Raw genomic sequence first — 55490 nt, 5'->3', positions numbered from 1 at the left:
CGGGCCGTCCGGGTCATCCGCGCCGCCGGGATCCTCGCCGCCGGGATCCTCGCCTGGGTCCGGTAATCACGGCCGGCCCGCCGGGACGGCGTCCCGGCCCTCACGTGCCGGCCGCAATCTGCCGGCCGCCATCGGTGTCGGCATCCTTCTCGGTGCCGTCATCCTCGTTCCGCTGTTCACCCTGCGGGTGATCTTTGTCGGGGTGATCAGTGCCGCGATGGCCCTGGGCACCCACGAGGTGGTCCGCGCGATCCGACTGACGCAGGTACGGGTTCCCCTGCTTCCCCTGGTTGCCGGGGCGGCGGCCATGCCGGTCGTCGCGTACGCCGACGGGACCACCGGCCTGCTGCTGACTCTCGCCGGCACCATCGGCGTGGCGGCGCTGGTCCGTGCTTTCGGGCCGTCCACGGGTCTGCTCCGCGACGTCGCCGGCGCCGCGTTCGTGGCCGGCTACATCGGCTTTCCGGCCGGCTTCGCCGCGCTGCTCACCGAACCCTCCGATGGTCGCTGGCGAGTCGTCGCCTTTCTGGGAACGGTGGTGGCCAGCGACGTCGGTGGTTACACGGCCGGTGTCCTCTCCGGCGGTCGGCACAAGATGGCCCCCACCGTCTCCCCGGGGAAGTCGTGGGAGGGATTCGCCGGTTCGGCGGTGACCTGTGTGATCGTCGCCGGGATCGTGCTGGCCTGGCCGCTGGAGGCCGAGGCCTGGCAGGGCGTTCTGCTCGGGCTGGCGGTCGCGTGTACCGCGACGATCGGCGACCTGGGTGAGTCTCTGCTCAAGCGCGACATCGGCATCAAGGACATGAGCAGCCTGCTGCCCGGCCATGGTGGCCTGATGGACCGTCTGGACTCGTTGTTGTGCACCGCCCCGGTCGCCTGGCTTCTGATCACTTCCTTCCTGAACTGATCGAAACCGGGTCCAGTCGACCGGTCTCGCCTCTCGTAGGCCCCTTCGGACAGATCAGTGCATTCGTCTCGGTCGCGGTCACCTGGCAGACTGGATCCGCGATGACTGCCACGACCGCCGAATCCGGACGTCCGGACCAGCCCCCGACCGCCGAGGCGGGCCGGCCCGTGCGGCTGACACTCACCCGGCGAGCGGGCCGAGCGCCGCGTCACCTCGCCGACCTGACCCAGCAGGAACGGCGTGACGTCGCGGTGTCGCTGGGGCAGCCGGCCTTCCGCGCCGATCAGGTGGCCCGGCACTACTATGCGCGGTTGATCGCCGCCGATGAGCCCGAGGCGATGACCGACCTGCCGGAGCGGGACCGCCAGCCGCTCCTCGACGCCCTGCTGCCGAGGCTGCTCGTCCCGGTGCGGACGCTGAGCTGCGACGACGGTCTGACCCGCAAGACGGCATGGCGGACCGTGGACGGCGCTTCTCTCGAGTCTGTGATCATGAGATATCCGGATCGCGCGACGGTCTGTGTGTCGAGCCAGGCGGGCTGCGGCATGGGCTGCCCGTTCTGTGCCACCGGTCAGGGGGGGCTGACCCGCAACCTGTCGACCGCGGAGATCGTCGAACAGGTCGTGCACGCCGCCCGGGTTCTCCGGCGCCGTGAGCTCGCGGGCGGCGAGACCAGGTTGTCGAACGTGGTCTTCATGGGGATGGGCGAGCCGCTGGCGAACTATGCCGCGGTGATCGCCGCGCTACGCCGCCTCACCGCTCACCCCCCCGACGGCCTGGGCCTGTCGGCTCGCGGCCTGACGGTCAGCACCGTCGGCCTCGTTCCGGCGATTCGTCGTCTGGCCGGAGAGGGCCTGCCGGTGACTCTGGCGGTGTCCCTGCACGCCCCGGACGACGTTCTACGGAACGAACTCGTCCCCATCAACACCCGTTGGCCGGTGGTCGAGGTGCTCGCGGCCGCCTGGGAGTACGCCGAGATGACCGGCAGACGGGTAAGCGTCGAGTACGCGCTGATCGACGGGGTCAACGATGACGTGGGACGCGCCGACGCCCTCGCGGACCTGCTCGTCGGCCGGCTCGCGCATGTGAACCTCATTCCGTTGAATCCGACCGGTGGATCCTCGTGGCGCGCCAGCGCCCCGGCCGGCCAGCGCGCGTTCGTCCGCCGGCTCCGTGACCGCGGCATCGTGACGACGGTGCGCGACACCCGGGGCCGGGAGATCGCGGCAGCCTGCGGACAGCTCGCGGCCGAGCCGGCCGGGAAGCCGGAGCGGAGGGACCGGCCGGAGCAGGTCGGATCCGACCGTCTCGTCGAGTTCGGTGCCGTGGGGAGCACGACGCCTGACGGTGACCGTGTCCTTCGGTAGTCCGACGAGTCGACGCCGGGGGGCCTCCCGGCCGGGTATCCGGGCGACGAACACCGTATGGCTGCCGATCACGGCCGCCGCCGGAGTGTTGCTGCTGCTCCTGTGGTACGCGATGTCCCAGGAGCCGGGGCCGGCGAAGACCTCGGCGACCCAGGCCGCTCTCGGAGCATCCGGCGGTCGTGCCGCCGGTGCCGCCGTGGCGTCGGCCATACCGTTGCCCACGGTCCCACCACCCCCCGAGAGCGGCTGCGTCACCGGGAAGACCCTGCCGTCCGGGATCGGTACCCGCACGCTGCGGGTGGGAGGAACCGAGCGCGGCTACGTCCTCGCCGTACCGACCGCGGGTCCACGGGCCAGGCCACTACCACTGATCTTAAATTTCCATGATCTGAATCAGACGCCGGAAGATCTGGAAGCGTACACGCGGCTCGCCGATCAGGGGACGAAGGCGGGCTTCGTGGTCGCCGCCCCGATCGGGACGCAGATGCGGTGGAACTTCACCAGATCGAAGGCGGTGGGACCCGACGACGTACTCTTCGTCGGCGCGCTGCTCAACGACCTTGTCGGTCAGATGTGCCTGGACGCGGGACGCGTCTTCGCCGTGGGCTACGGTGACGGCGCGAACATGGTGCTCACGCTGGCCTGCGCGCTGCCGGGCCGTCTTGCGGCGGCGGTGACCGTCGGGTCGAGCGTGCTGCCCGGCTCCTGCGCCAAGCCCGCCACCAACGTCCTGGAGATCCATGGGACCTCGGACCAGATCGCACCGTATGCCGGCGGAGGTGCTCCGCGACCGGCCCCCTTCACCGGGGTCGTCGCGCAGCCCGTGGWAGACCGGCTCGCCCGGTACGCCTCCGCTCTGGGCTGCGGCGGAGCCCGCCAGACCTCCCGGGACACGGCCGCCTGGCAGCGCACCGTGTGGAGCGGCTGCCCAGCCGGCCACGATGTCGGACTGTTAGCCATGCAGGGCGCGGGGCACACCTGGCCGGGGGCGCAGGCACGCCCGGCGCTGGGTCCGACCTCCGTCAGCCTGAGTGCCACCATTGTGGCGTTGACCTATTTCGGTTACACGCCTACGCCCGCGACAAGTGGCCTGCCCGCTCCCGCCGTCTCCGCCGGTCCCGCCGGCCCGGGCGTCGCCACCAGTCCGACTCCCGCGGCACCGTCGGCTGAATCCTCCGGACCCGCCGCATCCTCCGGACCTGCCACCACGCCCGCGTCGCCCGCCGCCCCGGATGCCGCCCCCCGTGCCGAACCGTCCGGGCAGCCGGCAGCCGGCGCCACACCTTCTTCCTCACCCGGCCGGGGATGAGTAGACGTCGGAGCCGTCGTCGACGTGACCGACCGGGCCGACGTGCCACCCCGATCGGGGTGGCCGATCGGGGTGGGCGGCGACCGCAAAGTCCTGCCCACCAGACCTGACGAAACGTAGTTGTCACTGGACCCATTGCGCATCTTCGGGTGGCACCTGTCATGAACCGAACAGGGCGGCGTCGAGCGGTCGGTGGGCCTGAGAGAATAGGTGACGTGGTGGAGGCTTCGATCCTGCGTGAGGTTGTCCTGCTCGGGTCCACCGGTTCGATCGGAACCCAGGCAATAGATGTCGTACGCCGCAACCCGCAGCGGTTCCGGGTGGTGGCGTTGATGGGCGGCGGGTCCCGGGTGGACCTGCTCGCCGCTCAGGCACTGGACCTCGGCGTCCAGGCCGTGGGAGTGGCGGCGGCCTCGGCCGCTCAGGACCTCCAGCTGGCCTTCTTCGCCGAGGCGTCGCGGCGTGGCTACCGTCGGGGTGAGTTCCCCGTGCCAAAGATTCTCGCCGGTCCCGACGCCGCGAGCGAGATCGCGGCGTGGCCATGCGACATCGTCCTCAACGGCATCACCGGCTCGGTCGGGTTGGCCCCGACGCTCGCGGCGCTGGCCGCCGGCCGGACTGTGGCGTTGGCGAACAAGGAATCGTTGGTCGYCGGGGGGCCGTTGGTGCTCGACGCGCTCGGTGGCGACCCCGACCGCCTGGTGCCGGTGGATTCCGAGCACTCCGCACTGGCGCAGTGCCTGCGTGGCGGGCGGCGGGACGAGGTACGCAAACTGGTGTTGACCGCCAGCGGAGGTCCCTTCCGCGGGCGCCGCCGCGACGAGCTTGCCGCCGTTACCCCGGAGCAGGCGTTGGCCCATCCCACCTGGGACATGGGACCCCTGGTGACGATCAACTCGGCGACCCTGATGAACAAGGGGCTTGAGCTGATCGAGGCGCACCTGTTCTTCGGGGTTCCCTACGACGACATCGAGGTCGTCGTGCACCCCCAGTCGTTGGTGCACTCGATGGTCGAGTTCACCGACGGCTCGACGATCGCTCAGGTCTCCCCACCGGACATGCGACTGCCCATCGCGCTGGCGCTCGGCTGGCCGGACCGGGTGGCGCAGGCACAGCCGCCGATGGACTGGTCGCGGGCGCAGGCGCTTACCTTCGAACCGCTGGACGAGGTGGCGTTCCCGGCGGTGGAGCTCGCGCGCACAGCCGGGCGGCGCGGCGGCACCGCCCCCGCGGTCTTCAACGCCGCGAACGAGGAGGCGGTGGCGGCCTTCCTCGCCGGGCGGCTGCCCTTCATCCGTATCGTCGACCTGGTGGCCGAGGTCATCGCCGAGCACGAAGTGATCGATCATCCCACGGTGGAGGAGGTGTTCGCCACCGAACGAGCCGCGCGGGCGGCGGCCGGGCGGCTGATCCGGCGCGAGACCGAACGGGACACGGTATGAGCCGCCCCCCCGGCGCCGAGGGGGCGGTCTGATGGAGCTTCTCGGCATTGCGGCGTTCGCACTGGCCCTGCTGGTGTCGGTCGTCGCGCACGAGGCCGGGCATTTCGTGACGGCCCGGCACTACGGCATGAAGGCCTCCAAGTTCTTCGTCGGTTTCGGGCCGACCATCTGGTCCCGGCGGCGGGGGGAGACCGAGTACGGTGTCAAGGCCATTCCGGCCGGCGGTTTCGTCAAGATCGAGGGGATGACTCCGCTCGAGGAGATCGATCCGGCCGATGAACCCCGCGCCTTCCACAATGCGCGGGCGCGGGCCCGGCTCGTGGTCATGTCGGCCGGTTCCTTCGTGCATTTCGTCATCGCCATCGTGCTGGTCTACGGAGTGCTCGTTGTCCTGGGCACGACCACGATCAGCGAGTCGAGGGTCGGCGCGACGAGTTGCATCGCCACGACCGCGACTTGTTCCGGACCGGGGCCGGCCGCGGCGGCCGGTCTGCGGCCGGGTGACCGGATCGTCAGCTTCGGCGGAGTTCCGGTCACGACCTGGACGCAGTTCACCCGGCAGGTGCGTGCGCACGGAGCGGGGCCTGCGGTGATGGTCGTCGAACGGGACGGCCGCACCCTCACTCTCACGCCGAACCTGGTGGAGGTCCGGCGCGATCGGGAGACCGGGCAGGCGGGCGACGACCGGGTCGGCGCCTTGGGCGTCAAACCGGGAACCGAGACAGTGCACTACAACCCGATCGAAGCGGTGCCCCRCACCTTCGATGTCATCGGGTCCGGGTTCACCGGCATGTACGAAACGCTGACCCRCCGGATCGGTGATATCGGTAATATCTTCAGCGACAACCGCGACCCCCAGGGTTTCATCAGCGTGGTGGGAGCGGCGCGTATCGGCGGTGACGTGGTCTCGGCCGAGGGCAGTTCGGCCGTGGACCGGGTGCGGAACCTTCTCATTCTGGTCGCCGCGATCAATCTCGCGGTCGGAATTTTTAACCTGTTGCCCCTACTCCCGTTGGACGGCGGTCATATTGCCGTGCTGGGCTTCGAGCAGGCCCGGCACGGTCTACGCAGGCTCCGGGGTTATCGCGGTCCGGTGCAGAAGGTGGATTTCGCCAAACTGTTACCAGCCACGTACGCCACGGTCGTCGTATTGCTCGGGTTCAGTCTGCTTGTCCTGTCCGCCGACATCGTCAATCCCATTCGCCTGAATCAGTAATTTCGTATGAACATGCGCGACGGTGTRCCATTCTGCCCTRCCTCCTGCAGCCGACAGGCCGAGTCAGTCGCACGTCGATCTTCGTCTCCGATTCGCCAGTGAGGACAACGTGACCGTAACTCTGGGCATGCCAACCGCTCCGGCCCGTCCGCTCGGCACGCGGCGGCACAGCCGGCAGATCCACGTGGGCAACGTCCTGGTCGGGGGTGACGCTCCGGTCTCCGTTCAGTCGATGTGCACCACGTTGACGTCGGACGTCAACGCCACGCTGCAGCAGATCGCACAGCTGACAGCGTCGGGATGCCAGATCGTCCGGGTCGCGGTGCCAAGCCAGGACGACGCCGACGCCCTCGCCGCGATCGCCCGCAAGTCCCCGATCCCGGTGATTGCCGATATCCACTTCCAGCCCAAGTACGTCTTCGCCGCGATCGACGCGGGCTGCGCCGCGGTCCGGGTCAACCCCGGCAACATCAAGGCTTTTGACGACAAGGTCGGGGAGATTGCTCGCGCGGCGAAGGCCGCCGGCGTTCCGATCCGGATCGGGGTCAACGCGGGTTCACTCGACAAGCGGCTGTTGGCGAAGTACGGCAAGGCCACGCCGGAGGCGCTGACGGAGTCGGCCTTGTGGGAATGCTCGCTGTTCGAGGAGCACGACTTCCGTGACATCAAGATCTCGGTGAAGCACCACGACCCGGTCGTCATGATCCAGGCGTACCGGCTGCTCGCCCAGGCCTGCGACTACCCGCTGCACCTCGGTGTCACCGAGGCCGGACCGTCCTTCCAGGGCACGGTCAAGTCCGCGGTCGCCTTCGGGGCCCTRCTCGCCGAGGGAATCGGTGACACGATCAGGGTGTCGCTGTCGGCACCGCCGGTCGAGGAGGTGAAGGTCGGCACCGCGATCCTGGAGTCCCTGGGACTTCGKCAGCGTAAGCTCGAAATCGTATCCTGCCCTTCCTGCGGTCGGGCTCAGGTCGATGTCTACACCCTTGCCAATCAGGTCAGCGCCGGTCTCGAGGGCATGGAGGTCCCGTTGCGCGTCGCCGTCATGGGCTGCGTCGYGAACGGGCCGGGCGAGGCCAGGGAGGCCGATCTCGGCGTCGCATCCGGGAACGGCAAGGGTCAGATCTTCGTCCGAGGTGAGGTCGTGAAGACCGTTCCGGAGGCGCAGATCGTGGAAACCCTCATTGAGGAAGCCATGCGGCTGGCCGAGGAGATGGCGGCGGACGGCACCCCGTCCGGCGAACCCTCGGTTTCCGTGGGTTAACCGGTTCGACCGGATGGGCCTACCTCTGCGGTCCGCGCCGACCCGTCTGCTTGACGACAGGGATCTTCCGGCCGTCCGCGAGCTCTTGGCCCGCAACCCGGTCGCCGATGTGTTCGTCGCATCTCGGGTCGAGGCGGCGGGGCTCGACCCGTGGCGTCTCGGCGCCGAGATGTGGGGGCACACCGTGGACGGCCGCCTGGTCGCCCTGTGTTATTCCGGCGCCAACCTCTGGCCCGTGGCGGCGGGCCCCACCTCGGCGAGACTGTTCGCCGAGCGGGCCCGCCGGCAGGGACGGCGCTGCTCGTCCATCGTCGGCGTCTCCTCCTCGGTGACGGCGATGTGGAAGCATCTGGAGCCGACCTGGGGGCGGGCCCGAGAGGTACGGGCCGACCAGCCCCTGCTGGTGATCGACCGCCCGCCGCGGGTCGCCCCCGATCCGGCGGTGCGTCCGGTGCGCCCGGACGAGCTGGACGTCATCCTGCCGGCCTGCATCGCCATGTTTACCGAGGAGATCGGGGTGTCCCCGGTGCTCGCCGACGGCGGCGCCCTTTACCGCGCCCGCGTCGCCGAGTTTGTCGGTCAGCGGCGTTCCTTCGCCCACATCGCCGACGGCCGGGTGCTGTTCAAGGCCGAGATCGGCGCCGTCGCGGGCGACGTCTGCCAGATCCAGGGCGTCTGGGTCGACCCGGCGCTGCGTGGGCGCGGCCTCGGCGCCGCGGGAACCGCGAGCGTGGTCGCGCTGGCGCGGGCCGCCTTCGCCCCGCGGGTCAGCCTGTACGTCAACGACTTCAACCATGCCGCCCGCCGAGTCTACGACCGGGTGGGCTTTCAGCGGGTCGGGACCTTCGCGTCGATCCTGTTCTGAGGTCGATCCTGTTCTGAGGTCGATCCCGGTCTGAGGTCGATCCCGGTCTGAGAGCGTCCCGGACCCGCTCCTATGGTGTCCGGGGCCTCTGCGCTCCAGCGAAAAAAATGTCTGTTTTGTCGGATATGTGCTCCTGTCTGGTCAAAGATATTGCAGATCGATGTCATCGTGATGAAGCCACCTGGCCAGGATGGGCACCATCTGGCATGCTTACCATCCCGATGACTTCGATCGACTTGCATGGCGCGGGTGTCAGCCCGCGTGAGGGGGTATCTATGAGGCCGAGCAGACTGTGGCGTGCAGCGACGCCACTCATCGCCGCGGGGGCGCTTGTACTGGCGGTGGTGGGCTGCTCGAGTGACGACGGGGAYTCCCAGACGGTCGCCTCGAACGRCCAGATCACCGGCACCCTACGGCTCGGGTACTTCCCGAACCTCACCCACGCGCCAGCTCTCTACGGCGCCGAGAAGGGGATCTTCGCCAAGGACCTCGGCTCTGGAGTCACGCTCAAGACATCGACCTTCAACTCCGGCGTGCAGGAGGCGGAGGCGATTCTGTCCGGCGCCATCGATGCCGGTTATATCGGTCCCAACCCGGCGGTCAACAGCTTCATCAAGTCGCACGGGGAGGCGGTGCGGATCGTCTCCGGCGCTACCTCGGGTGGTGCGTCGCTGGTGGTCAAGCCTGAGATCACCTCCGTCGCGCAGCTCAAGGGCACCACGCTCGCCACCCCGAGCCTGGGCAACACCCAGGACGTGGCGCTGCGGYACTTCCTCAAGAAGAACGGGCTGAAGACCGACACCCAGGGTGGGGGTGATGTCTCCATCAAGCCCCAGGACAACACCGTGACGGTGGACGCCTTCGCCAACAGGGCCATCGACGGGGCCTGGGTGCCCGAGCCGACGGCCTCCCGGCTCGTCGCAGCGGGGGGCAAGGTGCTCGTCGACGAGGCCGACGAGTGGCCGGAGACCAAGGGCCAGTTCGTCACGACGGTGCTTCTGGTGAGCACGGACTATCTGAAGAAGAACCCGGAGATCGTCCGCCGRCTCATCACGGCGAATGTGGAATCGATCAACGCGCTCAACGCCGACCGTGACGCCGGCGCGAAGGTCACCAACACGGCGCTGGGCAAGCTGAGCGGCAAGCCGCTGTCCGACAAGATCCTCACCTTGGCCTGGAAGGGGCTGACCTTCACTCCGGACCCGATCGCGGCGTCCCTGTTCACCTCGGCAAAGCACCAGGAGGAGCTCGGCCTCATCAAGAACCCGAAGCTCGACGGTCTGTTCGATCTGACGGTCCTCAACGAGATCCTCGCCAAGCAGGGCAAACCGACGGTCGCCGACTCCTGACCCGCGGCACCCGGCGGTAGCCGGGCCGGCTGAACCTCGGTCCGAGACCACAGGGCGACGACCAGGCCGGGGTGTCGATCATCGATGCCCCGGCCTGGTCCGTCCGTCCATCCGTCCATGCACACCGGCCGCATACACCGCGACGGGGGAATGAACCATGACCGCTGTACTCGCCGACACCGCTGTACTCGCCGACACCGCTGTACCCGCCGACACCGCGCTGCGCATCCACCGCGTCAGTCGGGTCTTCGGATCCGGGCCCGCCAGCGTCAAGGCGCTCGACGACGTCTCCCTGGACGTCCGGGCGGGCGAGTTCGTCTGTCTCCTCGGCGCGTCCGGCTGTGGGAAATCGACCCTGCTCGGCTTGGTCGCCGGTCTCGACCAGYCGTCTGTGGGCGTCGTCKACACCACCGGCCGGCGGGTTGGGATGATGTTCCAGGACTCGGCGTTGCTGCCCTGGCTGACCGCGGGCGGCAACGTCGAGGTGCCGCTGCGGCTGCGGGGGATCGGCAAGGCCGAGCGGCGGGACCGGGTCGAGAGTCTGCTCGCGATGGTCCGGCTCGCCGGTATGTCCGCGAAGCGCCCCCATGAGCTGTCCGGCGGCATGCGCCAGCGGGTGAGCCTGGCCCGGGCCTTCGCGCAGGAGGCCGACATCCTGTGCATGGATGAGCCGTTCGGTGCGCTCGACGCGATGACCCGCGATCTGCYCCACGACGAACTTGAACGGATCTGGCGGGAGACGGGGGTCACCGTCATCTTCGTCACCCACGATGTGCGTGAGGCGGTCCGGCTCGGTGACCGCATCGTGCTGCTGTCCTCCCGGCCTGGCCGGGTCGCGGAGATCTTCGACGTCGACCTCGACCGCCCCCGCCGGATCGACTCCACCCACGTCTCGGAGCTCGCCACCAAGGTGACCGCGCGGCTACGCGAGGAGGTCGGCCGCCATGGCCACTGACGTCAGCGTCTCCAGCGATAAGAGTGTCCTGCTCGGCGAGGCGGGTAAGTCCTTCGACGTCGACACGGCCCTCGCCGGCCTCGACGCGCTGGACATCCCGACCGCGCAACGGCGGCCGTTCGCGGTCCGCGTCTGGGCGGCCAGCTGGCCGAAGCTCGGCGCTCTGCTCCTGTTCCTGCTGCTCTGGCAGATCGTCGTCTGGAGTGGCTGGAAGCCCAGCTATGTGTTGCCCGGCCCGGGCGAGGCACTGGGCGAGTTCGTCGACCAGCTGGGCAGCGGACACTTCTGGGACGCCCTCGCCCGCACCCTGGTCCGGGCCCTGGAGGGATACGCTCTCGCCGTGCTCATCGGCACCGTGGTCGGGATCGCGGTGTCCCGCTTCGGAGTCCTGCGTACCGCGGTGGGATCGTTCATCACCGCGGTGCAGACGATGCCCTCGATCGTCTGGTTCCCGCTCGCCGTCCTGCTGTTCAAGCTCAGCGAGTCCGCAATCATGTTCGTGGTGGTGCTCGGGGCGGCGCCCTCGGTGGYCAACGGCGTCATCTACGGCGTGGACTACGTGCCGCCTCTGCTGGTCCAGGTCGGCCGCAGCATGGGCGCGCGTAGCCTGTCCCTCTACCGGTACGTCGTGGTACCGGCGGCCCTGCCCTCGGTGCTCGCGGGCCTGAAGCAGGRCTGGGCGTTCGCTTGGCGCAGCCTGAWGGCCGGCGAATTGCTGGTCATCGTTCCGGGGCATCCGTCCGTCGGAGCTGACCTGCAGAATGCCCGCGAACTACTCGACAYGGTCGGGGTACTGGCCTCGATGATCACGATTTTCGTGATCGGGGTGCTCATCGACGCCGGGTTCAACGCGGCGGACCAGCGGATGCGGCAGCGCCGTGGGCTGGTTGCGGAGGGTACGACGGCGGTCCGGGCAGCTCGGCGTCGCCGGAGCGGCAGCGCCGACGGGTCCGCCGCGGCCGCCACCACGGCCACCTCCTCCGCCGGAGGCGGCACGGACGCCCCCCGTCCCGAGAGGGCTGGCTGAGGAAGTCCCGATTCCCCGGCCGGCAGGTTCGTTGGCCGGCAGGTTCGTTGGCCGAGCCGGCGGCGGGAACAGCGCCCGTCGGCGCGGGGCCGTGCCTCGCCCGGTGCCGACCCGGCCCACCCATTCGGCGAGGACCGGCGGCAAAATGGATGCATGCAGATCTCCGCTCGCKCCGACTACGCATTGCGCGCACTCCTGACGTTGGCCGCGAGCAACGGTCGGCTCGTCAAGGGCGAGGCGCTTGCCGCGGCGCAGGATCTGCCGCTGCGCTTCCTCGAGAACATCCTCACCGATCTACGCCGGGCGGGGCTGGTCCAGAGCCGCCGGGGCGCGGACGGGGGATACCAGCTGAGCCTTCCCCCCGAGCGGATCACCATCGCCACGGTGATCCGGGCGACCGACGGTCYGCTCGCCAGCGTGCGGGGCCGGCGTCCTGAGGACACGAATTACGACGGCGCGGCCAAGCACCTGCAGGATGTGTGGATCGCGGTTCGAGTGAACCTGCGGCGGGTGCTGGAGGCCGTGACCCTCGCCGACGTGGCGAGTGGTCAGCTTCCGGACATCGTGACCACCCTCGGCTGCGATCCCGACGCGTGGGTCACCCGCTGACGGGAGCGGCCCGGCCTCCCTGGACGCCAGGTCATGTCCCCGGTAGCGCGCGGCTCGCGGCTGCCAGCGGCATGCCGGCCGCGATGCGGGCCCGCTGCGCGCGTACGGCGGTGCCGGTCAGCGCGTCCAGAGCCAGCGCACGGACGTCCCCGACGAGCACAGCGACAGCGTCGTGGGCCGCCATGGCGCAGGCGTCCTCGATCCTGGCCAGGAGGGCCAGTGCCGCCCCGATGCCCTCCGGCGCGACGGGGAGCCGATAGGCGGGCAGTGCCGGTGGCGCATCCCCGCCGCGGGCCCGGATCGCGGCGATGAGGTCGTCGCGCAGCGCCTGGTGCGCCAGACAGCTCAGTCGCGCGAGCTCGCGCGCCTGAGCCGCGGCCGGGCCGAGCGGCGCGACGGCACCTCCCGCCGCCGCGGTGGCGTAGACCGCGGCATGCGTGGCCGTGAGCATCGTGACCAGTGCCGCGACGCCCGCGGGATCCGGGTGCTCGGTTGCGGCGGTCGATTCCGTGGGGGTCGCCGACGCCGGATCGCCCGATGGTGTGTCGGCGGTCATCCGGACACCCGGCTCGCAGCGAGGGCCAGCAGCTCCGCATGCGCGGTCCCGGCGGCGCACATGCTCGCCAGCAGGGACGCGAGCGGACCGCCCGCGCGCAGGCAGTCGGTGCGGGCGGCGTTCGTCGCCGCACCCTCCATCCCGGTCAGGGAGGCGAGGGTKGCGGCGCGGGCCGTGGGTGACTCGTTGACGAGCTGCGCCGTTCCCGCCGTCCCGGCGCCGTCACGCCCGATCGCCTGGGTCGGGGTGGCTGCCTGGGTCGGGGTGGCCGGTGCGGAGCCCGGGAACTGTTCGGCCAAGGTCCGGAGCTGGACCTCGTGATGGGCCCGCAGCGTGTCGAACAGGGGACGCAGGGACGGGTGGCGCTCGGCCGCCGTCCGGTACGCCGCGGCCAGCGCGGCCGCCCGGACGGCGGCGGCCCTCGCCGCCCGGCGGTCGTCGCCGTCCGGACCCACCGCGGGACCGGTCCGATTCGTCGTGACCGTGGTGCTGCAGCCGGCGGCCTCGAATCCGGCAAATCCGGCGAATCCGGTAAGGGCAAGGCTGGTCAGCCCGGTGAGGAGCCGTCGTCGGGAGGCGTGGGTGAGGTTCGCCGGATCCACCGTCGCAGCTTTGCACATCCCCTGCTGTCGTCCGGAGCGCCGTGTGGTCCGCGCGGCCTGATCCGGTTACCCCCGGGTCGCGACGGACCCCGGTCGGGGCGGACGTAGGCTATGGATCTCACCCGGGATGCYGTCGCCCCGGGGCGGCCCAGCCCGGCGGGACCGTCGGCGGTCGGTCCTCGCTGTTCGACGGTGCCGCGGGTCGGGTCGACGAGGGTCGCACGGCTTGATGGCGCCGGCCGAACCTGGGTATCGCCCCCGGGGGATGACAACGTAGCGGCCGGCCTACGGCGTGGGGAGCGACGTCGTGGGTTCGGCGGATGATCAGGCATCGCGGATGCGGGAAGGGACGGTCGAAGTGGTAGGGGCGGGGGAGGCCGGCCGCGCGCGTGACCGGAGCCCATCCGGATCGGCCCGCGGGCGCGGCGGCGTTCGGACGGCGCTGTGGGCTCGGCTGGCGGCTGGCCTCGCCGACGCGGGCTTCGATCTCGAGGATGTGACGGTCACACGGGCCGGATCGCGCAGCGTGGTGCGGGTGGTGGTGGACCGCGACGGAGGAGTCGACCTGGACGCGGTCGCGGACGCCAGCCGGCTCGCCTCCGAGCTGCTTGACGCCGCCGAGACCGACGGCCAGGGCCTGGTCGCCGGGCCTTATGTTCTCGAGGTCACCTCACCGGGCGTCGAACGGCCGCTGACCGAGCCTCGGCACTGGCGCCGCGCGATCGGCAGGCTTGTCACGGTACGTGATCGAGACGGCATCGTCCTCGCCGGGCGTGTCCTGTCCGCCGACGAATCGGGGGCGGATCTGGCGGTGGCGACGGATCCCGCGCGGCCCGGACGCCCCCCGCGTCGGCGGCTCGCGCGGGTGACCTTCGCACAGGTGGCCCGGGCTACCGTCGAGGTCGAGTTCTCGGCCGAGGCGTATGATGATCTTTCTATCGAGTCGGTGGAGACGCCGTCTTTGTCCGCCGTGTTGGTGGAACCCGGCGAGACAGCCGATCTCGGGTACGGAGAGCCGGACGACGATCTTCCGGCGGCGCCGGGGAGGGAATCCAATGACGACGGCCGGGAGGCCGGCCCCCGGGGCGCGGCCGGTAAGGAGATGACCCGGTGAAGCTCGACGTGGCCGCGCTGCGCGGAATCGAGCGGGAGAAGGACATTGCCTTTGACACCTTGGTGCAGGCGATGGAGACGGCCCTGCTGACGGCTTATCACCACACGGCCGGGTCCGCGCAGGACGCCCGGGTGGTGATCGACCGGACGACCGGAGATGTCTCCGTCCTTGCCCGGGAACAGGGCCCGGACGGCACCAGCCGGGAGTACGACGACACCCCGGCGGACTTCGGGCGGATCGCGACCATGACCGCCAAACAGGTGATCATGCAGCGRCTGCGCGAGGCCCAGCAGGAGGTCACCTACGGCCAGTACGCCGACCGGGAGCACGAGATCGTTTCCGGTGTGGTGCAACATCACGAACAGCGGGCCGGCTCCAGGGTCGTGCTCGTCAATCTCGGCACCGTCGAGGGTGTCCTGCCGCCGGCCGAGCAGGTCCCCGGCGAGCGGCTTGAGCACGGCGACCGAATCAAGTGTTATGTGGTGCACGTCGCGCGGGGGCCGCACGGACCCACGGTGACGTTGTCCCGCACCCATCCCGAGCTGGTGAAGGGGCTGTTCCGGCTGGAGGTGCCCGAGGTCGCCGACGGCACCGTGGAACTCGCCGCGATCGCCCGCGAGGCCGGGCATCGCAGCAAGATAGCGGTGCGGTCCCGGGTGGCCGGGGTCAACCCCAAGGGCGCGTGCATCGGGCCGATGGGCAGCCGGGTGCGTGCCGTCATGGCCGAACTGCGGGGCGAGAAGATCGATATCGTTGACTGGTCGGCCGACCCGGCAACCTTCGTCGGGAGCGCGCTGTCTCCGGCCCGGGTGGCCCGGGTCGAGGTGACGGATCCGGCGAGCCGCTCGGCGCGGGTGGTGGTGCCCGATTACCAGCTGTCGTTGGCCATCGGGCGTGAGGGGCAGAACGCCCGCCTCGCCGCCCGGCTGACGGGGTGGCGCATCGACATCCACTCTGACACCGAGGACTCCGGCGAGGGCGGTGGGAGCGGATCCGAACGGGACTCCGCTGGAGCGCCTCGACGATCGGGACCAGCTACGGTGCCGCGGCGATCACCTGCCGCGGGTGGCCATTCTCGGGGCCAGGCGGGATAGACTTACGATGGCGCGTCGTGCGGAGCCCGTCCGTACCTGTGTCGGATGCCGAAGCCGTGCGTCGAGTTCTGACCTACTGCGTATCGTCGTAGAAGGCGGCGAGCTTCTGCCGGATGCTCGTCGTCGGATGCGTGGTCGGGGTGCGCACGTGCATCCTGATCTTGMGTGCCTCGATCTCGCGGAGCGTCGCAAGGCGTTCTCACGAGCACTGCGGGTGTCAGGCCCGCTCGGGTCGAAGCAGGTCAGGCTGTATCTGGAGCGGTTTCGCCCGCGGTAGCCGRTCCCTCCGGGAGCGGTCCGCCGTAGTCGCGCCAGGCACAGGGAGATACCAGGTAAAGATGGATGGATGGAACGGGCGGACCGCGGCAGCGGGCCGGCCGGGTCAGACGGAGTGGGTACCCGCGCCAGCGGCATCCGCTCCCACAGGCGGCGCCAACAGACGTCGACAGGGAAGCAGGTCGAGACAGCGATGACCGCTCAATGAGCACCCAGCCATGATCACGACCGGCAGGTAACGAGGTCACGCGGGCACGGACCGCGGGCCGAACGAAGGAGCACCGTGGCAGGAAAGGCCCGCGTACACGAGCTCGCCAAGGAGCTTGGTGTCGACAGTAAGACCGTGCTCGCCAAGCTCAAGGATCTCGGCGAGTTCGTGAAGTCCGCTTCGTCCACTGTCGAGGCACCCGTCGTCCGCAAATTGAAGGAAGCGTTCCCCGCCGACGGCGCACCCACTTCCCCGGGCCGGGCCACCAGCCGTCCGGGACCGCCGGGTGGCGGCGCTCGTCCGACCCCGCCGTCCCGTCCTGGTCTGGCGCCTCGGCCCGGTCCGCGCCCGGTTCCCGGGCGGCCTGGTCCCCTCGGCCGGCCCGGTCCGGCGACCCCGGCGCCGTCCCCCTCGCCCGCGTCCCCGCCGCTACCGGCCTCCCCGGTGCAGGCTTCGCCGGTGCAGGCCTCCCCGGTGCAGGCTTCGCCGACGTCTGCACCCGCCGCTCCCCGTCCGGCCGCGGCCTCCGCCGTGCCCGCGCCGCCGATGCCGTCCGTGCCGTCCGCTCCCTCCGGGCCGCGACCCGGGCCGAACGCGCCGCGTCCCGGTGCCCCGCAGGGCGGTGGCCGTCCGCGTCCCGGCACCCCGGTTCCTCCCTCGGGTCCCACCGCTGGCGGTCCGACCGCAGGCGGTCCGACCGCTGGCGGTCCGACCGCTGGCGGTCCGACCGCAGGCGGCCCCCGGCCCGGGCCGCGTCCCGGACCCCGGTCGGCTGCGCCCGGTAACAACCCCTACACGACGCCGTCCGCTGGGCCGCGTCCGTCCGCTGGGCCGCGTCCGTCGGCCGGGCAGTCGGGTCCGCCATCGACGCCCACTCCCCGGCCCAGCGCCCCGCGGTCGGGTACCCCCCGGCCAGGTACCCCCCGGCCGGGTGGACCGCGCCCCGGTGGCACCGGTGCCGGTGGTCCACGGCCCACTCCCGGCGGGATGCCACCACGTCCCGGCGGTCCACGGTCAGGAGCGGGGGGCGGCATGCCGCCCCGCCCAGGTGGCACCGGGGGGCCGCGCCCCAACGCGAACATGTTCCAGCCTCGGCCCGCCGGTGGCCCTCCCGGACGCCCGGGCGGTGGTGGCGCGCCCGGTCGTCCCGGCGGTGGTGGCGCGCCCGGTCGTCCCGGCGGTGGTGGCGCGCCCGGTCGTCCCGGCGGTGGCGGCGGTCCGCGTCCCGGCGGATTCGCCGGGCGGGGTGGTGCGCCCGGTCGTCCCGGTGGTGGTGGCGGCGGTGGTGGTGCGCCCGGTCGTCCCGGTGGTGGTGGCGGCGGTGGCGGTGCGCCCGGTCGTCCCGCGGCCGGCGGCCGTGGCCGCGGTGGGACCACGGCGGGCGCCTTCGGCCCCGGTGGCCGTGGTCGCCCCGGTCGCCAGCGCAAGTCCAAGCGCGCGAAGCGGCAGGAATGGGAGAGCGGGCTCGAAGCGCCGCGCATGGGCGCGATGGTGCCCCGCGGCAACGGGCAGGCCATCCGGCTTCCCCGTGGCGCCTCGCTGGCCGATTTCGCCGACAAGATCGACGCGAACCCGGGCGCTCTGGTCCAGGTCGTGTTCACCCAGCTCGGCGAGATGGTGACCGCGACCCAGTCCTGCACCGACGAGACGCTGCAGCTGTTGGGTGTCACGCTCGGMTACGAGGTCCAGATCGTCAGCCCGGAGGACGAGGACAAGGAGCTTCTCGAGAGCTTCGACCTCTCCTTCGGCGGGGAGTACGGCGACGACGTCGAGCTCAGCTCCCGGCCGCCGGTCGTGACCGTCATGGGTCACGTCGATCATGGTAAGACGAAACTGCTGGACRCCATCCGCTCCACCGACGTGGTCGGGGGCGAGGCCGGTGGTATCACCCAGCACATCGGTGCCTACCAGGTGCGGGCCAAGGTCGACGGCGACGAGCGTCCGATCACCTTCATCGACACTCCGGGCCACGAGACCTTCACGGCCATGCGGGCCCGCGGTGCGCAGGTGACGGACATCGTGGTCCTGGTCGTGGCCGCCGACGACGGGGTGAAGCCGCAGACCATCGAGGCGCTGAACCACGCCCAGGCGGCCGGCGTCCCGGTCGTGGTGGCGGTCAACAAGGTCGACAAGGAGGGCGCCGACCCGGCCAAGGTGCGGGGTCAGCTCACCGAGTACGGCCTGGTGGCGGAGGAGTACGGCGGCGACACGATGTTCGTTGACGTCTCCGCCCGCAACCGGACGAACATCGACGGCCTGCTCGAGGCGATCGTCCTGACCGCCGACGCATCCCTGGACCTGCGGGCTCCGACCGAGGTCGAGGCGCAGGGTGTCGCCATCGAAGGTCGGCTCGACCGGGGCCGGGGTCCGGTGGCGACCGTGCTGGTCCAGCGCGGCACGCTGAGGGTCGGTGACTCGGTCGTCGCCGGCGAGGCGTTCGGTCGGGTTCGGGCGATGCTCGACGAACACGGTGGTCAGGTGGTCGAGGCGGGCCCGGCCCGACCCGTCCAGGTCCTGGGGTTCACCAGCGTTCCCGACGCGGGTGACAACTTCCTGGTGGTGCCCGAGGACCGGGTGGCCCGTCAGATCGCCGAACGGCGTCAGGCCCGCGAGCGTAACGCGGAGCTGGCGCTGAGCCGGGGCCGTCCGACGCTGGAGACGATCCTCGAGCGGATGAAGGAGGGCGAGAAGACCCAGCTCAACCTCATCCTCAAGGGCGATGTGTCCGGTTCGGTCGAGGCGCTCGAGGACGCCTTGCTCAAGATCGATGTCGGTGACGAGGTCGGTCTGCGGATCATCGACCGTGGGGTCGGCGCGATCACTGAGACCAACGTGATGCTGGCGTCGGCGTCCGACGCGATCATCATCGGCTTCAACGTCCGGCCGCAGGGCAAGGCGACGGAGCTGGCCGACCGTGAGGGCGTCGAGGTCCGGTACTACTCGGTGATCTACCAGGCTATCGAGGACATCGAGAACGCCCTGAAGGGCATGCTCAAGCCCGTCTACGAGGAAGCGCAGCTCGGTACCGCCGAGGTCCGCGAGGTCTTCCGCGTGCCGCGGATCGGCAACGTGGCCGGCTCTCTGGTCCGTTCCGGCGTCATCCGGCGGAACACCAAGGCCAGGCTCATCCGCGACGGCGTCGTCGTGGCCGACAACCTCACGGTCGAGTCGCTCAAGCGTTTCAAGGACGACGCGACGGAGGTCCGCGAGGGCTACGAGTGCGGTATCGGTCTCGGGTCGTTCAACGACATCAAGATCGATGACGTGATCGAGACGTTCGAGCAACGGGAGGTTCCCCGCGCCTGAGCACGTCCGCGGCCGGTGACGATCGAGCTGTCTGCCCGATCGTCACCGGCGGTGTGTGCCCGGCGGCGGGAGACGACCATGTGGATCGGAACCCTCAGCCTTGATCTGCTGCTCGGTGACGTGCACTCGTTGAAGGAGAAACGGTCGGTGGTGCGGCCGATCRTGGCGGAGCTGCGTCGCCGTTTCGCCCTCAGCGTGGCCGAGACCGGCCATCATGATCTGCACCGGCGAGCCGAGATCGGGATGGCGGTCGTCGCCGCGGACCGGGCGCACTGCGTCGAGGTCCTCTGTTCCTGCGAGCATCTGGTGGCCCAGCGACCGGACGTCGAGGTCCTCGCCGCGCGGGCGCGCTACTTTTCGGCGGACGACGCGGACGACGAACCGCATGCACCCGGTGAACCGCACGCACCCGGTGCATCTGCCGCGGTGAGCGTGCCGCCGGCGGGACCGGCGAACGAGGAGGTGGACGGTGGCTGATCCGGCCCGGGCACGGCGGCTGGCCGTGCGTATCCGCGAGGTTGTGGCGTCCACGCTGGAGCGTGGCGTCAAGGATCCTCGACTCGGCATGGTGACCGTCACGGATGTGCGGCTGACGCCGGATCTGGTCGACGCGACGGTCTTCTACACCGTCTACGGCGATGAGACGGCGCGGCAGGCGTCGGCCCAGGCGCTCGAATCCGCCMGGGGGCTGCTGCGCAGCCAGGTCGGCCGGGCCACGGGGGTGAAGGTGACCCCGACGCTCACCTTCGTTCATGACCGACTTCCCGACGACGCCCAGCATCTGGAGRAGTTGATCAGCGTTGCCCGGGAACGCGACGCGTATCTGGCCGAGGTCCGTCGGGATGCTCGCCCGGCGGGCGACGACGATCCCTACCGCCGGCCGCGCCCCGCCGCCGGCGAGGTGGATGAGCTGAGCGAGGTGGATGAGCTGAGCGAGGTGGACGAGTACGGCGGGACGGCCCGGCAGGAGGGATGACGGGGTACGGGCCCGGGACACCGCGGTGACAGGCACGAGACAGCTGCGATGGGAACTGACGATGAGCGATGCGACCGATCTCGCGGGCCCGCCGGCGGCGTCGGTCAACCGCTCCCGCCCGGACGGTGCCGGTCCGACCGGTGATTTCCAGGCCRCGGTGACCGCACTGACCGGCGCGATCGACGCCGGTGACGACATCCTGCTGATCGCCCACGTGAACCCCGACGGGGACAGTCTCGGATCGGCGTTGGCGCTGGGGCTCGCGCTGCGGTCGCTGGGCGGAAGGCCGCGGGTGTCCTTCGACGCGGATCCCTTCGTCGTTCCCCGGGTGCTTCGTTTCCTCGCCGGTCAGGATCTGTTGGTGGCCCCCGAGGCCGTCACCGGCCGGCCGGGTCTCGTGGTGACCCTGGACGCCGGCAGCCGGTCCCGGCTGGGCAGGCTCGCCAGCACCACGGCCGGTTGCCGGGTCCTGGTCGTCGACCACCATGCCTCCAACACCCGGTTCGGCGATCTCAATCTGGTCGACCCCGAGGCGGCCTCGACCAGCGCCATGGTCATCGACCTCGTCGATGCCCTGGGCGTGCGGCTCGACCGGGACATCGCGACAGYGATCTACACCGGTCTGGTAACCGACACGGGATCGTTCCGTTTCGCCGCGACGACACCGGCGGTGCACCAGCTGGCCGCCCGGCTGGTGGCCACGGGCATCCGTCCCGACCYGATCAGCCGTGCCCTGTGGGACACCCACCGCTTCGGCTATCTCAAGCTACTCGGGGAGGTTCTCGGCCGCGTCCGGCTGGAGCCCGAGTACGACCTCGTCTGGTCCTGGTGCGGCCAGGCCGATCTGCGCGCCGCGGGACTGGAGTACGACGAGATCGAGGGGCTCATCGACACGGTGCGCACCGTGTCGGAGGCAGAGGTCGCCCTTGTCTGCAAGCAGGATGGTGACGTCTGGAAGGTCTCGGTCCGTTCCAAGGGGGACGTTGACGTCGGCGCGGTCTGTACGGCTCTCGGTGGTGGCGGCCATCGCTTCGCCGCCGGATTCTCCTGCGGGACGACGCTCGACGAGTTGATGGACGTGCTTCGGGACGCGCTGGCGCGGGCTCCGCGCCTGGGGGGCCCGGGGACTCCGGAGAATCCGCGCGGCCCGGGTGGCCCGAGGAACGCGGTCCGGAGCCCGCGGTGAGCACCCGGGGGGGATCCACCCGGGGATCCGCGCGGCCGGGGGGAGCCGCATCCCGCCGGGGATCCGGTCCCGGTCCCAGTCCCGGGCCACAGGTCGACGGGCTCGTCGTCGTGGACAAGCCGGCCGGCTGGACGTCGCACGATGTCGTCGCCAGGGCGCGGCGCATTCTCGGGCAGCGTCGGATCGGCCACGCGGGCACCCTCGATCCGATGGCGACGGGCGTGCTGGTGCTGGGAGCCGGCCGGGGAACCCGMCTGCTCGGACATCTCGCCCTCACCGACAAGGTGTACGACGCCACGATCCGGCTCGGCCGGACTACCACGACCGACGACGCCGAGGGCGCGCCGGTCGAGGACCGTCCGGTGGACGTCGACGCCGACCGGCTCACGCGGGCCATGGCCGCCCTTACCGGGGTGCTCGACCAGGTTCCTGCCAGCGTGAGCGCGGTCAAGGTGGGCGGGGTACGCGCGTACGCCAGGGTCCGGGCCGGCGAGGTGGTCGATCTCGCCCCACGCCGGGTGACGGTCCACCGCTTCGACCTGCTGGCGCGGCGGGCCGCGGGCGACGGGGCGGTGGACCCGGCCGGAACCGATTTGGAGGTCACGGTCGGTTGCTCCAGTGGAACATACGTGCGGGCGCTCGCCCGTGATCTCGGGGCGGCGTTGGACTGCGGGGCGCATCTGACCGCCCTGCGGCGCACCGCCGTTGGTCCCTTCGACCTGGCGGGCGCAGTGACTCTCGACACGTTCGCCGAGCTGGGGCCGCGGGCGGTCACATCGCTGACCGACGCGGTCGCGGCCGGCTTCCTGCGCCGCGACGTGACGGCGGAGGCGGCAGCGGACGTGTCCCATGGCCGACGGTTGCCCCCGGTGGGACGGCCGGGTACGTACGGCGTCTTCGGTCCCGACGGGACCGTGCTGGCCCTGGTCGAGGAGACCGAGCATGCGGTCCGGTCGCTCGTCGTCTTCGCCCCGGTCTAGTCCGGCGGCCCCGGCCGGGGTTCGGTGGCCCGACAGCGCCCCACGAGAATGTCCTAGGCTTCGCACGTGCAAACGTGGCGAGGGGCGGAGAACACGCCTGTCCAGTGGCGGGGCGGGGTCGTCACGATTGGCTTCTTCGACGGGGTGCACCTCGGGCACCGGCAGATCATCGGCCGGGCGGTCCGGCTGGCGCGGGAACGCGGTGAGCGTTCGCTGGTGTTGACCTTCGACCCGCATCCCGGTGAGGTGCTGCGACCCGGCAGCCATCCCGCCCTGCTCACGACGCTGCGTTTCAAGGCCGAGCTGTTGGCCGGGACCGGGGTGGACGCGCTCTGCGTCGAGCCGTTCACGCTGGAGTTCAGTCGGGTCTCCCCGGCTGACTTMGTGCACGGGATACTGGTCGAGCGGCTGCGGGCGAGCGTGGTCGTGGTGGGGGAGAACTTCACCTACGGTCACCGGGCCGCCGGGACRCTCGCGACGCTGTCGGAGGCGGGCGCCCGGGAGGGATTCGAGGTTGACGGGGTCCGTCTCGTCCGCTCCGGCGAGCAGGTGCTCTCCTCGACGGCGATCCGTGCCCGGGTGGCCGAGGGCGACGTGGCGGCTGCGGCGGCCGCGCTGGACCGGCCGCATCGGGTCGAGGGTGTCGTCGTGCACGGCGACGCGCGTGGCCGCACCATCGGCTATCCTACGGCGAACATCCAGGTGACGCCGTGGGCCGCCGTTCCGGCGGACGGCGTGTACGCGGGCTTCGCCTGCTGGTCCGGCCGCCGCCAGCCCGCCGCCATCTCGATCGGTACGAATCCGACGTTCKAGGGACGCGACCGGCGCGTCGAAGCGTTTCTCCTGGACTTCGACGAGGATCTCTACGGCGAGTACATGGCCTACGAGTTCACCCATCGGCTGCGTCCGACCCTGCGCTTCGACTCGGTGGCCGAGCTCGTCACCCAGATGGCCGCGGATGTGGAGGCCACCCGCGCGGCAACCCTGCTCGTCTGAACTCGGCTGAACTCGTCTGAACTCCGCCGGTGGCCGAGCGGCTCTCCTCGGGTTGATAGGCTTCCCGGTCAGGCGGGTGCGGTGTGTCCGGACCGGACGGCGATGATGCCGAGGTCCGGTGATCGATCCGGGTGGGGAAGACCCCGGACGCGCGCCGTCCCGAAACAGAAGGAGAAGGTGGAGCGTGCCGCTCGCGAGCGACGTCAAGCAGAAGATCATGTCCGATTACGCCACCGTCGAGCGGGACACGGGCTCGCCCGAGGTGCAGGTCGCGATGCTGACCCGTCGGATCAGTGACCTGACCGAGCATCTCAAGGTGCATAAGCACGATCACCACAGCCGCCGCGGTCTGCTGCTGCTCGTCGGCCGTCGCCGACGGCTGCTGAACTACCTGGCGAAGACGGATATCAACCGATACCGCGCTCTGATCGAGCGACTCGGGCTACGGCGGTAGCGCGAAGAGGGGGAGCGRCCCGGGTGGGACGCTCCCTCTGACGCATCGGGGGTAGGTACCGAATGCGTCGAGCCGTCGGCGGAGTCGTCCGCTCGGCGGTGTGGAGGACCTGGCCGGGTCCGTGGTGGTGCGAGCCGCCGGTCCTCGGTCGTGGTCGCCGGGATGGGTACGGGCACCGGACCCGGGGACTTCGACTGAGCACCGGCATCCTCGTTGGCGTGGACCCGGCCGTAGAAGAGGCTCGGCCGCGTGGATCCGGCCGAGGAAGAGGATGGAGTGGTTCGAGTGGACGACTCGACACATGCGGCCGAAGCGGTCATCGCGACCCCGGCCGGAGACCGGACGGTTCGGTTCGAGACCGGACGTCTCGCCAAGCAGGCCGCCGGCTCCGCCGTCGCCTACCTGGGCGACACGATGGTGCTCTCGGCGACGACGGTCAGCAAGCAGCCCAAGGAACAGCTCGACTTCTTCCCGCTGACGGTGGATGTCGAGGAGCGGATGTACGCGGCCGGGCGCATCCCCGGTTCGTTCTTCCGGCGGGAGGGCCGCCCCAGCGAGGACGCGATCCTCACCTGCCGGCTCATCGACCGGCCGCTGCGGCCGTCGTTCGCCAAGGGGCTGCGCAACGAGATCCAGGTCGTGGCCACCGTGCTCGCCCTGGATCCCGACACCCTTTACGACGTGGTCGCCATCAACGCGGCCAGCGCGTCGACGACGCTGTCCGGCCTGCCCTTCACCGGGCCGATCGGTGCGACCCGGGTCGGGTTCGTCGACGGCGAGTGGATCGCCTTCCCGACCCATGCGGAGCTCGCTCGGGCGACCTTCGACATGGTCGTGGCCGGTCGGGTGATCGAGGACGGCTCGGACGTCGCGATCATGATGGTGGAGGCCGAGGCGACCCCGGGCACGGTCGAGCTGCTCGCGCACGGCGCGCCGGCTCCCACCGAGGAGGTCGTGGCCGCGGGCCTCGAGGCGGCGAAGCCCGCCATCCGTGAGCTCTGCCGGGCCCAGAGCGAGCTGGCCGCGCTCGCCGCGAAGCCTGCCCGGGAGTTCCCCGTCTTCATCGACTATCACGACGACGTGCTGGACGCGCTGTCCGCGGCAATCGGCGACGAGCTGTCCGCCGCGCTGCGCATCCCCGGCAAGGCTGAGCGCGAGAACGAGCTCGACCGGGTCCGCCAGCTCGCGGCCGAGAAGGTGGCCTCCCAGTTCGAGGGGCGAGAGAAAGAGATCGGCGCCGCCTACCGGGCGCTGACCAAGAAGCTCGTCCGCTCCCGCATCGTGACCGAGAGCGTGCGCATCGACGGTCGCTCGACAACCGAGATCCGCGCGCTGTCGGCCGAGGTCGACTACATCCCGCGGGTACACGGCTCGGCGCTGTTCGAGCGGGGCGAGACGCAGATCCTCGGCGTCACGACCTTGGCCATGCTGCGCATGGAGCAGACGGTCGACACGCTCAACCCCGACCGCACCAAGCGGTACATGCACAACTACAACTTCCCGCCGTACTCCACCGGCGAGACCGGCCGCGTCGGTTCGCCGAAGCGCCGAGAGATCGGCCACGGGGCACTCGCCGAGCGGGCCCTGCTCCCGGTGCTGCCCAGCCGCGAGGAGTTCCCCTACGCGATCCGGCAGGTATCCGAGGCGCTGGGTTCGAACGGGTCAACGAGCATGGGCTCGGTGTGCGCGAGCACCCTGTCGCTGCTCAACGCCGGGGTACCGCTCAAGGCGCCGGTCGCCGGGATCGCGATGGGCCTCATCCACGCCGACGACTCCTACGTCACCCTGACCGACATCCTCGGGGCCGAGGACGCCTACGGGGACATGGACTTCAAGGTCGCCGGCACCCGGGACTTCGTCACCGCGCTCCAGCTCGACACCAAGCTCGACGGCATCCCGGCCTCGGTCCTCGCCGCGGCGCTCCAGCAGGCGCGCGGGGCGCGGCTCGCGATCCTCGACGTGATGGCCGAGGCCATCGGCAGCCCGGACGAGATGTCCGCTCACGCCCCGCGGGTCATCTCCRTCAAGATCCCGGTGGACAAGATCGGGGAGGTCATCGGACCCAAGGGTAAGATGATCAACCAGATCCAGGCGGACAGCGGTGCCGAGATCACCGTCGAGGACGACGGGACGATCTACATCGGCGCGGTGGACGGTCCGTCGGCGGAGTCCGCCCGGTCGGCGATCAACGCGATCGCCAACCCGCAGATGCCCGAGGTCGGCGAGCGTTATCTGGGGACGATTGTGAAGATCACCAATTTTGGGGCCTTCGTCTCGCTCACCCCGGGCCGGGACGGCCTGCTCCACGTCAGCAAGCTCAAGACACTCTCCGGCGGTAAGCGGGTAGAGAAGGTGGAGGACGTCCTGACGGTGGGCCAGAAGCTCCAGGTCGAGATCACCGAGATCGACAGCCGCGGGAAGATCAGCCTGTCCCCGAGCGCCGAAGCCGCCGACGCGGCGGCCGCCGCCTCCTGACGGCCCGTCGTGTCCGACACTCCCACGCCCGACCTGACCTGCTCAGCGGGGACCGCCGGCGCGCCGCGGAACAAGCCGGTTCCCGGCGCCCGGGCCGCGCACCTGCTCGCTRCTGGCGGAGTCAGTGGCGAATCGTTGCTGGACGGCACGGCGCGCCGCACCGTGCTCCCCGGCGGTCTGCGGGTCATCACCGAGCGGGTCCCCGGGGTGCGCTCGGTCGCGATCGGCGTCTGGGTCGCGGTGGGCTCGCGCGACGAGACGCCGGTGACCGCCGGATGCTCCCACTACCTGGAGCACCTGCTGTTCAAGGGCACGCCCAGCCGGGACGCGTTGACTATCAGCGCGTCGGTCGAGGCGGTCGGCGGGGACATCAACGCCTTCACCGGCAAGGAGTACACCTGCTACTACGTGCGGGTGCTCGACTCCGATCTCGCGATGGCCGTCAACGTCATCGCCGACATGGTCACCAACTCGCTGGTGACAGCCGACGACGTCGAGGCCGAGCGTGGCGTGATCCTGGAGGAGATCGCCATGTACGAGGACGACCCGGGTGACCTCGTCCATGACGTATTCGCGGCGGCGATGCTCGGGTCGTCGGTACTCGGCCGCCCGGTGCTCGGGACGACCGAGTCGATCGAGGGGCTGGGCCGGGAGACCATCGCGGACTACTACCGCTCCCGGTACGTCCCGCCGGCGATGGTGGTCTCCATCGCCGGCAACCTGGCGCACGACCGGGCGCTGGCGCTGGTCGCCGAGGCGTTCGCCGACCGTCTGACGGTGAGCGCCGAGCCGTTCGAGGTGCGTGGCGGATCGTACGACTACCCGCCGCCGCCCGGCATCGTCGTGACCGACCGGCCGACCGAGCAGGCGCATCTCGTGCTCGGCACCAGGGGACTGTCCCGGCGCGATCCGCGCCGTTACACGCTCGGCGTGCTGTCGACGGCGCTGGGCGGTGGGATGAGCTCGCGGCTGTTCCAGGAGATCCGGGAGAAGCGGGGGCTGGCGTACTCGGTGGGCTCGTTCGCCTCCCACTTCGCCGACGCGGGCCTGTTCGGCGTCTATGCCGGATGCGCCCCCAAGCGTGCCGACGTGGTCCTCGAGCTCGCCCGTGAGCAGGTACGCCAGATCGCCGAGCACGGGATCAGTGCCGAGGAACTCGACCGGGCCCGTGGGMAGAACCGCGGCTCGATGATCCTCGGCTTGGAGGACACCGGATCCCGGATGAGCCGCCTCGGCAAGAGCGAGCTCGTCCACGGTGAGGTCCTGTCGGTCGACGAGATCATCGCCCGGGTGGACGCGGTCACCCTCGACGATGTCACCGCGATCGCGCGGGAGCTGCTGGACCAGTCCTGGGCCCTGGGCGTCATCGGACCCTTCGACGACCACGACTTCAGCGCCGCCGTCGCCCGTTAGCGACTCTCGTCCCGAGAGGTTCACCGATGTCCGACTCCGAGTCCCGCCCGGTAACCGGCGCTGTCCCGGTAACCGGGACAGCGGTGGGGGTGCTCGGTGCACGGGGACGGATGGGGTCGACGGTGTGTGCCGCCGTCGAGGCCGCCGCCGACCTGGCGCTGGTCGCGGCCCTCGGCACCGGCGATGACCGTGGTGCGCTCGCCGCGGCCGACGTCGTCGTCGACTTCACCACCCCCGACGCGGTGATGGACAACCTCCGCTGGTGCGTCCAGGCCGGCAAGCACGTCGTCGTCGGCACCACCGGCTTCGACGAGCCGCGGCTCGCGACCCTGCGTGGCTGGCTGGCCGCGGCACCGGGGGTCGGGGTGCTCGTCGCGCCGAACTTCGGGGTAGCCGCCGTGCTGATGATGACGTTCGCCGCCCGGGCCGCCCGGTTCTTCGACTCGGTGGAGATCATCGAGTTGCACCATCCCGGCAAGGCCGACGCGCCGAGCGGCACCGCCCGGCGTACCGCGCAGCTGGTCGCCGCGGCGCGTACCACCGCCGGGTTGCCGGTGGCCGGCCCGGACGCGACAACCGCCGCCCTCGACGGTGCCCGCGGCGCCCGGGTCGATGGCGTGCCGGTGCATGCCGTCCGCCTCGCCGGGCTCGTCGCGCATCAGGAGGTCCTGCTCGGGGGCGCCGGGGAGACCCTCACCCTGCGACACGATTCCTACGACCGCACCTCGTTCATGCCGGGGGTGCTGCTAAGCGTGCGGAAGGTCGGCGAGCGACCGGGACTCACGGTCGGTCTGGAGTCGCTGCTCGACCTGGACTAGCGCCGCGGGCATCTTGGGGCAGGTGTCTGCTGCCACCACGGGCCGCGAAAGATAGGTTTCCGGATGTGGTCGGACACGTTGACCGTCGTTTCCCGGCGGGTACCCGTAGCGTCTTTGGTATCGATCTTGGTACGACGTTCAGCTGCCTGGCCCGGGCGCGCCCCGACGACGTGTGCTCCCTGGTCAAGCGGCGGATGCCGGTCGTGGCGACCTTGGCGGCACCCGGGGCGCGGATCCGGCTGGATCCGGACGGCCCGGTGGCGTCGGCATCCGGTGGGGCGTCCAGGTGAGGGCCCGGTGGCTGGTGGCCGTGCTCGTCGCGGCGTGTGGCTTCTACCTCGGGCTGATCGGGTGGCGGGGAATCCAGTTGCTCGGCGACGATCGCTGGGCGGCCCGTGGACTCGGTCTCGGTGTCGTGCTGCTTCCGATGATCGGCGCCGTCGTCATCCTGCGTGAGCTGCGTTTCGGCCGCGACACCGAGCGGCTTGCCCGGATGTTCGACGTAGCCGCGGATGCGACGGCTGACGTCGAGTCCGGCACCGCCCGCGGCTTCGACCCCGGCGCCCGTGCCGACGAGCCGGTTCTCGTGCGCCGGCCGTCGGGCCGGATCGACCGCGCCTCGGYCGACGCCGCGTTCGCCCAGCGTCGGGCGGAGGTCGAGGCGGCGCCGGGTGAATGGCGTCGCTGGTACCGGCTCGCGGTCTCCTATGGAGATGCCGGGGACACCCGCCGGGGACGCGCCGCGATGCGTCACGCGATCGTCCTTGAGCGGCACTCCCGCGGGTGACCGTGCTCCGTCCCCTGGCGGTGAATTGCTCATCCAATGCAGGCGGCTCCGGGACGGCCATTGACATCTCCCGTAGGGAGTCGGGCGCCATCGGTGACGGGTGGTTATATCGTATCGACGTGGCTAGGAGGGAGACTGGGCCGGGCCGCGTACTTAACGCGTCGATGACCTGTGTACGATGCCGCAGAGGGTCGGCGTTGTCGGCCATCAGACTACTGGGGGGTAGTGCGGTGTTCGTGTCCTGCGGCCATTCGAGATCGGTCCGGCAGTGTCCATGCTGAGTGCTCCGGCGGGTGAGCAGCTACTGATCCTCTGATCTCCGATCATTTGATGTCCGTTTCCCCCGATCCTCCAACCTGGCCTCGCGGCGCGATCTGATCGGATGCGCCGCCTCCTTCGCATGGCTCAAGGGAGGACGCCCGTCGTCGCCGGACTCCGGACAGCGATCGACGGRCACTCTCCGGGGTCCTCTGTATTCCAGATCCGGGAGCACACGACGTGCGTGCGATAGTGACCGGCGGCGCCGGTTTTCTGGGCAGTCATCTCTGTGAACGCCTACTGGGCGGCGGCTACGAGGTCATCTGTTTCGACAACTTCATCACCGGCCGGCCGGAGAATGTGGAGCATCTGCTCGCCGACCCACGTTTCCGCCTGGTCAACCGGGATGTGAATGATTTCATTTATGTTTCTGGTCCGGTCGACGCCGTGTTGCACTTTGCGTCCCCGGCATCTCCGGTGGATTACTACGAGCTGCCGATCGAAACGCTCAAGGTCGGCTCGCTCGGTACCTTCCACGCCCTTGGCCTGGCGCGGCAGAAGAATGCTCGGTTCCTGCTCGCCTCGACCTCGGAGTCCTACGGCGATCCACAGGTCAATCCCCAGCCGGAAGGCTACTGGGGCAACGTGAACCCGGTCGGCCCGCGCAGTGTGTACGACGAGGCCAAGCGCTTCTCCGAGGCGGTGACCATGGCCTATCGGCGCAAGCACGGTGTCGACACCGGTATTGTCCGCATCTTCAACACCTACGGCCCGCGGATGCGGGTCGATGACGGTCGCGCCATTCCCGCCTTCATCTCCCAGGCGCTGCGGGGCGAGCCCATCACGGTCGCCGGTGACGGAACCCAGACCCGGTCCATCTGTTACGTCGACGACCTGATCGACGGCATCGTCCGACTTCTGCACTCGGACCTGCCCGGGCCCGTGAACATTGGGAACCCGCACGAGATGTCAATCCTCGACACCGCGGTGCTCGTCCGTGACCTGTGCRGATCGACGGCGCCGATCACCTTCGTCCCGCGGCCCCAGGACGACCCCTCGGTGCGTCAACCCGACATCACCCTCGCCCGGACCCTCCTGGGCTGGGAACCGAAGACGAGCCTGCACGACGGGCTCACCCGGACGATCTCCTGGTTCGCCGGCCAGCTCGCGGAGAGCCGTCAGGTCGCTTGACCGGCGTCACAGGTGTCCCGCCCCGCCACCGAGCTTTCCGGGGACGTGGCTTTCCAGGAACGTGGCCGCGCGGGGAACGTGACTTTCTGTTTGCGGGGGGAGGGTTCGTGATGGCCGGCGCCACGCCGTGTGCACCGCCGCGTTACGTGAGATCGGTGGCATTGGTCCGCAACCCGCCGAGGATGTCAGCGCCACCTACCTGCCGTGCGCGCTCAGGCCGAGGCGGGGCCCTCGCCGCCGATGCGTGGGCGAACGGCGACGGGCCCGGGACGTCCGCGGCAATGGTGACCCGAGAGTTCCCGTGGCCACGCCACCTCCCGGACATCTTCTTCCGGGACGTGGGCCGCCGGTCCCGGGTGCCGTGCGCGCGGTTCTTGCCACCGGCCGTGCACTACCCGACGCTGGCGCTGTGACCGGACCGGGGCTCCTGCTCGCGCCGATCGTCTGGTTCACCGGGATCGCCGCGGCCGCTACCAGGTCGGCGATGCACCGACCTGGGGGTTATGTTCTGCTGTGCCCGATGTCCGTCGCCCCGGGTGTGCCCGTGCCCATCGCGGTGTTCGCTGCCCGAACGGTCGGGACCGCGCGGTCCAGCCGAAGGGCGGTGGCGGTGGCGGTGGCCGTGGCCGTGGCCGTGGCCGTGGCCGTGGCCGTGGTACGGATCCTAGCCGCCGTCGGGTTGATCCTGCTGCCGGGATCGGTTGTTCCGGGCCGGTGTGGAGCACCGGTGACGAGTTGTTTCAGTTGATCACCGAAGAAGTGGATAACCGAGCTATGACGTCGACGAGTCGAGCCGAGAYGGTCCTGGTGACCGGGGCGACGGGGTTCATCGGCTCTCATACCTGGGTGGACCTGCTCGCCGCGGGTCATCGGGTAGTGGGAGTGGACAACTTCGTCAACAGCTCACCGCGGGTGCTGGACAGGCTGCGTAAGGTGGTGGACGGCGACATCGACTTCGTGCGGCTCGATGTCCGTGACCGGGCGGCGCTCGGTGACGTGTTCCGCCGATGGAAGATCGATTCCGTTATTCACTTCGCCGCTCTCAAAGCCGTCGRCGAGTCGGTCGACATCCCGCTGGAGTACTACGACACGAACGTCAACGCGACGTTGGGTCTGGTCCGCGTGATRGCGGAGCACGGCGTGCGCCGGCTGGTCTTCTCGTCCTCGTGCGCAATCTACGGAGCGGCGGACAAGGTACCGATCGCCGAGGACACGCCGGCCCGCCCGACCAATCCCTACGCGCGCACCAAATGGATGTGCGAGCAGATCCTCGCCGACCTCTGCGCCCGGGATCCGTCCTGGCACGTGACGTCCCTGCGATACTTCAACCCCGCCGGGGCGCACGAGTCGGGCCTGCTCGGCGAGGATCCCCGTGGGGTGCCGAACAACGTCATGCCCTACCTGGCCCAGGTGGCGGTCGCCCGGCGCCCGGAGCTGTCCATCTTCGGCGACGACTACCCCACGCCCGACGGCACGGGCGTACGCGACTACATCCACGTGGTCGACCTGGCGGAGGGCCATCGACTCGCTCTCGATCATCTCGATGACCAGGCGGGACATCGGGTCATCAACCTCGGGACCGGCGCTGGCACCTCCGTGCGGGAACTGCTCGCGGCCTTCTCCGCGGCCTGCGCTCGTGATCTCCCCAGTCGCGTCGTGGYGAGGCGGCCGGGGGACGTCGCCGCCCTGGTCGCCGACGCGGCGCTCGCCCGTACGGCACTCGGCTGGTCAGCCCGCCGGGATGTCGCGGACATGTGCCGGGACGCCTGGGAGTTTCAGCGTCTCAATCCAGGGGGGTACGACGATGAGGAGGAGCCTGATGAGCTCGTCGGACAGCCTTGATGATGCGGCGGCGCCCGGAACCGGGCCTCGTCCACGCCTGACCGTCATCGGCACCGGGTACCTGGGGGCCACCCACGCGGTGTGCATGGCGGAGCTTGGCTTCGAGGTGCTCGCCGTGGACGTCGACCATTCGAAGATCGAGCGGTTGTCCGCGGGGGAGATCCCGTTCTTCGAGCCCGACCTCGCCGACCTCCTGCGCGCGAACCTCCGGACCGGACGGCTGCGTTTCACCACCTCCTTCGAGGAGATTGCCGAGTTCGGCGACGTGCACTTCGTCTGTGTGGGCACCCCCCAGCGTGCCGACGGTTACGGGGCGGACCTGAGCCACCTGCACGCCGCCATCGAGCGCCTCGCGCCGCTGCTGACCCGGCCGTGCCTCGTGGTCGGCAAGTCGACGGTGCCGGCCGGCACGGCTGCGGGGCTCGCCCGGAYGATCGCGCAGCTCGCCCCGGCGAACCGCCCGGTCGCGGGCGAGACGGCGCCCGGCGCGGCGGGGGCCGACGGGTTGGGCCGCGTCGAGGTGGGTCATGACGGGTTGGGCCATGACGAGGTGGACGAGCCCGCCGCCGACATCTCCAGCGATCTCGCCGGCGTCCAGCTGGCCTGGAACCCGGAGTTCCTCCGGGAGGGCTTCGCGGTGGCCGACACCCTGCGACCGGACCGGCTCGTCTTCGGTGTCGCCTCCCCGGCTGCGGAGGGAGCGCTGCGGGCCGCTTTCGCGCCGGTGATCGCCCAGGGGGTGCCGGTCATCGTGACCGACTACGCGACGGCCGAGCTGGTGAAGACGGCGGCCAACTCCTTTCTCGCGACGAAGATCTCCTTCATCAACGCGATGGCGGAGGTGTGCGAGGCGGTCGATGCCGATGTCCTGACGCTGGCCGAGGCGCTGTCCCACGACGTGCGCATCGGCGGGAACTTCCTGCGTCCGGGGGTGGGGTTCGGGGGCGGCTGCCTACCCAAGGACATCCGGGCCTTCCAGGCCCGCGCAGACGAGCTCGGGGTCGGTGCGGCGCTGCGTTTCCTGCGTGAGATCGACGAGATCAACAATCGTCGCCGGGACCGTGTGGTGGACCTGGTCACCGCGGCCCTCGACGGCACGCTGGTCGGCCGGCGCCTCGTCGTGCTGGGCGCCGCRTTCAAGCCCAACTCCGACGACGTGCGGGACTCCCCGGCGCTCGCGGTCGCGGGGCTACTGGCCGAGACCGGCGCCGGGGTGACGGTCGTGGATCCGGTCGCGACGCACAACGCCCGGCAGGCCCTGCCCGGCCTCGCCTACAGCGACTCCGTCGAGGCCGTGGTCGAGGGGGCCGACGCGCTGGTCCTGCTCACCGAGTGGCGCCAGTTCGCCGACCTGGACCCGGCCCGGCTCGGGGCCGTGGTCCGGCGCAAGGTCGTGGTGGACGCCCGGCACGCGCTCGACGCCGACCAGTGGCGCCAGGCCGGATGGGTCTACCTGGCCCCCGGCCGGCCGACCGGCGTCATCCCGAGCTCGTTGCCGGAGCAGCGGCACCGGGGGGACGGAGCGCCGCCGGCGCCGGTCGAGCAGTGCGGCGAGRCGGGTGCGCGGCTCGCGGAGGTCGAGGCGCGCGCGGGGCACCCGGTGTGATCGACGGGATGGGGCCCGGTGGAACGGGCCCCATCCCCGCCGTGGAATCGCTCTCCGGCTGTGAGGTCAACGAGCCCCACGCGATAGGCTGCTGCTTATGCGTCTCCTCGCTCGACATCGGTGACTGCCACCCGGCTTCGCGGTTGACCGTGCCCGGGGCGGCAGGTGCCCGTCCGTTCGAGATGATGAGGAGATTCCGCGGCGATGAGTGACGCGCCGATCGTCCGTCCCCTGCCCGTGAGCGGATTTCCCGAGTGGCTGCCCGAGGTCCGTCTCGTCGAGCAGCGCTGGCTCGACACCATCCGAGCGACGTTCGAGCGGTACGGCTTCTGCTCGGTGGAGACCCCCTCGGTCGAGGCGCTCGAGGTGCTGACCGCGAAGGGGGAGACCTCCCAGGAGGTCTACATGCTACGCCGCCTGCAGGCCGACGCCGACGACGACAGCGCCCGCCTCGGCCTGCACTTCGACCTCACAGTGCCTTTCGCGCGGTACGTGGCCGCCCACTTCAACGACCTCGTGTTCCCGTTCAAGCGCTACCAGATCCAGCGGGTGTGGCGGGGGGAGCGTCCTCAGGAGGGCCGCTTCCGCGAGTTCACCCAGTGCGACATCGACGTGATCAACGTTGATCAGGTGCCCCTGCACTTCGACGCGGAACTTCCCCGCATCGTGCACGAGGTCCTGGGCACCCTCGGCGTTCCGCCCTGGACCCTCAACATCAACAATCGCAAGGTGCTCCAGGGCTTCTACGAGGGTCTGGGCATCGGCGATCCGCTGGCCGTCATCCGGGTCGCCGACAAGCTCGACAAGATCGGCCTCGCGGGGGTGGAGGGGCTGCTGACCACCGCGGTCGGGCTCGACCCGGACCAGGTGCGCGCCTGCCTGGAGCTCACGGGCATTCGGGGCTGCGATCCCGGCGTCGTCGAGGAGGTACGCCGGCTCGGGGTGAAATCGGACCTGCTCTCCGAGGGGCTYGACGAGCTCGCCGCGGTTCTCGGCGATCTCGCCGACCTGCCCGCCGGCGACGTGGTCGCGGACCTCTCGATCGCCCGCGGTCTCGACTACTACACCGGGACCGTCTACGAGGCGAAGTTCGTCGACTGGCCGGACTTCGGCAGCATCTGCTCGGGGGGGCGGTACGACAACCTTGCCGGCTCCTTCATCCGCCGCAACCTCCCCGGCGTCGGGATCTCGATCGGCCTCACCCGCATCTTCGCCAAGCTCCTGGCCGAGGGCCTGCTCACCACCGGGCCGTCCAGCCCCGCCGACGTGCTGGTCGTGATCCCCGCCGCGCCGCGCCGCGCCGCCGCCCTCGCGACGGCCGCCGAGCTGCGCACCCGGGGGCTGCGGGTGGAGACCTACCACCAGCCGGACAAGGTGGCCAGGCAGGTCCGCTACGCCTCCCGCAAGGGCATCGGATTCGTCTGGTTCCCGCCCTTCGACGATGGCCGGGCGCACGAGGTGAAGAACATGGCCACCGGGGACCAGTCCGCGGCGGACCCGGCGACCTGGACCCCGTCCGCGGGCTGACCGGCGGGCCCGGGGGTCGTGCGCAGCCCGCGGTCCGATGCGCGCGGCGGGCGTGCCGCCGCGCCATCGCCGGGAGGCTGTCCGTCGTGACGTGGCCGGGCGGCCGGGGATTGACGGGGGCGGAGATCCCCGGCCGCGCCATGCCACGCCGTGAGGGCGGGCACTGCGACTCCTCGTCGCTGGGGACTGACGAGGCGTCCACCTCCGGTGTACCACGCGGGTCGTGACTGCCAATCCCCGCGCGTCGATCGGGTGACCGGACGGGTAAGTGGATGCCGACACGATCCCGGTTGGGCGATTGCTGGCCCGGTCGGGTGATTGCAGGCCTGGCGTCCGGGTGCATGCCGCCGCCGGGTGAGGTCCCCGCGCCCCGGCGGATGGGCGCCGTCTATCGTGGGCGGAGTCCGCCAGCGACCGGGCAACGGGTCCCGCGTCCAGATGATGGATGATGGAGGTGGCAGTGTCGCAGCCGACGTCCGAACCGACGTCCGAACCGACGTCCGTGCGGCTTCGGGTCCAGGTGATCGCCAAGACCGAGTTCATCCCCCCGGACGACGTGGCCTGGAGCACCGACGCCGACGGCGGTCAGGCCCTCGCCGAGTTCGCCGGGCGGGCCTGCTACCAGAGCTGGAACAAGCCGAATCCGGCGACCGCGACCAACGCCGGCTACCTACGGCACATTCTCGACGTCGGGCATCTGTCCGTGCTCGAGCACGGGACCGTATCGCTCTATCTCACCGGGGTGTCGCGCAGCCTCACCCATGAGCTGGTCCGGCACCGGCACTTCTCCTACAGCCAGCTCTCCCAGCGCTACGTCCCCGAGCGGGACGCCGCCGTGGTGGAACCGGAGGTCATCGCGGCCGATCCGGAGCTGCACGCCCTGTTCCAACAGGCCGCGGCGGCCTCGCTGGAGGCCTACGGGCGCCTGTTGGAAGGTCTGGAGAAGCGGTTCGCCGACGTTTCCGCGCCCATCTCACGGCGCAAGCAGGCGCGCCAGGCGGCCCGGTCGGTGCTGATGAACGCGACCGAGACCCGGATCGTGGTCACCGGGAACTACCGGGCGTGGCGRCACTTCATCGGGATGCGGGCGAGTGAGCATGCCGACGTGGAGATCCGCGGGCTTGCCGTCGCCGTCCTGCGGGAACTGCTCCGGGTGGCGCCCAACGTGTTCGCCGACTTCCGGATCTCGACGCTGGATGACGGCACCGAGGTCGCCTCCAGCCCGCTGGTGGGGGAGGGCTGAGCGCCGGACCTTCCCGCCGCCGGCCGTCTATTGATTTACTGGGAGAAAGAGAAAGAGTACAGCCGATGACGAGCGTCGTCGACGCCGAGCGGAGCGGGGCGGATCCGGCCGCGGGGCCGTTGTCCCCGGCGGAGCTTGACCTCATCCACGCCTACTGGCGAGCGGCGAACTATCTGTCCGTCGGACAGATCTACCTGCTCGACAATCCCCTGCTCACCGAGCCGCTGCGTCCGGAGCACGTCAAACCGCGCCTGCTCGGGCACTGGGGCACGACTCCCGGCCTGAACCTCATCTACGCCCATCTGAACCGCGTGATCCGGGCAAAGGACCTGAACGCCATCTACATCATCGGTCCGGGTCACGGCGGTCCCGGCATCGTGGCGAACGCCTACCTGGAAGGCACCTACAGCGAGGTCTACCCCTCGATCGGCCGGGATGTGGCGGGGATGCGGCGGCTGTTCCGRCAGTTTTCCTTCCCCGGCGGAATTCCCAGCCACGTCGCGCCGGAGACTCCCGGGTCCATTCATGAGGGCGGCGAGCTCGGTTACGCGCTGACCCACGCCTACGGCGCGGCCTTCGACAATCCCGACCTGGTGGTCTGCGCCGTCGTGGGGGACGGGGAGGCCGAGACGGGCCCGCTCGCGGCGAGCTGGCACTCCAACAAGTTCCTCGACCCGGGTCGCGACGGCGCGGTGCTGCCGGTCCTGCACCTCAACGGCTACAAGATCGCCAATCCGACGATCCTGGCCCGCATCCCCGAGCAGGAGCTGACCGCGCTCCTGCGTGGCTACGGGTACCATCCGTACTTCGTGGTCGGGGACGACCCGGCCGCGGTGCACCAGCGGATGGCGGGCGTCCTGGACGCCGCCGTCGGYGAGATCCACGAGATCCAGGACCGGGCCCGCCGCCACGGCCGCACCGAGCGCCCCACCTGGCCGATGATCGTGCTGCGGACCCCCAAGGGGTGGACCGGGCCGGCCACTGTTGACGGCCTGCCGGTCGAGGGCACGTGGCGGTCCCACCAGGTGCCCGTCGCGCAGTTGCACGACAACCCCGGGCACTTGGCCCAGCTGGAGGCGTGGCTGCGCTCCTACCGGCCGGAGGAGCTCTTCGATGCCGGCGGCGMCCCGCGGGCCGAACTCGCCGCGCTCGCCCCCCGCGGTCCCCGGCGGATGAGTGCGAACCCGCATGCCAACGGGGGCGAGCTGCTGCGTGATCTGACTCTTCCCGACTTCCGTGACTACGCGGTCGRCGTCACCRCCCCCGGGACCACCCTCGCCGAGCCGACCCGGATCCTGGGCGCGTTCCTACGGGACGTGGTGGCCGCCAATCCGAGCACCTTCCGGGTGATGGGCCCGGATGAGACCGCCTCCAATCGGCTGGGTGCGCTCTTCGAGGTGACCGACCGCGTCTGGAACGCCGGGACGGAACCGACGGACGAGCACCTGGCCGTGGACGGTCGGGTCATGGAGGTGCTTTCCGAGCATCTGTGCCAGGGCTGGCTGGAGGGCTATCTGCTCACCGGCCGGCACGGGTTCTTCTCCTGCTACGAGGCGTTCATCCACATCGTCGACTCGATGGTCAATCAGCACGCGAAATGGCTGAAGACCACCCGGCACATCCCGTGGCGGCGCCCGATCGCATCGTTGAACTACCTGTTGACCAGCCACGTGTGGCGGCAGGACCACAACGGCTTCTCCCATCAGGACCCCGGATTCATCGACCACGTCGTGAACAAGAAGGCCGAGGTCGTCCGGGTGTACCTGCCCCCGGACGCGAACACCCTGCTCTCCGTCGGCAACCACTGCCTGCGCAGCCGGCACTACATCAACGTGATCGTGGCCGGCAAGCAGCCGGCGTTGAACTACCTGTCGATGCCGGCGGCGATCGCCCACTGCACCCGTGGCCTGGGCATCTGGGACTGGGCCAGCAACGACCACGACGCGCCCGGCGACGGGCTGCCGGATGTGGTGATGGCCTGTGCCGGGGACATCCCGACCCTGGAGACCCTCGCCGCGGTGGACCTCCTGCGCCAGCACTTCCCCGATCTGAAGGTGCGCGTCGTCAACGTCGTCGACCTGATGTCCCTGCAGGACGAGGCGGAACATCCGCACGGCATCTCGCACGCCCGCTTCGACGCGCTGTTCACCACCGACMGGCCGATCATCTTCGCCTACCACGGCTATCCCTGGYTGATCCACCGGCTGACCTACCGGCGGCACAACCATCACAACCTGCATGTCCGTGGCTACATCGAGGAGGGGACGACCACCACCCCGTTCGACATGGTCATGCTGAACAACCTCGACCGGTTCCACCTGGTGGCGGACGTCATCGACCGGGTACCGAGCCTGGGCGCCCGCGCCGCRCACGTCCGGCAGCAGATGATCGACGCGCGGCTCGCGGCCCGGACCTACACCCGGGACCACGGCGAGGACGCCCCGGAGATCCGGAACTGGACTTGGCCCTACTGAGCCTCGCCCCTACCGAGCCCCGCCCCGTCGCGATGAACGTCCTGGTGGTCAACGCCGGATCGGCCAGCCTCAAGCTGCGGCTGATCGGCCCGGACGACGTCCTGCTCGCCGCGCGCGATCTCACCGCGCCAGCCGGTCGGGTGGACCCGGCCGGGGTCATCGCCGCGTTGCGCGAGCTCACCCACGAGGGTGGCCAGCCGGGCGCGGTCGGGCACCGCATCGTGCACGGCGGGACGGATTTCACCGCACCCGTGGTCGTCGACCGGGCCGTGGCCGAGCGGCTGCGGAGGCTGACCGCCCTCGCCCCCCTGCACCAGCCTGCGGCACTTGCCGCCCTCGACGAGGTCGGGGCGGCCGTGCCCGAGGTGGCGCAGGTCGCTTGCTTCGACACGGCGTTCCACAGCCGGATGCCGGCGGAGGCCATCACCTACGCCATCCCGGCCGAGTGGCGGGAGCGGTATGGCATCCGCCGGTACGGCTTCCACGGCCTGTCCCACGCCCACGTCTCCCGGCGGGCGGCCGCGCTCACCGGGGCGCGGCGCATCGTGACCTGTCATCTCGGCTCGGGCGCGTCGCTCGCCGCCGTTCTCGACGGGGTGGGGGTGGACACCACGATGGGCTTCACCCCGCTGGAGGGCCTGGTGATGGCCACCCGGTCCGGCACCGTGGATCCCGGCGCGCTGCTGTGGCTGCAGACGGAGGCGGGACTGAGCGCGCACGAGCTCACCGATCGCCTGTTCACCTCGGCGGGGCTGCGCGCGCTCGCGGGGACGGCGGACATGYGGGATGTCGAGTCCGGCGTCGCCGCGGGTGAGCCTGCCGCCGCGCTGGCGCTGGCGGTCTACCTGCACCGGCTGCGCGCCGGGATCGCCGCGATGACCGCCGCGCTGGGCGGGCTGGACGCCCTGGTGTTCACCGGCGGCGTCGGGGAGAACTCCGCCTCCGTGCGGSCCGGGGCCGYGGCCGGACTCGGCTACCTGGGCGTGGCGGTGGATCCCGAGCGTAACGATCCGGCCCGGGCCGGTGGTACGGGTCTGCCGGGCGGCACGGGCCCATCTGGTGGTACGGGCCCATCTGGTGGTACGGGCCCATCTGGTGGTACGGGCCCATCTGGTGGTACGGGCCCATCTGGTGGCACGGAGCGCGAGATCGGCGTGCCGGGGGCCGCCGTGCGCACGCTCGTGATCGAGGCACGCGAGGACCTGGAGATCGCCCGCGGGACCCGGGCGGCCCTCGCTGGTGGCAATGGGTGATGGTAGTCCGGCATTACGGTAATGTCCCGGGTGGCGGGTGCGATCCTGGCGGACCCGCGCGCCGCCGGATGGCACCGCCCGGACGATCCGGTGGCGGTACTCTGGAGGCTCTGTCGCGGCGAGTGGGACGGTGCTGCGCGGTCCGGTCCGGTGCGGTGCGGTGTTGTCTTCGCCGGTCGTCCCGTCGTCCCCGAGCGGGGCCCGGCCGGTCGCGATCCGTCTCCATCCGGTGACGGCAGGGTCCGATCGGCGTCCGACCCGGTCGCGGTGCCCGACACCGCGCGGTGCGCCGTCCCCGGGCTGGGCCGGATGGTATCCGCGTGTGGTGGCCCGGCGGCCCCCGCGGGTCTCGCGCCGGTCGCCGGTGGTGCTTGTGGGCGGGTCCGGGGAGCAGACCCGGCTCGGGCCGGCGGAGCGGGAAAGGCGGCGTGGGCGGAGGATGGACCGGTGCCGGCCCGGCGGTGTCGGAGGAGTGAACGTGGAGGTTCGGCGGTCCGGCGGGTGACGTCGGTCGCCGAGGTGATGTCGGAGGTGCCGTCTAGCGTGACCGGTATGTCAATGTTGCCGCCGGCGCCGTTCGGGCGCGTGATCACAGCGATGGTCACGCCGTTCCGGGCGGACGGCGGTCTCGATGAGGCGGGTGCCGCGCAGCTCGCGAGCCGTCTGGTGGACGCCGGCAACGACGGGCTCGTGGTCAACGGCACCACCGGGGAGTCTCCGACGACCACCGACGAGGAGAAGGACCGCCTGGTGCGGGTCGTCGTCGAGGCCGTGGGAAGCCGTGCCCGCGTGATCTCCGGTGTCGGGACGAGTGACACCGCGCACAGCGTGGAACTGGCGCGGGCCGCCGAAGCCGCGGGCGCGCACGGCCTGCTCGTCGTGACGCCCTACTACAACAAGCCACCGCAGGCCGGGTTGCTGCGGCATTTCGTCACCGTCGCCGAGGCGACCGGGCTACCGGTCGTCGTCTACGACATCCCCGGCCGGACCGGGGTTCCGGTGGCGTCGGAGACTTTGGTGCGGTTGGCCGAACACCCGCGTATCGTYGCGGTCAAGGACGCTAAGGACGATCTGCCCGCATCCTCCTGGGTGCTGGCGCGGACCGGTCTGGCGTATTACTCCGGCACCGACGCGCTCAATCTGCCGTTGCTGTCCATCGGGGCATGCGGAGTCATCAGTGTTGTCGGGCACGTGGCCGCACCCGCGATCCGTGCCATGATCGAGGCCTTCGGGGCCGGTGAGGTGGGTCGGGCGATCGCGCTGCATCAGGGCTTGCTGCCCGCGTACGAAGGAATGTTCCGCACCCAGGGCGTGATCCTGGCCAAGGCCGCGCTGCGGCTGGCCGGGCTGCCCGCGGGGCCGGTCCGGCCACCGTTGGTGGACGCCACTCCCGCCGAGGTCGCGCGGCTGCGGGCGGACCTCGCCGAGGCGCTCCTCGACGCCGCCGGGCCGCCGGGCGCGCCTGGCGGCGTCGAGGCCGGGGGGCGGGGCGCGCCGGCCGGCGCCTCGTCCGGGTCCGGGTCGTCCGGGTCCGGGTCGTCCGTCGGGCTGGCCGTCGCCGCGGCGGGTGAGGTCTCATGAGCCATCCGCATCCCGACCTCGGCCCGCCGCCGCCGCTGCGCGCGGACGGCCTTCGGATCATCCCGCTCGGTGGGGTTGGGGAGATCGGTCGCAACATGACCGTCTTCGAACACGCCGGCCGGCTGCTGATCGTGGACTGCGGGGTGTTGTTCCCGGAGGACGTCCAGCCGGGGATCGACCTGATCCTGCCCGACTTCACCGCCATCCGGGATCGCCTCGACGACATCGAGGCGGTGATCCTCACCCACGCACACGAGGATCACATCGGGGCGGTGCCCTACCTGCTGCGGGAACGGCGTGACATCCCGCTGATCGGCACCCGGCTCACCCTGGCGCTGATGAACGCGAAGCTCGCCGAGCACCGCGTCAAGGCGGTCACTCAGGAGATCCGGGAGGAGGAGCGGCACGCCTTCGGGCCGTTCGAGTGCGAGTTCTTCGCGGTCAACCACTCCATCCCGGACGCCGTGGCCGTGGCCATCCGCACCGAGGCCGGGCTCGTCCTGCACACCGGCGACTTCAAGATGGACCAGCTGCCGCTCGACGGCCGGCTGACCGACCTGGGGGGCTTCGCGCGGCTCGGCCGCGAGGGTGTGGACCTGCTGCTGTCCGACTCGACCAACGCCGAGGTGCCCGGGTTCGTCACCTCCGAGCGGGAGATCGCCCCGGTGCTCGACGGAGTCTTCCGCGAGGCGACCCGCCGGATCATCATCGCCTGCTTCGCCAGCCATGTGCACCGGGTGCAGCAGGTGCTCGACGCGGCCGAGGAGCACGGCCGGTCGGTCTGCTTCGTGGGCAGGTCGATGGTCCGCAACATGGGAGTGGCCCGCGACCTCGGGTTGCTGYGGGTGCCACCGGGTCTGATCGTCGACGCCCGGGACGTGGACGCGCTGCCGGACCRCAACATCTGCCTGATCTCCACGGGCTCCCAGGGGGAGCCGCTCTCGGCCCTGTCCCGGATGGCCAACCGGGATCACCAGATCCGCATCCAGGCCGGCGACACGGTCGTGCTCGCTTCCAGCCTCATCCCCGGCAACGAGAACGCGGTGTTCCGGGTGATCAACGGGCTGACCCGCTACGGCGCCAAGGTCGTTCACAAGGGCGTGGCGAAGGTGCACACCTCGGGTCACGCCCCGRCGGGCGAGTTGCTCTACGTTCTGAACGCCACCAGGCCGTCCAACGTCATGCCGGTCCACGGCGAATGGCGGCACCTGCGGGCCCATGCCAAGCTCGCCGAGGCGACCGGGGTGCCCCCGGACCACGTGGTGCTCGCCGAGGACGGCATGGTCATCGACCTGCTTGACGGCCGGGCGCGGATCACCGGCGTTGTTCCCTGCGGCTATGTCTACGTTGACGGCGCCGCGGTCGGGGACGTCGGTGAGCCGAGCCTGAAGGACCGCCGGATCCTCGGCGAGGAGGGTTTCATCACGATCACCGTCGTGGTGGACGCCGCGGCGGGCAAGGTCGTCGTCGGCCCGGATCTCTCCGCCCGCGGCTTCTCCGATGCGCCGGGCGCCTTCGACTCCGTCTCCAAACTGGTCAGCGACGGGCTGGTGGACGCGATGCGCACCGGGATGAACGATCTGACGGCCCTGCAGCAGCTCGTGYGGCGTACGGTCGGTCGCTGGGTCAACGAGAACTACCGGCGCCGTCCGATGATCGTTCCGGTGGTTCTCGAGGTCTGAGGCGTTGCGGCGCGCCCGGTTCGTCGGGGTTGCCAGTACTCGGGCACGCTCGTGTGTACCGTTTCGACGGTGGCCACACGGACCAGTGGCGCGCGGACGCGTGCGCAGACGGAGACGGCCACGTCCCGGCCGAGGGGCGGTGGTGGGCGTCAAGGCACCTCGCGGGGTGAAGGTACCTCGCGAGGCGGCGGTCAGGGYGGCAAGGCACGCGCATCGACGGCGGCTGGCCGGTCGGGCGGCTCTGGCCGGTCGGGCAGCTCCCGCGCGGCCGGCCGCGGTAGGACACCGGCCCGTCCACCGGCGCGGGCGAGTCGCCCCCCGCTGTCGCTGCTGATCGGCCAGACAGTCGTCAAGAGCGTCTACCGGCTGTGGATGGGCGCGGCGACGGCGCTGGGCACCGTGCTGCGCCGGGCCGGTCGGGGCGCCCGTGAGCTGCACATCGATCCAGGGCACCGGCGTGAYGGGCTCGGCCTGACCGCGTTCGGCGGGGCGATCCTGGCCGGCGCCTCGGTGTGGTTCTCCGCCGCCGGGCCGCTGGGGAGGTATGTGGCCGCGATCCTGGAGCTGCTGGTCGGCGCCGGCGCCTGGGTACTGCCGCTGTTCGGCCTGGGCGCCGCGTGGCGGCTGGTCCGGTCCCCGACCGATCCGGATAGCCGGGGCCGGGTGGTGATCGGGTGGACGGCGGTCGCCGTCGGTCTGCTCGGCATGGTGCACATCGCCCGTGGCCTGCCCGACTTCTCGGACGGCGTCGCCCGGATGCGGGCGGCCGGTGGCGTCGTCGGGCTGCTCGGTGGCCTCCCGCTGGCGAGCGCGGTGACGCCGTACGTCGCCGTTCCGCTGTTGCTGCTGCTGACGTTCTTCGGCGTTCTCGTCATCACGGCGACCCCTGTCCGCCAGGTGCCCGAGCGGCTCGGTGAACTCGTTGATCGGCTCACCATCGGGGTGYGCGGTCCCGCCCGGGATGCCGGCGAGTACGACGCGGACGCGGACTTCCGCGACGACCCCGAGGACGATTCGGAGCTGTCCGACGGCCTGCTCGCAGCCGGGGCGGCCGGGGCGGGTAGGGGTCGGCGTCGGCGTGGTGGTCGGGCGACCCCGCCTGGGGGAACGTCCCCGGGTGATGGCGATGCCGCCGATGCCGCCGATGCCGCCGGGCCGCCCGCCGGGCCGCCCGCCGGGGATCTCGCCCTCGACCTGTTCGGCGAGCTCGCCGGCCCGGAGGCGGACACCGGCTACGTGACCACGGCCCCCGACCCGGGCGGTGCGGCCGCCGGTGGCGGGGAACCGGTAGCGGGGGCCGCACCGCCCGGGTCGCAGCGCAGGGCCCGGGCCCGGACAGCCCGGGTGACCGCGGGTGCGGCGGACACCGCGACCGGCGTCCCCGGTCCGGGTTCCGCGGACTTCGGCGGCGAGATCGAGCATCTGGTCCCCCCGACCGACGGTGACTACCGGCTGCCGTCGCCGACCCTGCTGCGTTCCGGTACGCCGCCCAAGGTCCGCTCGGCCGCGACCGACGGGGTGATTGCCTCGCTGACCGACGTGTTCGCCCAGTTCAAAGTGGACGCCCAGGTCACCGGCTTCACCCGGGGACCGACGGTGACCCGCTACGAGGTCGAGCTCGGTGCCKCGGTCAAGGTCGAGCGGATCATCCAGCTCACGAAGAACATCGCGTACGCGGTGAAGAGCCCGGACGTGCGGATCATCAGTCCGATCCCGGGCAAGAGCGCGGTCGGTATCGAGATTCCCAACACCGACCGGGAGTTGGTGTCGCTCGGCGACGTCCTGCGCAGCGGGGAGGCGATCGGTAACCCGCATCCGCTGGTTGTCGGTCTCGGCAAGGACATCGAGGGCGGCTACGTGCTCGCCAACCTGGCCAAGATGCCGCACATCCTCATCGCCGGGGCGACCGGAGCCGGCAAGTCGACGTGTATCAACACCCTCATCACCTCGGTGCTGGCCCGGGCCACCCCTGACCAGGTGCRCATGGTGCTGGTGGACCCCAAGCGGGTCGAGCTGACGAACTATCAGGGTATTCCCCATCTGATCACGCCGATCATCACGAATCCCAAAAAGGCGGCCGATGCRTTGCAATGGGTCGTGAAGGAGATGGAGAACCGGTACGAGGACCTGGCCGCGTGCGGGGTGCGTCACGTCGACGACTTCAACCGCAAAGTGCGCAACGGCGAGATCGCCGCCCCGCCGGGATCCGAACGTGTCTACGTGCCCTACCCCTACATCCTGGCCATCGTCGACGAGCTCGCCGACCTGATGATGGTGGCGCCGCGCGACGTCGAGGACGCCATCTGCCGGATCACCGCCATGGCCCGGGCGGTGGGCATCCACCTGGTGCTCGCCACCCAGCGGCCCTCCGTCGACGTGGTGACCGGCCTGATCAAGGCGAACGTGCCGTCCCGGCTCGCCTTCGCGACGGCGTCGTTGGCGGACAGCCGGACGATCCTCGACCAGGCCGGCGCGGAGWAGCTCGTCGGCCTGGGGGACGCGCTCTTCCTGCCGATGGGAGCGGGTAAACCCGCCCGTATCCAGGGTGCCTTCGTTTCCGAGGACGAGATCGCGGCCATCGTCGACCACACGAAGGAACAGGCGCCGGCGGCGTTCCGGGAGGACGTGTTCGACGCCGGCGGCGAGGCCAGGAAGGAGATCGACGAGGAGATCGGAGACGATCTGCAGCTCTTCCTGCAGGCCGTCGAGCTCGTGGTGAGCACGCAGTTCGGCTCCACCTCGATGTTGCAGCGCAAGCTGCGGGTCGGGTTCGCGAAGGCCGGGCGGCTGATGGACCTGATGGAGAGCCGGGGCATCGTCGGCGCAAGTGAGGGATCGAAGGCGCGTGACGTGCTGGTCATGCCGGACGAGTTGGAGGGTTTGCTCACAACCCTGCGTAACGGATGAGGAAGCCTCCGGTGGAATGTCCCCGCTTTCAGCGCCGGGGGACGCACCGTAAACTGAAAGCCTCGCGCCCACGGTAGGCGGAAAAGACGGTTGCRGAGGTTCGCTSATGCAGTCCGCGGACGATCCGCAGCCGCGGGACAGCGTCGGGTCCATCCTGGCCGCGGCGCGGCGTGACCGCGGTCTCACGGTCTCCCAGGTCAGCGAGCGCACCCGGGTCAGGGCGGGTCTGATCGATCAGATCGAGCGGGACGACTTCTCGCAGTGCGGCGGCACGGTGTATGCCCGCGGGCATCTGCGCAGCATCGCCACCACCCTCGGGCTCGATCCCGGGCGGGTGCTGGCGGCTTACGACGCCTCGCACGAGCACCACACCGGCCCATTGATGATTATCCCCTCGGCCGAGTTCGATCCGCTGCGCGGGGGGTCCCGCCGGCGGCGCGGCGGGTTCCGGTGGGGTCCGGCAATGATCGTTTCGCTGGTCGTGGTGTGCGTCATCGCGGCTCTCGCGTTGCTGCTGCCAGGTTCCTCCGGTTCCTCGGACGACAGGGCCGCGCCGGGGCCGGGCGGGGCCGTGGGGCTCACTCCGACCGTGAGCGTCCCGCCGGTCTCGACGAGCCCGGCCGCTCCCAGCGTGACCACGCCCGCGCCGACAGGGGTGAACGTCGTCCTGACGGTACGCGACGCGCAGAGCTGGCTGGAGGTGCGCGACGACGCCGAGCATGTCCTGCTCTCCCAGCTCCTGCAGTCCGGCGACAGCCGGACGGTGACGGCGTCGGGGGCCCTGCACATCAGGGTGGGCAATGCCGGTGCGGTCGATGTGTCGTGCAACGGCAGGAGCCTCGGGGCGCCGGGCGGGCTCGGGCAGGTCGTGACGATCCGGGTGAGCGCCGCAGCCTCCGGCGCCTGCGAGGTCGGCGACGAACAGCGTAGCGGTCTCGTGGCCGCGCCACCGCCCGCGCCGGTCCCGGTAGCCTGACCTGGTGTCCACACGCCTCCATCGCCGGGTAGCTCTGATCACGCTCGGTTGTTCCCGGAACGAGGTGGATTCGGAGGAGCTGGCCGCCCGGCTCGGCGCGGACGGGTGGGAGCTCGTCTCCGACGCCGCCGACGCCGACGCCGTGCTCGTCAACACCTGCGGATTCGTCGACGCGGCGAAGAAGGACTCCATCGACGCTCTGCTTGCGGCGGACGGCCTGCGGGCCGGTGGCGGTCCGTCCGGTCCCGCGGACGGCGCCGGCCCGGGTCCGCGCGCGGTGGTGGCCGTGGGCTGCCTGGCCGAGCGTTACGGAACCGAGCTCGCCGAGAGCCTGCCCGAGGCGGACGCGGTCCTCGGATTCGATGCCTATCCGAACATCGCCACGCACCTCGCGGCCGTGCTGGCCGGTACCCCGGTGCCCGCGCACTCCCCGCGTGACCGGCGGACGATGCTGCCGATCACCCCGGTGGACCGGGCCGCCCCCGCTCTCCCGCCGGCCGCGGTGTCCACCGGAGCCGTTCCGCTGCGCCGGCGGTTGACGGCCGGGCCGGTCGCCGTCCTGAAGATCTCCAGCGGGTGTGACCGGCGCTGCGCCTTCTGCGCGATCCCGTCGTTCCGCGGCTCCCACGTCTCGCGGTCACCCGACGACGTGCTCGCCGAGGCCGAATGGCTGGCCGGTCAGGGTGCCCGCGAGCTGGTCCTGGTCAGCGAGAACTCCACCTCCTACGGCAAGGACCTCGGGGATCTGYGCGCGCTGGAGAAGCTGCTGCCGCAACTCGCGGCGGTGTCGGGCATCGTCCGGGTGCGCACGGTCTACCTGCAGCCCGCCGAGATGCRTCCGTCGCTGCTCGAGGTGCTGCTGACCACTCCGGGCCTCGCGCCCTATCTCGATCTGTCCTTCCAGCACGCGAGCCCGCCGGTGCTGCGCCGGATGCGCCGCTTCGGTGGCAGTGGGCACTTCCTCGACCTGCTCGCCCGCGCCCGCGCGCTGGCGCCCGAGCTGGGGGCGCGATCCAACGTCATCGTCGGGTTCCCGGGGGAGACCCCCGAGGATGTCGACATCCTCGCGGAGTTCCTCGAGGCCGCCGAGCTCGACGCCGTCGGCGTGTTCGGCTACTCCGACGAGGAGGGTACCGAGGCCGCCGGGCTGACAGACAAGATCCCCGATGAGCTGATCGAGCGCCGCCGGGTACGCGTCACCGACCTCGTCGAGCAGCTGACCGCCGCCCGGGCGGACGCGCGGATCGGCTCCCGGGTACAGGTCCTGGTGGAGGAGGTCGCCGGTGGTCTGGCCACCGGCTGCGCCGCCCACCAGCAGGCGGAGGTCGACGGCGGGTGCGTCGTGCGACTGTCCCCGGGCGGCGCGGCGGATGACGGGCCGGAGCGCCTCGGGGTGGGGGATCTCGTCGGGGTGGGGGATCTCGTCGAGGCCCGGGTGGTCGCCACCGAGGGTGTCGATCTGATCGCGGAGTTCATCGCGGTGCTCGATCGGGCCCGTCCCACGGCTGCGGTCGCGCGGCCGACGCCGGACCKGGCGGCGGCCCTCGTGGGCCGGGGCGTCGCGGATGGGACGTGACGGCGTCGGGCGCCGACGCCAGGGGGAGCGCGGCGAAGGGCCGTCGCCGCTCCCCGCGGAGCCCGTTTCTGCCCCGGTGGTCCCCGCGGCCCCGGTGGTCAACGTCGCCAACCTGCTGACGATCACGCGGCTGGTGTTGGTGCCGGTCTTCGTGGTCTTCCTGTTCGCCGGGCCCGACGGTCACACCTGGCGGTACGCCGCCTTCGGCGCCTATGCGGTGGCCGCGATGACCGACCAGATCGACGGCTCCATCGCCCGCCGCTGGCACCTCGTCACCGACTTCGGCATCCTGGTCGATCCGATCGCCGACAAGGCGCTGACCGGTGCCGCGTTGATCTCGCTGTCCGTGCTCGGCGAGCTGCCCTGGCCGGTCACCGCACTGATCCTCCTGCGGGAGGTCGGTGTCACCCTCCTGCGCTTGTGGGTGATCCGCTTCGGGGTGATCGCGGCGAGCCGTGGGGGCAAGGCCAAGACCCTGCTGCTGAACGTCGCGATCGGTCTCTACGTGCTTCCGCTGGCGGGCGTTGCCGCCACGAGCCGGGCCGTGATTCTCGCGGCCGGCGTGGTGGTCGCCATGGTCACCGGGATCGATTACGTCTGTCGAGCTCTCACGCTGCGGCGGCGGGCCTCGCGGGATTCCGGCGGTGTCACCCCGCCGAGGGGCGCACCATCCACCGGCCTCTCGCCCGGCACCGGCCCCTCGGTGCGCCACCGGATGGCGGGGCCGGCCGGGTCCGACCCGTCGACGGCGGCCGGACCGACCATCAGGAAGACGGAGGGGCGGACCGATGCGCGCTGAGCTGCTGGCGGTGGGGGACGAACTTCTCTACGGCGACATCGTCAACGGCAACGCGGCCTGGTTGGGTCGGCAGCTGGCCGACGTCGGAGTGACCGTCACGACGTCAACGGTCGTCGGTGACGACATCGACATGATCGCCACGGCGATCCGGGTGGCACTGGACCGGGCTGACGTCGTCATCATGACCGGAGGGCTCGGTCCCACCCAGGACGACCTGACCCGCGAGGGCATCRCCGCCGCGGCCGGCGTCGGCCTGCGCCGGGACGACTTCCTGGAGTCGATGCTGCGGCGACGGTTCCGGGACATGGGCCGCGGTGAYGGTGGCCGGCGCGTGCCCCAGATGAACTACCGGCAGGCGGACCTGCCCGAGGGGGCACAACCGCTGCCGAACGGCACCGGAACAGCCCCGGGGATACGGATGGAGATCGGGACTGGCGTCGTCTACGCGATGCCCGGTGTGCCGTTCGAGATGAACGGCATGTTCACCRCCAGCGTGCTGCCCGACATCCTGCGCCGGGCCGGGCAGCCCGCGGTGGTCGTCCACCGGGTGCTGCGCACGGCGGGCATGTGGGAGTCGGCCGTCGCCGAGGCCCTCGCGGACGAGGTCGACCGRCTTGCCCGGATCGGCAATCCGCGCATCGCGTTCCTGGCCAGCGGTGGCCAGACCCGGGTGCGTATCACGGCCCGGGCCCGGGATCGGGCCGAGGCCGAGATGCTGATCGCACCGGTGGAGACCGCGGCCCGGACCGCACTGGGCGCCGGGGTGTACGGCGGTGCGGACGACTCCCTCGAAGGCGTGGTCCTGGGGCTGCTCGTCCAGCGGTCGGCGACGCTGGCCGTCGCGGAGTCCATCACCGGGGGGCTGCTCGCCGGGCGGCTGACCGACGTCCCCGGTGCGAGCGCCGCGTTCCGTGGCGGCATCGTCTCCTACGCCACGGAGGTCAAGGCGTCGGCGCTCGGTGTCGACGAGGGGCTGTTGGCCGCCGAGGGCGCGGTGTCGTCGAGGACGGCCGCCGCGATGGCGGCGGGGGTCCGGTCCCGGCTGGGCGCCACCTACGGGTTGGCCACCACGGGAGTCGCGGGCCCGCAGCCGCAGGAGGACAAACCGGTCGGAACGCTGCATATCGGCCTGGCCGGACCGGACGGCACCGTCACCCGGTCGGTACGGCTGCCCGGGGACCGGCCGCGCATCCGCACCTACGCGGTGGTGTCCGCGCTGGACCTGGTGCGTCGGATGCTCGCCGGGCTGCCGAACAGCGAGATGACCACAACCGGAGACGGCGCACCCTGATGCGCGAGACCAATCACCGGATCTGAGGTGCTTACACAGTTACAGTCCCGTCAACGAGGGCCCGATGGTCGCGGCGGTGGGTATACGGTGAACGCATCCCGCGGACGAAGGAGGAGGCTCGATGGTCCTGCTCCGACGCATGCTCGGCGAGGCGTTGCGCCGCCGCCGTCAGGATCAGCACCGCACGCTTCGGGAGGTGTCGTCGGCGGCACGGGTGTCGCTCGGCTACCTCTCGGAAGTCGAGCGTGGGCAGAAGGAGGCCAGCTCCGAGTTGCTCGCCGCCATCTGTGAYGCACTGGGAGTACGGCTCGCGGACCTGCTGCGCGAGGTGAGTGAGGATCTCGAACTCGCCGAACTGGCGGTCGCCGCGCGGGTCGGCGCGCCCACCGTGGTGGTTCCCGCCCGCGCCGCGGTCGTCGACCGGGCGGCCTGAGTTGCGCGTCCGGCGTCTTCCGGTGTCCTGCCACGTCGGCTGTCCCGTTCACGTTCGGGGTCTGCTCCGTTCATGACGTGCGCTCCGTTCGTGATGTAGGTCCCGATGAGGTAGGTCTCGATGTGTGTCTCGTTCGCGATGTCGGGCTGTGCTGGACGTCGGGCTGTGCTGGACGTCGGGGCGTTCTGGACGTCGGGTGTTCTGGTCGCATACGGATCTCTTCACGGGGCACGCCGCAGGGAGCAGATGTCTCCGGCGTGAGAGAGGTCGAGTATGAGTGCCATCCGCAGCCCGCTGTCCGACGGGGCACGAAGTGTCACCGGTGAGGCCCTCMAGGGCACGTTGATCGACCTGATCGACCTGTCCCTGTCCGCCAAGCAGCTGCACTGGAACGTCACCGGGCGCACCTTCCGTAGTGTGCATCRCCAACTCGACGAGGTTGTCGATCTGGCGCGTCGTTACGCGGACGCCACCGCCGAACGTGCCGTCGCGATCGGGGTCAACCCGGACGGTCAGTCCTCGACGGTCGCCCGAAGCACCCACCTGCCGGGAGTGGAGGTGGGGTACATCCCGGATGAGAAGGTGATCCGGCAGACAACCGAGGTCCTCGCCGGGGTGGTCACGAGGATGCGTACCCGCATGGACGCGACCGAGAAGGCCGACCCGGTCACCCAGAACCTGATCATCGAGATCGTCCACGACCTGGAGGAGCAGCACTGGATGTTCCAGGCGATGGTGTGAGTCCCGYGCCGGTGGCGGTTTGCCCTCCCCGAAAGGGCCCTCCCCCGAAAAGGGTTGTCTGGTGGCGGGTGGCGGGTGGCGGACCCCTCCGCGACTATCCCGAGATAGTTCTCGTGGCGCAGGTTGGTGCCGATCGTCGTTCCCGGGCGGACTCCCGGGCATGGCCCGCAGGGAAAGAAGATCACGTGAATACCCCCGCGTGGCCGGAGGACGACGACGGCTGGTCGGAGTGCCGGCTGGTCCAGGTGTGCAAGAGCTGCAACGGATTGGGCGAGCTGCTGGTGGTCTTCGCCACCATGCGCGGCGGCTTTGTGCCGGCCTGCCGGACGTGTCTGGTCTGCGCGGGACGCGGCCGCACGGCGCTGCAGCCGCCCGTCTGAGTCCGCCGCGGGGTAACCGCCGCGGCTCCGGCGTGCGACGATCGATGTATGGCGAATGTCGTCCGCAAGATCTACCGCTATCTGTCGGCCTCGGCGAACCGGAAGTTCGACGAGAAGGCCGACCCGCGGGTGCAGATCGACCAGGCCATCATGGAGGCCCGGCAGCAGCACGAGGCGCTGGTCCAGCAGGCGGCGCTCGTCGTGGGTAACCAGCGTCAGCTGGAGATGCGCATGGCACGCCAGGTGGACGAGGTCGCGAACCTCACCGAGTCCGCCCGGTCCTCGTTGCTGCTGGCTGACAACGCGCGAGCGGCCGGTGACCTGGTCACCGCGGCCGGGTACGAGGAGACGGCCCAGGCATTCGCCAGCCAGCTGGTCTCGGCGGAAGCATCGCTGGAGGACCTGAAGAACCTGCACCGCCAGGCCGCCGCGTCCGCCCAGCAGGCCCGAACCGCGGTCGAGGACAACACCGTGCGGATGCAACGCCATCTCGCCGAGCGTGCCCGCCTGCTGACACAGATCGAGCACGCCGCCATGCAGGAGCAGATGACCAAGGCGATGGAGGGGATGTCCTCGCTCGCCCCGGCGGGGGACACGCCCACCCTCGGGGAGATCCGCGACAAGGTCGAGCAGCGCTACGCGGTCGCTCTTGGGCGTCACGAGCTCGCCTCGCAGGGGATGGAGGCGCGGATGATCGAGGTGCGGCGCGCGACCATGGACGCCCGGGCCTCCTCCCGCCTCGCCGAGTTGCGCGGTGACATGGCGGCCGGGGGCCAGCTTCCCGCTGGCGCGGGCGGTTCCGCCGCATCGCCCGATTCCGCGGCGTCGCCTGGTTCCGCGGCGTCGCCTGGTTCCGCGGCCAAGCCCACCGGCGGTGGGACGCCGTGAGTCGGATGGCGGACCGGCCGTGACCGGCTGGCCGGGTTGGGACGGGGCGCCGGGCGGGGCACTGCGGCCGGCGTTGCCGGACTGGGTGCGTGCCGATGTCGAACGCCGGTCGTTGCTGCGGACCGAACGGCGCGCCGGGCGTGGCGTCCGGTGGGCGCGTCGTCGGGCGGCGGTGACCGCCTTCGGATGGATCGCCGTGGCCTCGGTGACGCCGGTCGCCGCCGTCGTGGACGGTTGGGGTTGGCTGGTCGTGGGCGCTGCGGCGATCATCAGGGCGGGTCTCGCGGGCTGGGAGACGGCCGTGATCCGGCGGGAGGACCGCGGGTTCGCCCTGCCGAGCGCTCCCGCTCCGCCTCCCTGGGCGTTGCGGCACTCGGCGGCCGCCGAGCCGTTGCGCCGTGGCGAGGCGGGTCTGGCGGCGCTCGTCGCGATGGCCCGGACGCTTGCTCCCGGCGCCGCCCGCGGCCCGGTGCGGGCGGCCGTGGCCGGCGCCGCCGATCTGGTGGACGGGCTGCGGGTCACCGCCATGCGGGTCGTCGCGTGTGAAAGGGCGGCCCGAGCGGTGACGTATCCCGCTCGACGAGCCGAGATCCTGGCGACGAGGAAGGACCTGGTGGCCGAAATGTCGGCGTCGGTGGCCACTCTGGACGACCTGCTGGCAGCGGCCAGCGAGGTCGTGGGCACGGTGGTCGCGTCTTCGCCGGACCTGGCCCGACTGACCCAGCAGATCGAGGCTCTGCGTGGCTACGCTGCCGCACTGCGTGAACTTTCCGGTTGATCGCGGATGTCGACGGTGATCCCGGGTGTCGGTTGCCAGCGAAGATTTCAGTTGCGATGCGGCAGGTGCCGGGTGAGGTGGCGGTCAGCCACAGCCAGATGTGGTCAAACGGCTCGTTGGCGACGACGGAGGCGCCGGACCACGCGGTGGTCTCGGTCCAGTGAACATCTCGTGCAGGGCGGCCGGGGCGATGTTCTGGTCGGCATCCCAGCACAGGTCCACGTTGTCAGTGATCGTGCCGGTCTGCTCGCCGGTCGACACGATACCGATCATGGGAATGAACCCGCAGAGCTGGCTGCTTTCCGCCCGGAGATGGGTGTCCTGACGGGCGAAGGCGACACTGCGGGCCTGGCCCCGCCAGTGCAGCGGGACCACGAGCGTACCGCCGGGGGCGAGTTGGTCGAACCAGGCCGGGGGCAGGTCCCACGGCCCGACTTATCCGGATTTTGATCTTGCGGCCGCGGCTGGGCGCCGTGGCTGACTGGAACGCGAGGAGGTCGCCTGTGGTCACCT

The 55490-nt window shown here is 70.9% G+C and carries 45 protein-coding genes and 4 pseudogenes; 46 read left to right on the top strand and 3 right to left on the bottom strand.

All coding sequences use genetic code 11. The annotated features are described in order from the left end of the window. The 11 genes from Manayef4_RS13830 to Manayef4_RS13780 form a co-directional block, all read left to right on the top strand. Positions 1-907, top strand: a 907-nt coding sequence (locus Manayef4_RS13830) for a phosphatidate cytidylyltransferase (RefSeq protein WP_254665646.1), incomplete at its 5' end; no start/stop codon positions are given. 101 nt (positions 908-1008) lie between these two features. Then, the gene (gene rlmN / locus Manayef4_RS13825) at positions 1009-2274 is read left to right on the top strand and encodes a 23S rRNA (adenine(2503)-C(2))-methyltransferase RlmN (protein WP_070131433.1); all 1266 of its coding nucleotides are present in this window, start codon (positions 1009-1011) and stop codon (positions 2272-2274) included. Next, positions 2261-3583, top strand: a complete 1323-nt coding sequence (locus tag Manayef4_RS13820; RefSeq protein ID WP_254665645.1) for a PHB depolymerase family esterase — start codon at positions 2261-2263, stop codon at positions 3581-3583. Before rlmN ends, Manayef4_RS13820 begins: the two co-directional genes overlap by 14 nt. Positions 3584-3744: 161 nt before the next feature. Continuing rightward, positions 3745-5025, top strand: coding sequence for a 1-deoxy-D-xylulose-5-phosphate reductoisomerase (gene dxr / locus Manayef4_RS13815; protein ID WP_217494118.1), 1281 nt, complete (start codon positions 3745-3747; stop codon positions 5023-5025). A 31-nt stretch (positions 5026-5056) separates the two neighbouring features. Beyond that, positions 5057-6241, top strand: coding sequence for a site-2 protease family protein (locus Manayef4_RS13810; protein WP_070131868.1), 1185 nt, complete (start codon positions 5057-5059; stop codon positions 6239-6241). 109 nt (positions 6242-6350) lie between these two features. Then, positions 6351-7505: a flavodoxin-dependent (E)-4-hydroxy-3-methylbut-2-enyl-diphosphate synthase gene (ispG, locus tag Manayef4_RS13805; protein WP_070131867.1), complete on the top strand. Its 1155-nt coding sequence runs from the start codon at positions 6351-6353 to the stop codon at positions 7503-7505. Between the two features lie 13 nt (positions 7506-7518). Beyond that, entirely contained in the window at positions 7519-8370 is an 852-nt protein-coding gene (locus Manayef4_RS13800) for a GNAT family N-acetyltransferase (protein WP_011437948.1), read from the top strand. A gap of 275 nt (positions 8371-8645) precedes the next feature. Next, a complete protein-coding gene (locus Manayef4_RS13795) occupies positions 8646-9719 on the top strand; it encodes an ABC transporter substrate-binding protein (RefSeq protein ID WP_070131866.1) in 1074 nt (357 codons plus the stop codon). Between the two features lie 157 nt (positions 9720-9876). Continuing rightward, positions 9877-10674, top strand: a complete 798-nt coding sequence (locus Manayef4_RS13790) for an ABC transporter ATP-binding protein (protein WP_070131865.1) — start codon at positions 9877-9879, stop codon at positions 10672-10674. Continuing rightward, positions 10664-11701 carry an ABC transporter permease gene (locus Manayef4_RS13785; protein ID WP_070131864.1) on the top strand — a complete coding sequence of 346 codons (1038 nt, stop codon included), beginning with the start codon at positions 10664-10666 and terminating at the stop codon, positions 11699-11701. The genes Manayef4_RS13790 and Manayef4_RS13785 overlap by 11 nt, the downstream gene beginning before the upstream one ends. 153 nt (positions 11702-11854) lie before the next feature. Further along, entirely contained in the window at positions 11855-12310 is a 456-nt protein-coding gene (locus Manayef4_RS13780) for an Rrf2 family transcriptional regulator (protein ID WP_070131863.1), read from the top strand. Between the two features lie 31 nt (positions 12311-12341). Here Manayef4_RS13780 and Manayef4_RS13775 read toward each other — a convergent pair whose 3' ends face one another. Beyond that, complete coding sequence (locus Manayef4_RS13775; RefSeq protein WP_175443389.1) at positions 12342-12866, bottom strand: DUF4439 domain-containing protein; 525 nt, start codon at positions 12864-12866, stop codon at positions 12342-12344. Next, the gene (locus tag Manayef4_RS13770) at positions 12863-13468 is read right to left on the bottom strand and encodes a hypothetical protein (RefSeq protein WP_070131862.1); all 606 of its coding nucleotides are present in this window, start codon (positions 13466-13468) and stop codon (positions 12863-12865) included. Before Manayef4_RS13770 ends, Manayef4_RS13775 begins: the two co-directional genes overlap by 4 nt. Positions 13469-13805: 337 nt before the next feature. Here Manayef4_RS13770 and rimP point away from each other — a divergent pair, with 337 nt between their 5' ends. From rimP to Manayef4_RS13600, 35 genes and pseudogenes are all read left to right on the top strand, one after another. Next, complete coding sequence (gene rimP, locus Manayef4_RS13765) at positions 13806-14582, top strand: ribosome maturation factor RimP (protein ID WP_254665644.1); 777 nt, start codon at positions 13806-13808, stop codon at positions 14580-14582. Continuing rightward, complete coding sequence (gene nusA / locus Manayef4_RS13760) at positions 14579-15676, top strand: transcription termination factor NusA (RefSeq protein WP_011437940.1); 1098 nt, start codon at positions 14579-14581, stop codon at positions 15674-15676. The genes rimP and nusA overlap by 4 nt, the downstream gene beginning before the upstream one ends. Before the next feature lie 7 nt (positions 15677-15683). After that, positions 15684-15953, top strand: coding sequence for a DUF448 domain-containing protein (locus tag Manayef4_RS23060; RefSeq protein ID WP_083282458.1), 270 nt, complete (start codon positions 15684-15686; stop codon positions 15951-15953). A gap of 282 nt (positions 15954-16235) precedes the next feature. After that, positions 16236-19466 carry a translation initiation factor IF-2 gene (infB, locus tag Manayef4_RS13755; RefSeq protein WP_070131861.1) on the top strand — a complete coding sequence of 1077 codons (3231 nt, stop codon included), beginning with the start codon at positions 16236-16238 and terminating at the stop codon, positions 19464-19466. Between the two features lie 78 nt (positions 19467-19544). Beyond that, positions 19545-19841 (top strand): annotated as a pseudogene (locus Manayef4_RS13750) (DUF503 domain-containing protein); the annotation flags it as partial. Positions 19842-19935: 94 nt separating this feature from the next. After that, entirely contained in the window at positions 19936-20442 is a 507-nt protein-coding gene (gene rbfA, locus Manayef4_RS13745) for a 30S ribosome-binding factor RbfA (protein WP_070131860.1), read from the top strand. Between the two features lie 61 nt (positions 20443-20503). Further along, positions 20504-21628, top strand: coding sequence for a bifunctional oligoribonuclease/PAP phosphatase NrnA (locus Manayef4_RS13740; protein WP_254665643.1), 1125 nt, complete (start codon positions 20504-20506; stop codon positions 21626-21628). Between the two features lie 92 nt (positions 21629-21720). Beyond that, positions 21721-22608: pseudogene (truB, locus tag Manayef4_RS13735) on the top strand (tRNA pseudouridine(55) synthase TruB); the annotation flags it as partial. Positions 22609-22674: 66 nt separating this feature from the next. After that, complete coding sequence (locus Manayef4_RS13730; protein WP_070131858.1) at positions 22675-23604, top strand: bifunctional riboflavin kinase/FAD synthetase; 930 nt, start codon at positions 22675-22677, stop codon at positions 23602-23604. A 184-nt stretch (positions 23605-23788) separates the two neighbouring features. After that, positions 23789-24058, top strand: a complete 270-nt coding sequence (rpsO, locus tag Manayef4_RS13725) for a 30S ribosomal protein S15 (protein ID WP_011437932.1) — start codon at positions 23789-23791, stop codon at positions 24056-24058. A 285-nt stretch (positions 24059-24343) separates the two neighbouring features. Further along, complete coding sequence (locus Manayef4_RS13720) at positions 24344-26533, top strand: polyribonucleotide nucleotidyltransferase (protein WP_070131857.1); 2190 nt, start codon at positions 24344-24346, stop codon at positions 26531-26533. 9 nt (positions 26534-26542) lie between these two features. Next, positions 26543-27946, top strand: a complete 1404-nt coding sequence (locus Manayef4_RS13715) for a pitrilysin family protein (protein WP_139140091.1) — start codon at positions 26543-26545, stop codon at positions 27944-27946. Positions 27947-27972: 26 nt separating this feature from the next. Further along, positions 27973-28764 carry a 4-hydroxy-tetrahydrodipicolinate reductase gene (gene dapB / locus Manayef4_RS13710; RefSeq protein WP_070131856.1) on the top strand — a complete coding sequence of 264 codons (792 nt, stop codon included), beginning with the start codon at positions 27973-27975 and terminating at the stop codon, positions 28762-28764. A gap of 65 nt (positions 28765-28829) precedes the next feature. Further along, on the top strand, positions 28830-29054 hold the full coding sequence (locus Manayef4_RS13705; protein ID WP_023840213.1) for a hypothetical protein: 225 nt from the start codon (positions 28830-28832) through the stop codon (positions 29052-29054). Further along, positions 29051-29551 (top strand): hypothetical protein, encoded by a 501-nt coding sequence (locus tag Manayef4_RS13700; protein ID WP_070131855.1) that lies wholly within the window; start codon positions 29051-29053, stop codon positions 29549-29551. The genes Manayef4_RS13705 and Manayef4_RS13700 overlap by 4 nt, the downstream gene beginning before the upstream one ends. 498 nt (positions 29552-30049) lie before the next feature. Then, positions 30050-31000, top strand: coding sequence for a UDP-glucuronic acid decarboxylase family protein (locus tag Manayef4_RS13695; protein WP_070131854.1), 951 nt, complete (start codon positions 30050-30052; stop codon positions 30998-31000). Between the two features lie 409 nt (positions 31001-31409). After that, positions 31410-31748, top strand: a complete 339-nt coding sequence (locus tag Manayef4_RS25015; RefSeq protein WP_035958171.1) for a hypothetical protein — start codon at positions 31410-31412, stop codon at positions 31746-31748. A 26-nt stretch (positions 31749-31774) separates the two neighbouring features. Further along, positions 31775-32842: a UDP-glucose 4-epimerase GalE gene (gene galE, locus Manayef4_RS13685; RefSeq protein ID WP_070131853.1), complete on the top strand. Its 1068-nt coding sequence runs from the start codon at positions 31775-31777 to the stop codon at positions 32840-32842. Then, positions 32820-34448 (top strand): UDP-glucose/GDP-mannose dehydrogenase family protein, encoded by a 1629-nt coding sequence (locus Manayef4_RS13680; protein ID WP_070131852.1) that lies wholly within the window; start codon positions 32820-32822, stop codon positions 34446-34448. Before galE ends, Manayef4_RS13680 begins: the two co-directional genes overlap by 23 nt. 204 nt (positions 34449-34652) lie before the next feature. Then, on the top strand, positions 34653-35975 hold the full coding sequence (gene hisS / locus Manayef4_RS13675; protein WP_011437924.1) for a histidine--tRNA ligase: 1323 nt from the start codon (positions 34653-34655) through the stop codon (positions 35973-35975). 454 nt (positions 35976-36429) lie between these two features. Then, positions 36430-37218: an FAD-dependent thymidylate synthase gene (gene thyX / locus Manayef4_RS13670; RefSeq protein WP_236701433.1), complete on the top strand. Its 789-nt coding sequence runs from the start codon at positions 36430-36432 to the stop codon at positions 37216-37218. A 65-nt stretch (positions 37219-37283) separates the two neighbouring features. Continuing rightward, positions 37284-39692, top strand: coding sequence for a phosphoketolase family protein (locus Manayef4_RS13665; RefSeq protein WP_070131851.1), 2409 nt, complete (start codon positions 37284-37286; stop codon positions 39690-39692). 32 nt (positions 39693-39724) lie between these two features. Further along, the gene (locus Manayef4_RS13660) at positions 39725-40945 is read left to right on the top strand and encodes an acetate/propionate family kinase (protein WP_070131870.1); all 1221 of its coding nucleotides are present in this window, start codon (positions 39725-39727) and stop codon (positions 40943-40945) included. A gap of 522 nt (positions 40946-41467) precedes the next feature. Continuing rightward, complete coding sequence (dapA, locus tag Manayef4_RS13655) at positions 41468-42526, top strand: 4-hydroxy-tetrahydrodipicolinate synthase (RefSeq protein ID WP_011437920.1); 1059 nt, start codon at positions 41468-41470, stop codon at positions 42524-42526. Continuing rightward, positions 42523-44208 (top strand): ribonuclease J, encoded by a 1686-nt coding sequence (locus Manayef4_RS13650; protein WP_070131850.1) that lies wholly within the window; start codon positions 42523-42525, stop codon positions 44206-44208. Before dapA ends, Manayef4_RS13650 begins: the two co-directional genes overlap by 4 nt. Positions 44209-44580: 372 nt before the next feature. Then, a complete protein-coding gene (locus Manayef4_RS13645; RefSeq protein WP_254665642.1) occupies positions 44581-47115 on the top strand; it encodes a DNA translocase FtsK in 2535 nt (844 codons plus the stop codon). 106 nt (positions 47116-47221) lie between these two features. Further along, entirely contained in the window at positions 47222-48091 is an 870-nt protein-coding gene (locus Manayef4_RS13640; RefSeq protein WP_023840202.1) for a helix-turn-helix domain-containing protein, read from the top strand. Positions 48092-48095: 4 nt separating this feature from the next. Then, positions 48096-49667, top strand: a complete 1572-nt coding sequence (locus Manayef4_RS13635; protein ID WP_070131848.1) for a MiaB/RimO family radical SAM methylthiotransferase — start codon at positions 48096-48098, stop codon at positions 49665-49667. After that, positions 49657-50466, top strand: coding sequence for a CDP-alcohol phosphatidyltransferase family protein (locus Manayef4_RS13630; protein ID WP_011437915.1), 810 nt, complete (start codon positions 49657-49659; stop codon positions 50464-50466). The genes Manayef4_RS13635 and Manayef4_RS13630 overlap by 11 nt, the downstream gene beginning before the upstream one ends. Further along, positions 50456-51757, top strand: coding sequence for a competence/damage-inducible protein A (locus Manayef4_RS13625; RefSeq protein WP_070131847.1), 1302 nt, complete (start codon positions 50456-50458; stop codon positions 51755-51757). The genes Manayef4_RS13630 and Manayef4_RS13625 overlap by 11 nt, the downstream gene beginning before the upstream one ends. Before the next feature lie 121 nt (positions 51758-51878). Continuing rightward, positions 51879-52127 (top strand): annotated as a pseudogene (locus Manayef4_RS13620) (helix-turn-helix transcriptional regulator); the annotation flags it as partial. Between the two features lie 336 nt (positions 52128-52463). Then, positions 52464-52931: a DNA starvation/stationary phase protection protein gene (locus tag Manayef4_RS13615; protein WP_070131846.1), complete on the top strand. Its 468-nt coding sequence runs from the start codon at positions 52464-52466 to the stop codon at positions 52929-52931. Positions 52932-53116: 185 nt separating this feature from the next. Continuing rightward, positions 53117-53311, top strand: coding sequence for a hypothetical protein (locus Manayef4_RS13610; RefSeq protein ID WP_023840200.1), 195 nt, complete (start codon positions 53117-53119; stop codon positions 53309-53311). 48 nt (positions 53312-53359) lie between these two features. After that, positions 53360-54199: a PspA/IM30 family protein gene (locus tag Manayef4_RS13605; RefSeq protein ID WP_011437911.1), complete on the top strand. Its 840-nt coding sequence runs from the start codon at positions 53360-53362 to the stop codon at positions 54197-54199. A gap of 19 nt (positions 54200-54218) precedes the next feature. Then, positions 54219-54977 (top strand): hypothetical protein, encoded by a 759-nt coding sequence (locus Manayef4_RS13600; RefSeq protein WP_011437910.1) that lies wholly within the window; start codon positions 54219-54221, stop codon positions 54975-54977. 279 nt (positions 54978-55256) lie between these two features. Here the strand turns inward: Manayef4_RS13600 and Manayef4_RS26700 are convergent. Beyond that, positions 55257-55397, bottom strand: a pseudogene (locus tag Manayef4_RS26700) (methyltransferase, FxLD system); the annotation flags it as partial. Between the last annotated feature and the right edge of the window lie 93 nt (positions 55398-55490).

This window comes from Frankia sp. CgMI4 (genome assembly GCF_001756285.1).
Taxonomy (GTDB): Bacteria; Actinomycetota; Actinomycetes; order Frankiales; family Frankiaceae; genus Frankia; species Frankia casuarinae.
This window is presented reverse-complemented; position numbering and strand designations above follow the sequence as displayed.

Excerpts from the sequence above, each read along its gene's own strand:
- rlmN (WP_070131433.1), top strand. The coding sequence starts at position 1,009 with ATGACTGCCACGACCGCCGAATCCGGACGTCCGGACCAGCCCCCGACC.
- Manayef4_RS13800 (WP_011437948.1), top strand. The coding sequence starts at position 7,519 with ATGGGCCTACCTCTGCGGTCCGCGCCGACCCGTCTGCTTGACGACAGG.
- Manayef4_RS13775 (WP_175443389.1), bottom strand. The coding sequence starts at position 12,866 with ATGACCGCCGACACACCATCGGGCGATCCGGCGTCGGCGACCCCCACG.
- rimP (WP_254665644.1), top strand. The coding sequence starts at position 13,806 with ATGCGGGAAGGGACGGTCGAAGTGGTAGGGGCGGGGGAGGCCGGCCGC.
- dapB (WP_070131856.1), top strand. The coding sequence starts at position 27,973 with ATGTCCGACTCCGAGTCCCGCCCGGTAACCGGCGCTGTCCCGGTAACC.
- Manayef4_RS13640 (WP_023840202.1), top strand. The coding sequence starts at position 47,222 with ATGCAGTCCGCGGACGATCCGCAGCCGCGGGACAGCGTCGGGTCCATC.
- Manayef4_RS13630 (WP_011437915.1), top strand. The coding sequence starts at position 49,657 with ATGGGACGTGACGGCGTCGGGCGCCGACGCCAGGGGGAGCGCGGCGAA.
- Manayef4_RS13605 (WP_011437911.1), top strand. The coding sequence starts at position 53,360 with ATGGCGAATGTCGTCCGCAAGATCTACCGCTATCTGTCGGCCTCGGCG.